This is a genomic window from Stenotrophomonas sp. YJH_SMC_36, assembly GCF_059369935.1.
In genome coordinates this window covers 688,940-735,555 of the sequence record NZ_JCAFTD010000001.1, presented here as the reverse complement: position 1 = coordinate 735,555, position 46,616 = coordinate 688,940, and the positions used below count along the sequence as shown (strand labels likewise).

The 46,616-nt window shown below is 64.8% G+C and carries 60 protein-coding genes and 1 tRNA gene (1 of these 61 cut by a window edge); 16 read left to right on the top strand and 45 right to left on the bottom strand.

All coding sequences use genetic code 11. The features are described from left to right. The coding region (locus AC5P76_RS03280) for an autotransporter outer membrane beta-barrel domain-containing protein (RefSeq protein WP_495222657.1) at window positions 1-1,263 on the top strand (1,263 nt) is incomplete at its 5' end. A gap of 805 nt (window positions 1,264-2,068) precedes the next feature. Here the strand turns inward: AC5P76_RS03280 and AC5P76_RS03275 are convergent. The 19 genes from AC5P76_RS03275 to AC5P76_RS03185 all read right to left on the bottom strand — a co-directional run bounded on the left by AC5P76_RS03275 (window position 2,069) and on the right by AC5P76_RS03185 (window position 24,817). Beyond that, window positions 2,069-2,275: a hypothetical protein gene (locus AC5P76_RS03275; RefSeq protein WP_253118737.1), complete on the bottom strand. Its 207-nt coding sequence runs from the start codon at window positions 2,273-2,275 to the stop codon at window positions 2,069-2,071. Between the two features lie 78 nt (window positions 2,276-2,353). Continuing rightward, window positions 2,354-10,468 (bottom strand): host specificity factor TipJ family phage tail protein, encoded by an 8,115-nt coding sequence (locus tag AC5P76_RS03270; RefSeq protein WP_495222656.1) that lies wholly within the window; start codon window positions 10,466-10,468, stop codon window positions 2,354-2,356. After that, window positions 10,459-10,851, bottom strand: coding sequence for a peptidoglycan endopeptidase (locus AC5P76_RS03265; protein ID WP_253118735.1), 393 nt, complete (start codon window positions 10,849-10,851; stop codon window positions 10,459-10,461). The genes AC5P76_RS03270 and AC5P76_RS03265 overlap by 10 nt, the downstream gene beginning before the upstream one ends. After that, window positions 10,851-11,312 carry a DUF1833 family protein gene (locus tag AC5P76_RS03260; RefSeq protein ID WP_180876696.1) on the bottom strand — a complete coding sequence of 154 codons (462 nt, stop codon included), beginning with the start codon at window positions 11,310-11,312 and terminating at the stop codon, window positions 10,851-10,853. Before AC5P76_RS03260 ends, AC5P76_RS03265 begins: the two co-directional genes overlap by 1 nt. Beyond that, window positions 11,309-11,665 carry a hypothetical protein gene (locus AC5P76_RS03255; RefSeq protein ID WP_180876698.1) on the bottom strand — a complete coding sequence of 119 codons (357 nt, stop codon included), beginning with the start codon at window positions 11,663-11,665 and terminating at the stop codon, window positions 11,309-11,311. The genes AC5P76_RS03260 and AC5P76_RS03255 overlap by 4 nt, the downstream gene beginning before the upstream one ends. Next, window positions 11,665-14,391 (bottom strand): phage tail tape measure protein, encoded by a 2,727-nt coding sequence (locus AC5P76_RS03250; protein ID WP_495222655.1) that lies wholly within the window; start codon window positions 14,389-14,391, stop codon window positions 11,665-11,667. The genes AC5P76_RS03255 and AC5P76_RS03250 overlap by 1 nt, the downstream gene beginning before the upstream one ends. After that, window positions 14,384-14,581: a hypothetical protein gene (locus tag AC5P76_RS03245; RefSeq protein ID WP_253118733.1), complete on the bottom strand. Its 198-nt coding sequence runs from the start codon at window positions 14,579-14,581 to the stop codon at window positions 14,384-14,386. The genes AC5P76_RS03250 and AC5P76_RS03245 overlap by 8 nt, the downstream gene beginning before the upstream one ends. Window positions 14,582-14,607: 26 nt before the next feature. Continuing rightward, window positions 14,608-15,027 carry a DUF6631 family protein gene (locus AC5P76_RS03240; protein WP_253118732.1) on the bottom strand — a complete coding sequence of 140 codons (420 nt, stop codon included), beginning with the start codon at window positions 15,025-15,027 and terminating at the stop codon, window positions 14,608-14,610. Between the two features lie 2 nt (window positions 15,028-15,029). Next, entirely contained in the window at window positions 15,030-15,782 is a 753-nt protein-coding gene (locus AC5P76_RS03235; RefSeq protein WP_495222654.1) for a phage tail tube protein, read from the bottom strand. Between the two features lie 36 nt (window positions 15,783-15,818). Next, window positions 15,819-16,229, bottom strand: coding sequence for a hypothetical protein (locus AC5P76_RS03230; RefSeq protein WP_253118730.1), 411 nt, complete (start codon window positions 16,227-16,229; stop codon window positions 15,819-15,821). Between the two features lie 25 nt (window positions 16,230-16,254). Further along, window positions 16,255-16,566: a head-tail joining protein gene (locus AC5P76_RS03225; RefSeq protein ID WP_495222653.1), complete on the bottom strand. Its 312-nt coding sequence runs from the start codon at window positions 16,564-16,566 to the stop codon at window positions 16,255-16,257. A gap of 14 nt (window positions 16,567-16,580) precedes the next feature. After that, the gene (locus tag AC5P76_RS03220; RefSeq protein WP_253118728.1) at window positions 16,581-17,342 is read right to left on the bottom strand and encodes a hypothetical protein; all 762 of its coding nucleotides are present in this window, start codon (window positions 17,340-17,342) and stop codon (window positions 16,581-16,583) included. A 43-nt stretch (window positions 17,343-17,385) separates the two neighbouring features. After that, entirely contained in the window at window positions 17,386-18,390 is a 1,005-nt protein-coding gene (locus AC5P76_RS03215; protein WP_495222651.1) for a major capsid protein, read from the bottom strand. Window positions 18,391-18,464: 74 nt separating this feature from the next. Then, a complete protein-coding gene (locus AC5P76_RS03210) occupies window positions 18,465-19,154 on the bottom strand; it encodes a head decoration protein (protein WP_495222649.1) in 690 nt (229 codons plus the stop codon). Window position 19,155: 1 nt separating this feature from the next. Beyond that, complete coding sequence (locus tag AC5P76_RS03205; protein WP_495222647.1) at window positions 19,156-20,577, bottom strand: S49 family peptidase; 1,422 nt, start codon at window positions 20,575-20,577, stop codon at window positions 19,156-19,158. Next, a complete protein-coding gene (locus AC5P76_RS03200; protein WP_180876718.1) occupies window positions 20,561-22,042 on the bottom strand; it encodes a phage portal protein in 1,482 nt (493 codons plus the stop codon). The genes AC5P76_RS03205 and AC5P76_RS03200 overlap by 17 nt, the downstream gene beginning before the upstream one ends. Continuing rightward, entirely contained in the window at window positions 22,035-22,250 is a 216-nt protein-coding gene (locus AC5P76_RS03195; protein WP_495222645.1) for a phage head-tail joining protein, read from the bottom strand. Before AC5P76_RS03195 ends, AC5P76_RS03200 begins: the two co-directional genes overlap by 8 nt. A gap of 1 nt (window position 22,251) precedes the next feature. Next, the gene (locus AC5P76_RS03190) at window positions 22,252-24,339 is read right to left on the bottom strand and encodes a phage terminase large subunit family protein (RefSeq protein WP_495222644.1); all 2,088 of its coding nucleotides are present in this window, start codon (window positions 24,337-24,339) and stop codon (window positions 22,252-22,254) included. Further along, the gene (locus tag AC5P76_RS03185; RefSeq protein WP_253118722.1) at window positions 24,314-24,817 is read right to left on the bottom strand and encodes a DUF1441 family protein; all 504 of its coding nucleotides are present in this window, start codon (window positions 24,815-24,817) and stop codon (window positions 24,314-24,316) included. Before AC5P76_RS03185 ends, AC5P76_RS03190 begins: the two co-directional genes overlap by 26 nt. A gap of 263 nt (window positions 24,818-25,080) precedes the next feature. Here AC5P76_RS03185 and AC5P76_RS03180 point away from each other — a divergent pair, with 263 nt between their 5' ends. Next, window positions 25,081-25,290 (top strand): YegP family protein, encoded by a 210-nt coding sequence (locus AC5P76_RS03180; RefSeq protein ID WP_253118721.1) that lies wholly within the window; start codon window positions 25,081-25,083, stop codon window positions 25,288-25,290. A 47-nt stretch (window positions 25,291-25,337) separates the two neighbouring features. Here AC5P76_RS03180 and AC5P76_RS03175 read toward each other — a convergent pair whose 3' ends face one another. The 4 genes from AC5P76_RS03175 to AC5P76_RS03160 are packed head-to-tail and all read right to left on the bottom strand — an operon-like array spanning window position 25,338 to window position 27,208. After that, a complete protein-coding gene (locus AC5P76_RS03175; protein ID WP_253118720.1) occupies window positions 25,338-25,610 on the bottom strand; it encodes a hypothetical protein in 273 nt (90 codons plus the stop codon). Between the two features lies 1 nt (window position 25,611). Next, the gene (locus AC5P76_RS03170; RefSeq protein ID WP_253118719.1) at window positions 25,612-26,094 is read right to left on the bottom strand and encodes a hypothetical protein; all 483 of its coding nucleotides are present in this window, start codon (window positions 26,092-26,094) and stop codon (window positions 25,612-25,614) included. Next, complete coding sequence (locus tag AC5P76_RS03165) at window positions 26,091-26,534, bottom strand: hypothetical protein (protein WP_253118718.1); 444 nt, start codon at window positions 26,532-26,534, stop codon at window positions 26,091-26,093. Before AC5P76_RS03165 ends, AC5P76_RS03170 begins: the two co-directional genes overlap by 4 nt. 8 nt (window positions 26,535-26,542) lie before the next feature. After that, window positions 26,543-27,208, bottom strand: coding sequence for a glycoside hydrolase family 19 protein (locus AC5P76_RS03160; RefSeq protein ID WP_495222643.1), 666 nt, complete (start codon window positions 27,206-27,208; stop codon window positions 26,543-26,545). 207 nt (window positions 27,209-27,415) lie between these two features. On the opposite strand from AC5P76_RS03160, the gene AC5P76_RS03155 reads away from it, so the two are divergent. Both AC5P76_RS03155 and AC5P76_RS03150 read left to right on the top strand, forming a co-directional pair. After that, complete coding sequence (locus tag AC5P76_RS03155) at window positions 27,416-27,871, top strand: hypothetical protein (RefSeq protein WP_495222641.1); 456 nt, start codon at window positions 27,416-27,418, stop codon at window positions 27,869-27,871. Between the two features lie 50 nt (window positions 27,872-27,921). Further along, on the top strand, window positions 27,922-28,509 hold the full coding sequence (locus AC5P76_RS03150; RefSeq protein ID WP_495222640.1) for a hypothetical protein: 588 nt from the start codon (window positions 27,922-27,924) through the stop codon (window positions 28,507-28,509). Window positions 28,510-28,535: 26 nt separating this feature from the next. Here AC5P76_RS03150 and AC5P76_RS03145 read toward each other — a convergent pair whose 3' ends face one another. From AC5P76_RS03145 to AC5P76_RS03135, 3 genes are read right to left on the bottom strand one after another with little or no spacing between them, the layout of a single operon-like run. Then, entirely contained in the window at window positions 28,536-28,964 is a 429-nt protein-coding gene (locus tag AC5P76_RS03145) for a hypothetical protein (protein ID WP_495222639.1), read from the bottom strand. Then, window positions 28,954-29,373, bottom strand: a complete 420-nt coding sequence (locus AC5P76_RS03140) for a hypothetical protein (protein WP_495222638.1) — start codon at window positions 29,371-29,373, stop codon at window positions 28,954-28,956. Before AC5P76_RS03140 ends, AC5P76_RS03145 begins: the two co-directional genes overlap by 11 nt. Beyond that, window positions 29,363-29,596, bottom strand: a complete 234-nt coding sequence (locus AC5P76_RS03135) for a hypothetical protein (RefSeq protein WP_495222637.1) — start codon at window positions 29,594-29,596, stop codon at window positions 29,363-29,365. Before AC5P76_RS03135 ends, AC5P76_RS03140 begins: the two co-directional genes overlap by 11 nt. Window positions 29,597-29,819: 223 nt before the next feature. Between AC5P76_RS03135 and AC5P76_RS03130 the strand changes: the two genes are divergently transcribed. Then, window positions 29,820-30,476, top strand: coding sequence for a hypothetical protein (locus AC5P76_RS03130; RefSeq protein ID WP_495222636.1), 657 nt, complete (start codon window positions 29,820-29,822; stop codon window positions 30,474-30,476). A gap of 98 nt (window positions 30,477-30,574) precedes the next feature. Here the strand turns inward: AC5P76_RS03130 and AC5P76_RS03125 are convergent, their stop codons facing one another. From AC5P76_RS03125 to AC5P76_RS03095, 7 genes are read right to left on the bottom strand one after another with little or no spacing between them, the layout of a single operon-like run. Continuing rightward, entirely contained in the window at window positions 30,575-30,778 is a 204-nt protein-coding gene (locus tag AC5P76_RS03125) for a hypothetical protein (protein ID WP_495222635.1), read from the bottom strand. Further along, window positions 30,775-31,152 carry a Ref family recombination enhancement nuclease gene (locus AC5P76_RS03120; RefSeq protein WP_495222634.1) on the bottom strand — a complete coding sequence of 126 codons (378 nt, stop codon included), beginning with the start codon at window positions 31,150-31,152 and terminating at the stop codon, window positions 30,775-30,777. The genes AC5P76_RS03125 and AC5P76_RS03120 overlap by 4 nt, the downstream gene beginning before the upstream one ends. Continuing rightward, on the bottom strand, window positions 31,152-31,346 hold the full coding sequence (locus AC5P76_RS03115; RefSeq protein ID WP_005418745.1) for a hypothetical protein: 195 nt from the start codon (window positions 31,344-31,346) through the stop codon (window positions 31,152-31,154). Before AC5P76_RS03115 ends, AC5P76_RS03120 begins: the two co-directional genes overlap by 1 nt. Further along, window positions 31,343-32,005, bottom strand: coding sequence for a hypothetical protein (locus AC5P76_RS03110; RefSeq protein WP_495222633.1), 663 nt, complete (start codon window positions 32,003-32,005; stop codon window positions 31,343-31,345). Before AC5P76_RS03110 ends, AC5P76_RS03115 begins: the two co-directional genes overlap by 4 nt. Further along, complete coding sequence (locus tag AC5P76_RS03105) at window positions 31,995-32,876, bottom strand: helix-turn-helix domain-containing protein (RefSeq protein WP_495222632.1); 882 nt, start codon at window positions 32,874-32,876, stop codon at window positions 31,995-31,997. The genes AC5P76_RS03110 and AC5P76_RS03105 overlap by 11 nt, the downstream gene beginning before the upstream one ends. 1 nt (window position 32,877) lies before the next feature. Further along, window positions 32,878-33,189, bottom strand: coding sequence for a winged helix-turn-helix domain-containing protein (locus AC5P76_RS03100; RefSeq protein ID WP_495222631.1), 312 nt, complete (start codon window positions 33,187-33,189; stop codon window positions 32,878-32,880). Further along, window positions 33,186-33,767, bottom strand: a complete 582-nt coding sequence (locus AC5P76_RS03095; protein ID WP_253118704.1) for a DUF8585 domain-containing protein — start codon at window positions 33,765-33,767, stop codon at window positions 33,186-33,188. Before AC5P76_RS03095 ends, AC5P76_RS03100 begins: the two co-directional genes overlap by 4 nt. A 122-nt stretch (window positions 33,768-33,889) precedes the next feature. Here AC5P76_RS03095 and AC5P76_RS03090 point away from each other — a divergent pair, with 122 nt between their 5' ends. Then, window positions 33,890-34,087: a hypothetical protein gene (locus AC5P76_RS03090; RefSeq protein WP_253118703.1), complete on the top strand. Its 198-nt coding sequence runs from the start codon at window positions 33,890-33,892 to the stop codon at window positions 34,085-34,087. Here the strand turns inward: AC5P76_RS03090 and AC5P76_RS03085 are convergent. Further along, window positions 34,074-34,442: a hypothetical protein gene (locus AC5P76_RS03085; protein WP_253118702.1), complete on the bottom strand. Its 369-nt coding sequence runs from the start codon at window positions 34,440-34,442 to the stop codon at window positions 34,074-34,076. The two genes, AC5P76_RS03090 and AC5P76_RS03085, sit on opposite strands and share 14 nt — an antisense overlap. 1 nt (window position 34,443) lies before the next feature. Continuing rightward, a complete protein-coding gene (locus AC5P76_RS03080) occupies window positions 34,444-34,929 on the bottom strand; it encodes a hypothetical protein (RefSeq protein WP_253118701.1) in 486 nt (161 codons plus the stop codon). A 77-nt stretch (window positions 34,930-35,006) separates the two neighbouring features. Between AC5P76_RS03080 and AC5P76_RS03075 the strand changes: the two genes are divergently transcribed. Beyond that, window positions 35,007-35,690: a S24 family peptidase gene (locus AC5P76_RS03075; RefSeq protein ID WP_253118700.1), complete on the top strand. Its 684-nt coding sequence runs from the start codon at window positions 35,007-35,009 to the stop codon at window positions 35,688-35,690. A gap of 34 nt (window positions 35,691-35,724) precedes the next feature. Here the strand turns inward: AC5P76_RS03075 and yecR are convergent, their stop codons facing one another. Then, window positions 35,725-36,117 carry a YecR family lipoprotein gene (yecR, locus tag AC5P76_RS03070; RefSeq protein ID WP_253118699.1) on the bottom strand — a complete coding sequence of 131 codons (393 nt, stop codon included), beginning with the start codon at window positions 36,115-36,117 and terminating at the stop codon, window positions 35,725-35,727. Window positions 36,118-36,361: 244 nt separating this feature from the next. Here yecR and AC5P76_RS03065 point away from each other — a divergent pair, with 244 nt between their 5' ends. Genes AC5P76_RS03065 through AC5P76_RS03055 form a run of 3 tightly spaced genes read left to right on the top strand, consistent with a single transcriptional unit; the run spans window position 36,362 to window position 36,983 of the window. Next, window positions 36,362-36,553 carry a hypothetical protein gene (locus AC5P76_RS03065; RefSeq protein ID WP_253118698.1) on the top strand — a complete coding sequence of 64 codons (192 nt, stop codon included), beginning with the start codon at window positions 36,362-36,364 and terminating at the stop codon, window positions 36,551-36,553. After that, window positions 36,550-36,777: a hypothetical protein gene (locus AC5P76_RS03060; protein ID WP_495222629.1), complete on the top strand. Its 228-nt coding sequence runs from the start codon at window positions 36,550-36,552 to the stop codon at window positions 36,775-36,777. The genes AC5P76_RS03065 and AC5P76_RS03060 overlap by 4 nt, the downstream gene beginning before the upstream one ends. After that, window positions 36,774-36,983 (top strand): hypothetical protein, encoded by a 210-nt coding sequence (locus tag AC5P76_RS03055; protein ID WP_495222628.1) that lies wholly within the window; start codon window positions 36,774-36,776, stop codon window positions 36,981-36,983. The genes AC5P76_RS03060 and AC5P76_RS03055 overlap by 4 nt, the downstream gene beginning before the upstream one ends. 166 nt (window positions 36,984-37,149) lie before the next feature. Here AC5P76_RS03055 and AC5P76_RS03050 read toward each other — a convergent pair whose 3' ends face one another. Beyond that, a complete protein-coding gene (locus tag AC5P76_RS03050) occupies window positions 37,150-37,797 on the bottom strand; it encodes a hypothetical protein (protein ID WP_495222626.1) in 648 nt (215 codons plus the stop codon). A gap of 61 nt (window positions 37,798-37,858) precedes the next feature. Between AC5P76_RS03050 and AC5P76_RS03045 the strand changes: the two genes are divergently transcribed. Genes AC5P76_RS03045 through AC5P76_RS03035 form a run of 3 tightly spaced genes read left to right on the top strand, consistent with a single transcriptional unit; the run spans window position 37,859 to window position 39,050 of the window. Then, window positions 37,859-38,047: a hypothetical protein gene (locus AC5P76_RS03045; RefSeq protein WP_495222625.1), complete on the top strand. Its 189-nt coding sequence runs from the start codon at window positions 37,859-37,861 to the stop codon at window positions 38,045-38,047. Window positions 38,048-38,062: 15 nt separating this feature from the next. After that, the gene (locus tag AC5P76_RS03040; RefSeq protein ID WP_495222623.1) at window positions 38,063-38,716 is read left to right on the top strand and encodes a hypothetical protein; all 654 of its coding nucleotides are present in this window, start codon (window positions 38,063-38,065) and stop codon (window positions 38,714-38,716) included. A gap of 4 nt (window positions 38,717-38,720) precedes the next feature. Then, window positions 38,721-39,050 (top strand): hypothetical protein, encoded by a 330-nt coding sequence (locus tag AC5P76_RS03035; RefSeq protein WP_495222622.1) that lies wholly within the window; start codon window positions 38,721-38,723, stop codon window positions 39,048-39,050. Window positions 39,051-39,054: 4 nt separating this feature from the next. On the opposite strand, the gene AC5P76_RS03030 is transcribed toward AC5P76_RS03035, so the two are convergent. After that, the gene (locus tag AC5P76_RS03030; RefSeq protein WP_495222621.1) at window positions 39,055-39,282 is read right to left on the bottom strand and encodes a hypothetical protein; all 228 of its coding nucleotides are present in this window, start codon (window positions 39,280-39,282) and stop codon (window positions 39,055-39,057) included. 77 nt (window positions 39,283-39,359) lie between these two features. On the opposite strand from AC5P76_RS03030, the gene AC5P76_RS03025 reads away from it, so the two are divergent. The 3 genes from AC5P76_RS03025 to AC5P76_RS03015 are packed head-to-tail and all read left to right on the top strand — an operon-like array spanning window position 39,360 to window position 41,617. Continuing rightward, the gene (locus AC5P76_RS03025; protein WP_495222620.1) at window positions 39,360-40,301 is read left to right on the top strand and encodes a DNA cytosine methyltransferase; all 942 of its coding nucleotides are present in this window, start codon (window positions 39,360-39,362) and stop codon (window positions 40,299-40,301) included. Between the two features lie 11 nt (window positions 40,302-40,312). After that, complete coding sequence (locus AC5P76_RS03020; RefSeq protein ID WP_065197409.1) at window positions 40,313-40,513, top strand: helix-turn-helix domain-containing protein; 201 nt, start codon at window positions 40,313-40,315, stop codon at window positions 40,511-40,513. A 6-nt stretch (window positions 40,514-40,519) separates the two neighbouring features. Further along, window positions 40,520-41,617 (top strand): tyrosine-type recombinase/integrase, encoded by a 1,098-nt coding sequence (locus AC5P76_RS03015; protein WP_495222619.1) that lies wholly within the window; start codon window positions 40,520-40,522, stop codon window positions 41,615-41,617. Window positions 41,618-41,699: 82 nt separating this feature from the next. On the opposite strand, the gene AC5P76_RS03010 is transcribed toward AC5P76_RS03015, so the two are convergent. From AC5P76_RS03010 to rpmI, 7 genes are all read right to left on the bottom strand, one after another. Then, window positions 41,700-41,776 (bottom strand) — tRNA-Pro (locus AC5P76_RS03010). Between the two features lie 67 nt (window positions 41,777-41,843). Continuing rightward, window positions 41,844-42,200 carry a MerR family transcriptional regulator gene (locus AC5P76_RS03005; RefSeq protein ID WP_053518690.1) on the bottom strand — a complete coding sequence of 119 codons (357 nt, stop codon included), beginning with the start codon at window positions 42,198-42,200 and terminating at the stop codon, window positions 41,844-41,846. After that, window positions 42,181-42,480, bottom strand: a complete 300-nt coding sequence (locus AC5P76_RS03000) for an integration host factor subunit alpha (RefSeq protein WP_005410432.1) — start codon at window positions 42,478-42,480, stop codon at window positions 42,181-42,183. Before AC5P76_RS03000 ends, AC5P76_RS03005 begins: the two co-directional genes overlap by 20 nt. A 27-nt stretch (window positions 42,481-42,507) precedes the next feature. Then, window positions 42,508-44,889 (bottom strand): phenylalanine--tRNA ligase subunit beta, encoded by a 2,382-nt coding sequence (pheT, locus tag AC5P76_RS02995; protein ID WP_193396118.1) that lies wholly within the window; start codon window positions 44,887-44,889, stop codon window positions 42,508-42,510. An 85-nt stretch (window positions 44,890-44,974) separates the two neighbouring features. Then, the gene (locus tag AC5P76_RS02990) at window positions 44,975-45,970 is read right to left on the bottom strand and encodes a phenylalanine--tRNA ligase subunit alpha (protein WP_164150613.1); all 996 of its coding nucleotides are present in this window, start codon (window positions 45,968-45,970) and stop codon (window positions 44,975-44,977) included. 190 nt (window positions 45,971-46,160) lie between these two features. Further along, window positions 46,161-46,520, bottom strand: a complete 360-nt coding sequence (gene rplT, locus AC5P76_RS02985; RefSeq protein ID WP_005410435.1) for a 50S ribosomal protein L20 — start codon at window positions 46,518-46,520, stop codon at window positions 46,161-46,163. An 11-nt stretch (window positions 46,521-46,531) separates the two neighbouring features. Continuing rightward, window positions 46,532-46,616, bottom strand: partial view of a 50S ribosomal protein L35 gene (rpmI, locus tag AC5P76_RS02980; RefSeq protein ID WP_005410436.1) — the 3' portion only. It continues 113 nt past the right edge of the window; 85 of the gene's 198 nt are visible here — the last part of the coding sequence; its start codon lies off the right edge, out of view; it ends in the stop codon at window positions 46,532-46,534.

Below are 46,616 nucleotides of genomic sequence, written 5' to 3'. Positions count from 1 at the left end.
CTGGTCGCGCTGCCCGAACCGGGCGTGTACTACCTGGGTGAGCAGTTCAACATCCTGCGCGCCGACGGTGGCATCAACGGTCAGTTCGCCCGTACCGACTTCAGTGCATTCTCGCCGTTCCTGCAGTTCAGCCTGGCCTACGGCGCCAATGGTGCGCGCATCGACGTGGCCCGGGGTGCGCTGCTGGCCACCGCGGCCACCACGCGCAACCAGCGCGCCGTCGCTGGCGTAGCCGATGGCCTGGCGATCAACCAGGGGCTGCCCCGGCCGCTGACCCAGCTGTTCCCCGCCCAGGTCGGCGCCGCGCTGGACGGCCTGAGCGGCGAGCTGCATGCCGCCACGCCGCTGGTGCTGGTCGAGAGCAGCCGCTACGTGCGTGATGCAGCCTTGTCGCGGCGTGCGGGCAATGCGTCGCCGGGCAGCACCGGCGACGCGACCGGTGCGTGGGTACAGGCGATCGGCGGCAACGGCAAGCTCGACGGCGATGTCGAAACCGCGCGCACCGACGCCAACAGCAACGGCCTGCTGGTCGGTATCGACCGCGAGTTCGATGGCTGGCAGGCCGGCGTGCTGGCCGGCACCGGCCGTACCGACGTCAAGCAACGCGACCGCCGTGCCAAGTCGAAGATCGACAACACCCACGTCGGTGCCTACGCCAGCCACAGCTGGGGCGGCTTCGGTCTGCGCGGTGGCGTGGCTTGGAGCAAGCACGAGGCAGAGAGCACCCGCGAGCTGGCGTTCGCAGGATTCAGCGACACGCTCACCGGCCGTTATGACGCGCGTACCCGCCAGGCTTTCCTCGAAGCCGGCTACCGCTTCGGCTCTGATGAAGGCGGCCTGGAGCCCTACCTGCAGGTTGCCCGCGTCGAAGTGGACCTGAAGCGCATCAACGAGCGGGGCGGCGCCGCCGCACTGCAGGGCGAAGTGAAAGACACCCGTACTACCGTGGCAACCGCTGGGCTGCGCTTCGACAAGGGTCTGAAGGCATCCTTCCAGCAGGACAGCTGGCTGCACCTGCGTGGCGCGGTGGGCTATCGCCGGGCCTCCGGCGACCGCAGCCAGGTGGCCAACCTCGCCTTCGCCAACGGTGGCGGCGCGTTCGCCGTCAGCGGCGCGCCGATCGCCGACAGCGCTGTGGTGGCCGAGCTGGGGCTGTCCGCGTGGCTGACCCCGCGGCAGTCGCTGGAGCTGGGCTACAGCGGCCAGTTCGGCAGCGAGAGCCGTGACCATGGCGCTACGGCGCGCTGGTCCGTGCGCTTCTGATCGGCGCCCTACCAAGGTCTGTGAGGGGGCGGCCAATGGGCCGCTCCCGTCATCCCGTCCAAGTTGTATCACGGCGCATGCGAGCAATGCAGTTATCGCGGGACAGGGCTGCCCCCGCTCACGTCCATCCCGCCGCTGGAACTATGCGATCAAGGACTGATGGCATGCGATCAATCCTTTGTGAAAATATGAACTTCATCGACGGCATGATTGTTGGCTTCCTTATAGGGAAGTGCGTAAGCCTTATCGTAGTTATCCTCGTCCTTCGGAAATATGAGAAGGAAGATATGGGCGAATGAGAAGTCTCGAGGTTAGTGAGAGTTGCCATTCACAAATAGGACAAGTTCTGCGACATCCCATGTGATCAACACTGACGGCCACCCACTCGCGTTGGAGCGAGACATTCTCGCTGGAACGACCCTTTTCCAACGGTCATACCCTTCTCCGCAGTAGCTGCCATGGCCATCCTTCCATAGCAAGCTATGACGAGTACCCGCCACACGGATCCATTGGATGGTGGCAGGTTTCACCCCCTCCAATAACCCTACGGGGGGGGGTGCTTTTTCTGGCCAAAGGGTGGACTTACACACGCTTCCAGTGGCGACAAGGGCTGGGTGGAACCGAATGCTGGCGCGGCCTGGCCGCGGCTGACGCCCATCCAGAGAGAAGCCACAGGCCCCTTGCGTCTACCCGCATCCATGCCGCTGCCCGCTGCAATTGGCCCGGATTTGCCGAAAGCCGCATATGTTCCTTCGCCGCTTCTCCAGCTTTTCAGGCGGCAGCAGCGCCACACCGCAGGCAGTCGTCACGCCGATTCCGTCGCAGGCACCTCTTCCGCAGCATTGATGCGGTAGTACCGCCCAGTGCGCATTGCGGCACCATCGTCATAGTCGACGGTCAGCACGATCTGAGGTCCCGAAGTGACGTTCGGGTCGTCGAAGGTCAGCTGCAGCTTGTTCGGCAACGTAACGGATTCGAGCTTGTTGGCCAGGCGCATTTTGAGATTGAGCATTGCAAGTTCCTCTTCCTGTTGGTGACCCTCACGGGCCAGCGGGGTTACGCCAGCGCTTCACGCCGGCAAATTGGTTCGCTACTGCTCGACAGAGACCACAGAAAGGCTCTGGGTGATCGTCTGCTTGTTGAACGTTCCTGATGAATGGCTGACGGTCTGCTCAGTGAAGGAGGCGGTCTCGGCCCGATAGCTGCGACGCGCAGAGCCATCCGCGTTGTCGTTGATGGTCAACGACGCATACCAGGTGGACGTCGCCCGGTCGGGGCCGTCCACCTCGTTGACGATGTCCACGCCGCCCGTGATCTGGACCTGCTGCCACAGCGTCTCCGACTGCCCCTCGATCTGGCGGTACAGGTTGATGATTCCGCTGTTCTGCCCGCCGCCGGCTACGAAGCCACTGCTGCCGTAGCTGTCGTCCTTGATACGCGTGTGGACCCGGTTGAAGCCGACGACCACCTGCTTGTTCCGTCCGTTGGTATCGAAGGGACCAACCAACACCGAATTGCCGACCGTCACGATCGACGTGCTCTGCGCAGCGTTCTTCAGCACGCCGGCCGAGAGTGCACCGCCCCAGTAAGCACTGCCGTTCCTGTCCATCCACATCGTCGCGTTCGCCTTGCTGGCGTTGCCAGCGCCCACGTTGGGGCCGAAGTAATCGATCAGGCCCTCGGTGCCGAAGTTATTGCCGATGATGCGCTGGGAATTCCCGGCCCACACCCGGATGTAACCCTGCGTCATCTCGATGCCGTCGGCTCCGCCGGGCGTCAGGATGTTCACCGCCGACGCCAGCATGTTGATTGCCGAAGTGGCACCGTTGTTCTTCACCTGCATGCCGGCGATGTAGCCGTTCACGTCGGTGAACATGTTGATGTTGGCGTACTCTTCGGCGCCGCCGGCGGCCCAAGGCGACGGCTCGACCTGGTCAGATGCCACTTCCTCAAACTGCGGGCGCAGCCATCGGGTGAACCACGATCCTCCGTTCAGCGGGGTAACCAAGATGGTGCGGCAGCGCACTGCGTTGGCTGGCGCGGTCGCGCGCAGCTTCAGGCGACTGTAGTTGGCCAGCGCGGGGCCACCAGAAAGCAGTGTGAACTTGCCAGAGACTGCAATATCACCCACGTGGTTGTCGTTGACGTCGTACCACTCAAGGCGTAGCTCACCCCGATTGCCCGAAGCGTAGGCGGAGAACAGGTACGTTTTGCCCCCATCGATCGGTGTCGGAACGTCCGGCGCGACGAAGAAGTCTCCGCTGCTGGTGCCTCCAGCAACGATCAGTGCCCGCATCCCCACCGGTACGCCCGGGTCAGTGGCTCCGCTCATGCCCGGGCCACTGGCAAAGTACCGGTTGACGCCTTGGATGTTGCCGGCGGAATAGAAGAAGCTCCACCCGACGGTGGTCGCGCCGTTGAACCCAGCGTTAGACAGGAGGTTCCCCGCGCCGGTCATCTGGCGGACCACCTTTGCGTCCAACTCGATCAGCGCCTGCGCACTTGCTTTGCCCTCGACAGCCGCGCCGACCTGGTTGATCTGGGTGCCCTGCGCAGTAATCGTTTGTCCCTGCTGGGTGACCGTCGCCGTCAGTGACGCCAGACCATTGGCGGCGCCATCGGCGGTCTGCTGAGCGCTATTGGCTTCCGTAACGTCCAGGAGCACGAAGTCGTCCCACAGCAGCTGCGTAGCGCTGGTGGTCGCGCTGGCACTGTTGAGCTGTAGGACGGCTCGGTTCTTCCCATCCGGGATGGTGATGCGCCCGCTGACCTTCACGTAGCCATCTTCGGGAATGGTCGAAAGCGTGACCGTCTGGAAGTTCGGATACGTTGGCGACGCGCCGTTGTTGCTCAGCTGGAACCGCAACTGCATCGTGCCTGCGGCCGGCCCTACTCGCTTCACCCACGCCTCGCAGTAGTAGATCCGCCCTGGCGCCACATCGAAGGTCTGCAGGTTCGTGGATCGGGTGTTGGACGCGAACGAGACCTGCAACGCGTTGCTGCCCGTCCTACCACCCGGCACGACCACAGCCCAGGTCTGAATGGCCGTACCCGCCGCTCGATTCTCGAAGCTGCCATCGACAACCATGTTGCTGCCGGCGCGGTTCGACTGGCTCAGATCCGCGCTCACGGTGGTGATCTGCTGACCGAGCGCCGTAATCAAGCTGCCCTGCTGATCGACCTTACCCGTCAGCGTACTGGTGGCCGCTGCGTTGGCAGCAGTCTGTGCAGCGATCTCGCTGGCGCTGGGAGTCCAGTTGGTTGCCACCTCCCCTTGCTGCAGCATCACGTTGTCGATTTCGATCGCGATATCCTGCCCGGCGGCAGTCGATGTGCAACGGAAATACACGCGGACGTAGGACGTGCCAGCAGGAGCAACACGCGGCGTGCTTACGAAGCGCTTCCAGCCCTCGCCCATCACAAAGCTGTCGGGCTGGGCACCCCCCAGGGTTCCGCCCGCTGCGTCGAGGAACCACATGATGATGTAGGGAGTTCCACCCGAGCCACGCATGAAGGCGCTCGCCACGTAGGTCTGGCCGGCGGTCGCCTTGACCGTCCTATCGACGGTGCGGATCTCCAGGTACTGATTGGCGGCAGTGGAAGTGCCCGTCCGGCGCACAGCCTTCGTGCTGCCCGGAAGATCAGAATCAACGTACCCCAGGGTGGCACCCGATGGCACGCTCCCGCCAGAGGTGTAGCCGGTGGGTGCGGCCGTATCTGATGCTCGATCCTCAAGGCTGGCATTCGGCAGGAGGTTGTCGCCGCCTACGTTCTGGAGCTGTGCGTTGACGGTGGTAACCGACTGACCAAGCGACGTGATCTGCTGGCCCTGCTGGGTGACGGTTCCGGTCAGCGTGGCCGTGGCGTTGGCGTTCGCGGCCGTCTGAATCGACAGTTCATCCATGGAAGGCATGTAGCCGGTGGCCACCGACCCGACCTGCAGCTGGACGTTGTCCCACTCCACCCACTGGTCGGCTGCGCCATTGCCGTAGCAGCGCAGGTAGCAACGCGCGGCCACCGCGTTTGCCGGTGCCGGATTGGTCGGGACGAAAACCATCCGGGTCCAGGTCTCCGCCGGAACCACCCAGTCCGCGGTGCTGGGCGTGCCGGTGTAACCGATCACCCCGCCCTCTGCGCTCACCCATGCGATCTGCATGAAGAATCGCGGTCCCGGCGTGCCGCGAACATAGGCCGAGTACGCCACCTTCTTGCCAGGCTCAACCTTGGCGACCTTGACCGTCGTGTTGCTGACAATCTCTCCATAGCCAGTGGCGGCCAGGCCACTCATCGCGAGGCGGTACGCCTTGGTGCTGCCCGGCAGACTCGAATCAACGAGCGTGCGGGTGAAGATGGCGCTTCCAACGTTCCCGCTGCCAGTGGTCCAGCCCGCGGCCGTGCCCAGCTCGAAGCCGCTGTTCGCCAATTGATTGTCGCCGCCGATGCTGTACAGCGAAGCGGTGATGTTGGTCACGGACTGACCCAGGCTGGTGATGTCGCTGCCCTGCAGGCTTACCTGCGACTGCAACGACTGCAGCGCGGAATTGCTTGCCTTGCCGTCCACGTCCGTGCGCAGGGCACTAATCAAGCCGGCCTGGGCCGTGATCTGCTGCCCCTGCTGCGTGACGGTATTCGTCAGCGCAACCAGTCCTTGCGCATTGGCGAGGAGTTCGGTGACCTCCTCGATCATGACGTCATCAACCCACAGGGTGCCTGTGGTGTGGTCTGCCAGGATCCCCACCCGATAGGCGGTAACGCTGCCGTCGGTCGGCACCGCATGCACCCGCTCGGTGTACGTCCAGTCCACACGGTTAGCGGCGAAGGTGTTGCTGCCAATCTGGCCACCGGTCTGGTTGCCAAGCCGCAACTTGCCGTTGCTGGAAGTGCCGTTGTAATCGGCCGTGGTCCTGTACCAGCAACTCACGCGGTAGGTCCGGCCGGGGACAACCGTGACGTTGGCGTTGCCATTGACCAGTGCCTGTCGCACCCCCGTACCGCCATCCACGCGCAGGCACAGGCCGCTGCGCCCCTCGTTGACGACATTCAGCGTCGTTCCCGGATTGAGGTACGTCCAGCCCACGTCGCGGCCGGATTCCCACGTACCGTTCAAGGCGTGATTGCTGCCCTGCACGATCATCGCAGGCAGCGTCGCGTTGATATTGGTGATCGACTGCGCGAGGGCGCTTGTGGCGGTGGTAGTGGCTTCCTCGAGTGCGCTGACCCGTGCCTCGGACGCGAGCTTGCCACTGCCGGTGGGCATGCGGCTTTCCATCGCACTGATCCGCTGTACCTGTGCCTGGTCAGCCGTGATGCGCGCAGTCATCTCGTTGTACATCAAGCCGCTGGTCAGCTGCAGCGGGTCCGTGCCTTCGTACTGGCCACGCATCTGCACGCCCAGGGTCGTCACGCTGCTGGCGATGACCTGGTCGGCCTGCTGCAGGGCGGTCTGCACCTCCTGTACCTGCGCCACGCCGGCGCCCGGGGTAGGACGGCCGACAGCGACATAGTCGTACATCAGGTAGTCTGTGGCCGTCTGGACGGTGACCAGCGCCATGCGGACGGCGCGGACCGGCGACGGGCCGTTCCACGGGATCAGGTCGATGTCGACCGTGGCCAGGCCGCTAGCATCGAAGCTGGGCAACGGGATGGTGACCGACTTCGCGTCATCCCACGTCTGGTCAGCATCGGTCGTCCACCGCACCAAGCCGCGCCAGGGCGGATTGCCCACCCGCTTAACCCGGGTCTTGATGAACCGGTAGGAGTTTCCATCCACGCCGATGCCGGCCGGGGTCTGTGCGTATGCGGTCGTGCTGTTCGCCGGACGCAGCATCCCGTCCACTACGGTGGGTGTGCCGTTGGACGTCCATCCGTCGGTGGTGGTGTCGAAGTACCAGATTTTCTTCTGGTCGAACTGCGTGCCACTGCCGGCGGCGACCGAGCCGATCTGCTGGGCCACAGACTCAAACTGAGATTGCGTGGTGGTGGTCAGGTTCTCGACCGCAGCCACGCGTTCCAGCTTCTCGTTCAGGATGGCCTCTGCGCGCGCGAGCTTCTCCTGCGCCAGTTCGTTGGCCGTGTCCTGAAGGTCATCGGCGACGCCCTGCACGGCAGCAACACGGAACGCGGTCTCCGCGGCGATTGACGCATTCACGGCCGCGATGTCGTTCGCGCGGTTGAAGGCCTCCTGGGCGTCGCCACTGATGCGGTCGAGCTTCTCCTGGTCGATCTGACGCTGCTGCTCGATCTGCTTGCGGGTCTGCTCTTCCAGGCTCTCGCCGATGCCCCCGATCACCTCACCCAGATTGGCGCCCAGCAGCTTGCTGACCACCCTGGCGTTCGTGGAGAGTTCGCCCGACGTGTTGACGCTGCGGCAGGCGAAGGTCCATTGCCCTGCCTCGGGCACCACAGCCTCGAACGGCACGGGGTGATACCCACCACCCCCAATCGGGGTCATCTGGTCCCACACGGGCTCCGTGTGGGCGCCGGCGATATAGCGGACCTCCACCCCAGCGAAGTCCGGCGACTGGATGCTGTCGGCCAGGAAGCCCCAGCTGTACATGCGCACGCCACCGGACAGTTCGTCCACATCGAAGAAGTCGACCAGGCGAGGCGGGACGTCCGCACCGGCAGTGACGTAGATGCCGGATACCGCGACACCTGCCCTGCCGTCGGGGCTGAAGGGCCGGACGACCACTGTGTACTGATCTGCGTGCGAGATGCGCCACGTCGCCGTCCGGGTCGTGGTCTGGGCCACCTCGTTCAACACGCCATCGCTGCCCGCGGCCGACACCACGATGTTGCCCACCGGGCCGGTGATGGCGAAGGTGGCGGTCAGTTCAGTGAAGACGGTATCGCCCTGAACCACCTGCTGCTCGCTGATGGTCAAGGCACTGGCGATCGGGCGGTCGATCACCGGGTTCGGGTTCGCCGGCGGCACGTACTGGCCCGTCAGGACGTAGTTCCAGAACTCGGGCGGCTCCGGCACCACCGAGACCTTTGCGCCCTTGAGGTCGCTTTCCGGTTCGACCCCGGTGACGCGTACGCGGTAGCCCGGGGTCTGCTTGAAGTCATAAGTCCAGATGGTGTCGTGGGCGGGATTGGCCGGGGCGGCGCCCGGCAACGGGGCGTCATCCGGCCACTCACCAGTCAGGCGGATGGTTTCGCTGGTCCCGCTGAACGGCTGAACGCCGAACACGCGGTACACGCGCTCGCCAGGTACGCGCAGTCCGATCCATGCGTTGCCGTTTGCCGGCGCCGGCACTGGCTCATCCAGCTTCAGCGTTACGACCCCGTTCACCGCGGTCGCCGATACGAGCCGGCCACCGAATCCCCACTGCGTCAGGTCGTGCTGCAGGGCCAGCACCGACAGGCGGCGGTAGCTCAGGTGTTCGATGTCGGTACTGTAGGTGATGTCTTTGTACTGGTAGAGGGACTGGGCGAGGTGATAGCGCGCCATCTGCGCCGCGTGCGCTTCATTGGTGATGCCCTCACCCTCCACCGTGGCCGGGTTGAGCATGGTGGTGACGCCCGGCGCAGCGACGCGCAGCGTCTTGGTTTTCCAGTCGGTGGCATCGAAGAAGGTGAACTCGATCCCGTCGGCGGCGTTGGCCAGGGTGTAGTCAACCTGAAACTGCCCCTTCTTGATCGTGGCCATGTTGACCACGCCGGACAGCGGCTGCTCGGAGCCAACCCAGGCCACCGAAAGCCGCCCGCCCGCCCAGCTGATCTGCCCGAAGCCAGCCAGCGCGACGGCACCGAGCACGTCGTCGTGGCTGCGAACGTCCTTGATGTAGTGCGAGTAGCCAAAGCTGTTGGCCTGGCAGAACAACATGAACGCCTTGAGCGCCTCGATATCGATCTGCACATCGTCCAGGCCGATGCCGGCGATCAGCTTGCCATTCTGGTCCTTGAAACCACGGGCGTAGGCGAGGATCAGCGCGCCGGGATTGTTGGTCTCCTGGGTGACCCACCCTGCCTCAGTCCACACCGGTGCCGGCACTGCGTGCGCGACGCAGCGGATCTCGTCCGGCTGGCCGTTGAGCTGGCCCGTCGCCTTCATACGGATGCCGATCCGGGCCAGGCCGGCGTAGTCGGCGGTGTCCTTCTGGATGCTGGTCAGGGTCGACCAGGTGAAATCACTGGTCGCGCCACTGCCGTCGGTGTTGCGACCGGCGATGCGCACCCGCACTTCGTACTGCCCCTCCGGCACGTCCTTGGAGTAGCTGCGGCGCTGCTGCTTCTGGGACCGGCTGGTGATCGGGTAGGACCCGAAGATGCTCCAGTTCGTGACGCCGACGGCGCGGTACTGGACCTCGATCGTCTCCTGATTGTCCTTGGGCTTGCCCTTGCTGGTGGTGTCGAACAGCATGAAGTCAACGTCCACCTTCAGGCGGATCGTGTTCAGGCTACTGGTGCGCTGCACCCAGGGGCTGGCTTGGCCCTTCTCCGCCTCCAGCGCGCCGCCGTTGATCGTGTCGGCGTTGCTGTAGAGCGGGATCGCCTCGTTGGGCATGCCCGTGAAGCCGTTGTGCCAAACGGTCACCCCCTCAAACGAGGACAGCAGCGCATCACCGTTGTACAGCGCCTCCACGCGCCCCACGTTGATGCCGGCAGCGAGCGTCATCGCCAGGTACTGATCGTCCGCTTCGTACCAGCTGTAGGGGTTGCTCGCCACATCGGGCGCGATCAACAGCGGCCCACCCAGCAGCAGCGGCAGCGGCTGATATGGCCGCGGCTGGTTGCGCGCTGCTCCCAGGCTGTAAACAGCGCCGGCATCGCTCGCGCTCGGCTTGGGCGGCTTCGGGCCCAGCACCTTGTTGATCAGCAGCGAGCCCGCGGCATAAATGGCGGCCTGGGCCATGCCGGCCACGGCAGCACCGTAGCCGGCGGCTACGATCGCCGTGCCGACGCCCATGGTGAATACGGTGAGCGCAACCAGAGCAACGATCATCAACGCGGTCTTCTTGACCACACCACGGACCTCGATGACCGTCCCGCCCTTCGGCCGCACGCGATCCATGACCTCGTGCGGCACGACGACGCCGTTGATGCGTACTTCCCACAGGTCGCCGCTGTAATCCGGCACGGTGCGCGCCAGGAAGGCGCCAAGCCGCTCTCCCTGCTGAAGCTCAGCAGTAACGGCGCGCTGGCCGTCGAGCGTCACCGGATGCGGGGTGATGATCAGTGGAGCGGTGTCGATCAGACCCATCGGTAGTAGCCCTCAATCCTCAAGCCGAAGTCCGGCAGGTCGCGAACACGGTGCAGGACACTGCATCCGTTCTTCTCGTTGGAGTGCAGCACCCAGCCCTCATGAGCAAGGTGGAAGTAGACGCCGGCATGGCTGGCACGCTTATGGCCGTGCTCGATCATCAGCACCAGGTCCCCATCCACGGGCGTGGCCACGACACCTCCGTAGGGCCGCGACAGTTCCCCGATGGCCGCCTGCCCCGCAACTCCGCGTGGACGGCCACCAGGTAGCTGCACCGCCCGTCCGAACAGCTGACGCTGGACCAGCACCACGAAATCCGCGCAGTCGCAGGTGCGCTCGCAGTACGGCACGCCGACCAGCGCCTCAACATCGGCCAATCGCATCAGAAAATCCCAGGGAGGGTGAAAGGATTGGCGCGCAGGCGCACAGCCTGCTGCCGCATCAGGAAGTCGACGCCACACTGGGCGGAGGCGGTGGCACCGGACACTGAAACCATGGTCACGGGCAGGTAGTAGTCCCGCTCGTAGACATCTGGATTGGCCCGGTCGGAGATCATCAGCCTGGCCATCATCAACTCGTTCGGTCCGAGCGATTCCAGGTCTTCGGAGATTCCCCGGCCAACGTTGTCCAGCACCAGCTGCGCGCGGGGTGACTGACCACGGTTGTCATCGGGCAGCTTGAACCCGAACGGGACGCCCAGGTAGGCAACTCCCTGGCTTACCCAGTCCCGCGTGTCATTGACGATGCGCAATGGACCCGCCAACGACGGCGCGGAAATGCTGAGGAACAGCAGGGTCCCGCTCGTGTCGGTGACGCGCTGCTTTCGTTCAGTGAATGTGGTCATCGCAGGTACTCCACCACCACGTCCATCCTGAAGTCGCCCGGCAGCTTCTCGTCGGGCACGAGGTCGCCCAAGGCGCCATCCTCGAATCGAGCTGTGATGGTCTGACCCGAGTACGGGTGCGCCATGGTGAACCAGCCAATGCGCTGGATTTCCCCGAAGTACCAGTCGTCGAAGATGCCCACATCAGCGATGCTGGAGAAATAGAGGGTCATGGCCTGCTTGATGAGCACTTGGCTGTTCATCAAGCGCTGCTTGGGCACGCCACGTTCCATCTCGGTACGTTCGACGGACGGATCGAAGGATCGCTTCTGACCGTCGAACATGACCCGTGCAACCGAAGGTAGCTCTGCCATCACACCGAGTCCTTAACGCCGAAGCGGCTCTTCACCGCCGAGTACGTTGATCCCTGCCCGCTGGCGACCTGGCCGCCGATGAAGCTATCGACCTGCCCCAGCAGGACGTCGATGTCGAAGCCGCCTTGACCGTTAGGCGTTGCCGTCGCTGACGTGCCGGGGGGCGCGTTGATGACACGCACGTTGATTGAGCCACCACCCGCAATGGGCGGTGCGCTTTGACCAACGACTCCGCCATCTGCGAATCCACGAAGGCCCCGGCGCATGGCTTCTACGACGCCCAGGCCACCTGCGCGCGCGATATCGGCTTGGGACCAGACCACCTCGCCCTTGTGGACGACGCCCGCCGGCTCGAGCACGCCGCCGTCGCCGGTGTAGCCACCGGATGAGAAGCCCCATGCTCCGGAGAAGAGTGAACTCAGCGTTCCCGTGTAGGCACCGCCTCCGCCGAAGCCACTGGACATCCCCGCCACAGCCTTGCGCAGGATGATCCGCGACAGGTCGGCCAGAACGGAGCGCGTCATGTCCGAGAAGCTGAGCTTTCCGGTCTGGGTGAACTTCACCCACACGTCCTCAAGGCCAGCGAACACACCGCTTACGGCATTGCCCATCTGCTGCGCTGCGTTGGCAGCCTGCTGGCGGTAGTTCTCCCACGCCCCTGCGGCTCCCAACAACCAGTTCCCCTCTGCCTCCTGAAGCCTCTGGTAGCCGTTGCGGATGTCACCCAGCCGATCCAGCAGCTTGGCAAACTGGATTGCCTTCTCTTCATCGAAGGTCGCTTGGTCGATCTGGCCGGCGTTGAGCTGATCTGTCAGCTGTCGCAGCTTCTGTGAGCGGTCCTCGTAGGCACCATTGATCTGCTGCTGAATCTCGTACTCGCGGTCGCCCATCCCGACCTGAGCGACGCGGGCCTCCATCTGCCGCCGGAAGGCGTCGTTGCTGGCTTCAAGGGCGGCCGTATACGCCTCGATGGCATTCCTACGCGTCTTGACCGCCTGCTCTTCTTCAGTGGTCAGAACCTGAAGCTTCGCTGCACCCTCGATGCGAACCTTGGCCAGCCGTGCCTCCAGGTCTCCGAGCTGCCGGTTCACGGTGATCCCTTCCTTGCCAGTAACCGACTGCTTCTTCAGGAACGCGATCTGGCCCTCCAGCGAGCGCTCATCTGCGTCGGTGCTGGCCTGGGTCAATTCCCGCATGCGGCTGTAGTAAGCCTCAGCGCTGATCTGGCGGGCCGCGAACTGAGCGCGCAGCGTCTGGGTGCTGGCCTCGATCGTCGCCTGCTCCTGCAGCAGGTCATCCTTGTAGCTCTGGAGGCCAGCAGCGCGCGTGGCGCCTCCGGTGCCGGCCGCGCCCTTCTTCTTGTACTTTTCCTCGATCGCGGCGACAGCGGCCGCGCGTCGCTCCTCGATCTTCTCCACCTCAGCGGTTAGTCCGGCGGCCATTGCCCGTCGACGCGCGACTTCCGCCTGCCCGTTGATCTGTGCGAGATCGTGCTTCTTCTTCTGCTCTTTGCTGGCCTGGGCTTCAACGATGGCATCGAGCTTTGCCACGGTGTCGGCGGCCACGCCTTGGGCTGCTTTTACCTCAGCGTCTGCGGTCTCCTTGGCGATGTTCGCCGCCAGCTCCTTGATTTTCTCCGATCGATCCTTGATCGACTGCTCCATGGCCGCAAGCGCAACTGGATTGCGTGCGAGAGGTAGACCACGCTGATCGCCTGTGGCCAACGCATTGAGCTTGGCCAGTTCTCGTTGGTTCTCAGCCAGCAGCTGCTGCATCTGAACCGCCTCGGGGCCAAGGCCAACATTCGCCTTCATTGCCTGCCACGCCTTCGTCGCTTCGCTCCAGATATCCCTGAAACCTCGAATCACGGGGTTCTGGCTCGCGCGAACCTTTGCCAGGGCCATGACGGTCTCATCAGCCGCAGCACGCGTGATGACCGTTACGGCGTCCTGATTGCGTCCCTGCTCCTGCAACGCCTTGACGTGCTCGTACAGGTCCACGGTCATGAAATTGACCTGGTCGTTGAGCTTCTGGGCGTTCTTGATCGGGTCCTCAGCCAGCTTGCCGAAGGCGGCAACCGTTTCTTCAACGGACTGCCCCGTGATCTCCTTCATGGCCACCGCGGCGCTCGCCACCGCCTGCATGTTCTGCGCTGCAATGCGACCGTTGGAGCCGATGGCCAGCGCCGCCTCTTCGCCAGCGCCCGCAGTCACCTGCATCGCCTCGCTGGTGCGCTGCGCCAACGTGACCAGCGTCAGCGTCGATGCCGCAGCCTCGTTCCGGGAAAGCACGAGGGCACGGGTGTACGCCTCCTGTTGCTTCTGGGCGTCATACCAGGCATAGACCAGCACGCCGACGGCTGCCGCCGCCACGGTATACGGGCTGACCATACCCAGCAGCGCTGACGAAACCCCTTTCAGCGCCGGCTCGACACCTCCGAAGCTGTCCTTGATCTGGCCGCCCTGCTGCACCAGGACCGTGAAGAAGGGCATGCCGCCCTGCAGGCTGGTGAAGATGTCGGTGAACTGCGCCGGCAGCTGGCGCATCGCCTGCGCGGTCTGCCCGGCGGAGACGCCCAGGTCGGTGATCTGGTTTCTGGACGGCAGGGGACGCCCGGCTTCCGCGCGAACCTCGCGCAACTGGCGCGTCAGCACGCCGAGCCCCTGCCGAATGTCGTTCAGGTCAGTGCTGATACGGACGCGCAGATTGGCAGATGGCTCACCCATGGGTAGGTGTCTCCGTAGTCGTACCGGGCCGGGCGGCGCCGGTCATGGCGTTCTGGAACTGCTGCCAGCCGGTGGCGTCGGCGCCGAACGCGATCCGAACGACCAGGGCAAGGTCCGACAGTCGTTGGCGGTCATCCCTGGCCGCAGCTGCGGTGAACGCCCGCAGCTGGGCCAGCGTGTAGGTCAGCACATCGCGGCGGCTGTGCCCGCGAGAGATCAGGAACTGGACGATGTCGGCGATGCCGGAAGGCTCACCGCCTCTCTGATCGCCGCCACCATTCTCCGCAGCCGGCGGGCAAAAAAATCCTTGTTGAGGCCCGCCACCGCCTCGAGCAGCTGGGCAACCTCTTCCAGGCTGCCTGCCGCAATCCACTGCGGCTCCTGATCGACCGCGACGGCCAACGCCGCAGCGATCTCGCTGTTGTTCTGCTCGAGCAGGTCCAGCACGAGCGCACCGACGTCGACGGCGGAAGAACCCTCGGGCAGGCCGGCGATCATCGCGATGCGACCGATCGTGGTGCGACAGGCCGAGATGAACGGCCCCAGCTGCTCGAGGCGCAGCGGCTTCACCTCCAGCCGCTCGCCCCGAAACGGGACGATGCGGCACGGAGGGTTGACCACCTCCATTCCTTCCATGGTCACTTCTCCTGCTGCCAGTAGAAGTAGGCGGACTTATCGTCGCCCGTGGCTTTGGAGGCGTCCTTCAGCAGCTTGCACGCCACCGTGCCGGCGCCGAACTCGTTGCCGATCAGGCCCATGGTCTCGATGACGCCACCGGAGACCTTGTGGCACACCTGCCGCACGGCCTTGCCGCCGCGCGCCTCGTTCGTGCCATGGAACTGAATCTCGTAGAACTTCTGCGACGTGACGGCGGCCTCGACATGCCCCAGGTCGGCGTTCTTGTAGCTGACCTTGAGGTTCGGCTGCCCGTTAACGGGCGGCGGGATGGAGGAGCCCAGGGGAATGAAGAGCATGCCGCGCTCGAAACGGTAGTCCTTCCCCGCCTCGAAGGTCGCGGTGCCGGACACCGGAACGACCGCCGTGATTTCGCTCGCAATTCGAGACAGCGGTACGAACGCACCCGCCGTGGCCACGACAAGCTCATTGGAGACGGTGCCTGCGGCGATGCTGGATGCCTTGCCTCGGGTGGCGCGTGCGAAGTTGCCCGGGTTGAAGTCGTGGAAGGTGTAATTGACGTTCCAGGCGGTCACGCGGTCGACGCTGTTGGCAGTGCCACCACCCGGATTCTGGTAGTCAGCCAGTTCGATGGCGTTGGTCTGGGGGGCCGTGCTGAAGGCGGACACATTTCCGACTTCTTCGAACGGATTTCCGCTGTTCCACTCGCGGATCAGAATGATGCCGCTGCCCAGGTAGCTGTAATCTTCGGCCATGATGGCTCTCCAGTTGATATGCCGCTGAGCGGCGGGTTACTTCTTGGGGATGTTGGATTGATAGGTAAGCAGGACGCCGACCCACCCGGCGCCGGCCTTCTCCGGCATCAGCGGTTCCATGCCAACGTAGACCGGGACCTGAATGCCTACCGGGTAGTTGCGCGCTGTCTGGGCGCTTTCCAGCGCCGATTCGATGTCGCTAACCAGGTCATCGAGAACCGCTTGGTATTTCTCGGTGTCGGCCGGCACCTTCGCGATGACACTGACCGTGGTCAGGCGGTGGGTGTGGACCCGCGCAGCGTCGGTTGCCCGCTGCTGCTTCTCGATGATGGCGGTCAGCACCGCGGTGGTGTCCTGGTCGCCTGGCGCCGGCTCCAGCGTCCAACCGGTGCCAGCGTCAGTCAGGTAGCCGTTGCTTAGGCTGATCTGCTGCAACGTCTGACCCATGGCCTCGAGCAACTGTCGGCGAGGGCTAGGCATCAGCCACCTCCCACTGTTCGCGCGAGGCATCGCCGGCCAGCTTCTGCACAAGCTTCAGGCGCCGGCCCGTGCCGCTGATGCCCACGACCCCGCCCTTGCGAGGCGTGACCTCGCTCAGTTGCAGGGTGATCCTGTCGAACCCCGCCGGCACGGGTGCCGGATCGTCGCCGCTGAACTGCTGAACGTCCTCATCCAGCAGCACCGTGCACGGCACCTCCGTGCCGTCGGCGTTGATGTAGTGGGCCGCATCGGCGACGCCGGCGGCGCGAAACGAGTTGAACGCCAGCGCGTCGAAGCGCTGCATGAAGTCTTTCTGATTCAAGGCAGTGGCCTCGCGGTTTCCATCGCCTTCTCCAGCTCGCGCTTCAGGTAGAAGGGCATGAGCCGCTTCCACGTGTCCTCGGCCATGCCGAAGATGTCGTAACGGGGCTGGTAGGCGGCGGTGTTGGTGAAGATAAAGATCGAGCGGACCGCCGAGCCCCATCCGGTGCTGATGCGCTCATAGACGCCCGGCCGGAGCTTCCCGCGGCGCTTGGTGATGACGAAGTAGTCCCCACCGCTGGGCGCCTTGGTTCGCCGCCGCTTCGCGCTGGCCGGGGTCTGGTTCTGGTAGCGGTCCCGCTGCGCGCCCAGCTGGGACAGAATCTTGGTCACCTGCCCCGCAGGAACGTTGCCGTACTGATTCGGCCGAGCACCGCGGCCCATCACCGCAAACTGGCTCGGAGACAGCAGACCTCTGCTCTGCAGGAGTCGCTCGAAGCCCTTCCGACGGCGCTGACCGCCCTCGACCTCGGCCAGCAGGTACTTCGCTGGAGGCGTCCCCTTGAAGGCTTCATCGCGGATGTAGATTTCCGCGTAGGGCCGGTCCTTGGTTGCCTTGCGGTACATCGCCGCGTTGGTGGTCAGCGGCGTTGGACGGTCGAACACACGCGGAGCCTGGCGCTTCCAGCGCTCGCGGATCTCGTAGGCAACCTTGTTGGCGGCCTGCGACGCTGCGTAGGGAAGCTGACTCCGCTCCAAGTCGGTAAGCTGTCGGCCGAAGGCGTTGTCGGGGTCAACGCCGATTCTGATCTGGGCCATGGGACCTCCGGCCTGGCCCGCCGAAGCGGGCCAGGCTTGCGCCTTACTTCGCGCCGGCCTTCAGGCGGATGACCGCATCCGGGCGGGTATTGATGCTCAGCGGGTTGGACTGGCTTTCCAGCTCGATGCCCTTGTCCATACGCAGCCTTTCCGTCTTCGTGTAGTACGGCAGGCCCCGGGTGCGCACGGTCTCCAGGTAATCCGCCGGCGCGAAGCGAGTCAGGAACATGTCCGGCACGCCCAGCGGGAACGCGATCGCCTCGCCGTCCGGGATCGCGATATCGCCGCCGGTGCTCCCCTGCACCTCTTCGAAGGTCACGTCGCCGAAGACGAAGCCCTTGCGCAGATCGTTGCGCAGCGCGGCGCCATCCTGCCAGCGCTTGTAGGCTTCCTGGACATCGGGATGGTCGATCAGGGCATCGAAGAAGCCCGCGCTGCAGAACGCATGCACGCCGCTGTAGGGAACGCCGCCCAGCTTGGTTTCGATCGCACGCTTGATGGACACGGTCTTCGAGCGGACCTTGGAGTCGGGCTTGTTCAGCTCCATGCCGATCACGCTCTGCTGTACGTCGAATTCCTCGTAGAAGTCCACGATGACCGACCCGTCGGCATCAAGCACCTTGCCGCGCAGCGCGCCCATGCGCTGGTATTCGATGGTGTAGTCCAGGTCGCGCTTGTGAACGACCTGCAGGCCGTTCACGACCGAAGCGACATTGGTGCCCTCCGGGTCGTTGACCGGGTCCCATACGCCCAGCAGCTTGTCGGCCACGACGGTGGAGCGCTGCGGCAGGTGGGTGGTCTCCAGCAGCCTCACACGGCCGCGATCCAGACCCTTCGGCTGACCCGGAGCGCCACGCGGGACGTTCGGCACCAGCACCAGCTTGTTGTCCTCGATGCCGATGCTGACGATGTTGGTGCCGATCAGGCCATCTTCCTGAAACAGGCCCATCTGGGAGATCCGCGTGTTGATTCGCGGCAGGTTGTTGATGTGTGCATTCAGTTCGTGGAAGCCCAGCACGCCCAGGGCCAGGAGAGTCTGCAGATCCATAGTGGTTTCCTTGGAATCGGGTACGAAAAAGCCCCGCCTAGGCGGGGCCAGGAGTTGAAGCGATGAAGGCGGGGTCAGCCGCCGGCGGCCGCCGCGATGGTGATGGTGTCGGTGACGGCTTCGGCCAGATCCTGCGCGGTCGCCTTGAGGGTGTAGTCACCGGCAGCGCTGAGTTCGGCAGCGTCCCAGGTGACCACGCCGGCGACAGCCGCCTTCGCGCCGCCGCCGGTCAGGTTTCCGGTTCCGGTCGCCTTGGCCAGGGTCACGCTGACGGTGCTGCCGGTCACACGCGCGCCGAACACGTCCTTGACGTGCAGAACAATCGGTCCCAGGGGCTCGCCGACCTCGCCGGTCACCGGCACGGAGACGAACTCCAGATGAGTGGCAGTGTTCGACGCCAGCGGGGTCTGGGTCCACAGGGTCACGATGCCGGATTCAGCCAGGCTCTGTGCCGCGAGCAGCTTCTGGTCGTCGGTGACGCCCGGTGCCCACACCAGCTTTTCGCCGAACACCTCCGCGTCTCGGGCAATCGCTGCGCCCTTCACCGCCAGAGCATCGGTGTCCGTGCCCGTATCGACGGCTCCGTAGAGCACCTTCACCGCGTCAGCACCGTTGGCGGCCACAGTGTTGTCGGCCTTCAGCAGCGTGCCCGCCGGCAGCTGCCCCTGGCCTGCGGGGATGCGGATCAGCTGGCGGCTGCGTTCACCGTTCGCTTCGGAAAGCAGGAATTCGCCGGTACGGGTGCCGGCCAGGGAAATCTCCATCTCAGTTACCTCGACTCTTGTAGATGTGGTTGGGGTCCAGCTGCGCCTTTACCGTGGCAGCTCGTTGATCGGCCTTGGAGGCCGGATGCGCGGTAATGACCTGGGTGCTGCGGCCTTCCTCGGCCTTCATCGACAACAGTTGCGCACGCACCGTGTCGAGGTCGGTGTTCTTCTCGATGAAGCTCGCCGCGAGGGTGTCAGCGCCCCGCAACGCTGCAGCGCAGGCGTCCTGCACTGCCGCCGCGTATTCGATGGCGCTCTCTGCTGATTCGCCCTGCTGCAACGGGCGACGCAGCACCGCCAACGCCAACTCGGCAGGCAAGTCACTGCTGGCGACTGCTGCCGCCAGAGCTGCCCTCTGGCCACCAGCCAGCGTCCCGTCGAGCGTTGTGGTTGCGGTGGCCACGGCCTGGTCGCCGTCGGGTCCGGCTGGGATCGACGCGGCCGACGCCTCCGGAGCAGATGCGTCCGCTTCGGCTTCCGGGTCGCTTTCGACGGAATCGGCGCCATCGCCAAGCGCCGCGGGCGCCTCACCTGCGCCCAGGTGCGCGATCAGGTCATGCCAGGTGCCCAGCCGGGTGGCGAATCCGATATCGACGGCGCCCTGGCCGCGATAGCAGGCCGCCTGCGTTGCTCGTACCGCATCCGTGTCCATGCCCAGGTTCCTCGCCACCGTGTCCACGAACATCGTGTACAGGCCATCGAGGTCGGCCATCGCATCGGCCACGGCCTCTTCGCTGAGCGGGAAGTTGGGGTTGAAGTCGACCTTTCGAGCACCAGCGAACAGGGGCGTGACCTTCAGGCCCATCTGCGCGTTGTTGCCGCTCCAGTCATAGTGATAGGCGACCACGCCCACCGAGCCGACACCGCCGGTGCGGCTTACCCAGATTTCGTCGCAGGCGGTCGCCAGTGCGAAGCCGGCGGAATAGGCGTGATCGTCCACCAGTGCGTACAGCGGCTTACGGCCGCGCGCCTGATAGATGTGGTCGACCAGGTCGAAGCATCCGGAGGCCATTCCGCCCGGCGTGTCCAGGCGCAGGATGATCGAGGTTACCGAATCGTCGCCGAGCAGCTCATCGAACATGTCGCGCACCAGGGCGTAGCTCACCGGTCCCGGCCCGCTCGCCCCCGGCATCGGCCGGTTGACCATGGCACCAGACAGGTTGATCACGCCGATAAGGGGCTGCGACACCCCGACTTTCGACCCTCCGGACCCGGACGCCTCGAACCGATCAGCCCGCAGCACGCTATCAGCGCTGGTGATCTTGCCCTCCAGGTAGCCGCCAATCAGCGCCTCGCCGATGGACGACTGGACCATCAGTGGTTGATTCAGGACCGCAGCCGCGAGGGACGCCACGACCGGCGCATTGTTGCCTCGACCAAAGAGGCGGCCCAGCAGGCCAGGCTTACTCGTCATCGTCATTCCCTTCATCGTTGTTGGCGCCGCGAGCGCCGGGTTCGTCGTCCTGCCGCACACCGGAGGCGTTCGTGCGCCGGGGATCGCTGTCGTAGGTCAGCCCGGCCGCATCGGCTCGGGCGTTGTCGGCGGCCTGCTCCTGGTCGACCTGTTCCGGATCCTCGCCAGCACCCAGAACCACCTTCGTGCGCGACTTGAAGCCGGCGCGGACGGCTTTCACCTCGGAGGTGACGTCCTGCACCGGATGGCTCCACGGCCACCCCTCCGGGACCCACAGGGTCTCTGTCACGTCATCGCGTAGCGCGGCGTAGCGCGGAATCTTGAGCAGACCGGACAACACCGCCTGATCGAAGAACGCGTCGCGCACCCGCTGGCAGAACATCGGGATCATGTAGAGCCACTGGTCCTGCTCGATGACCCTGCGGAACTCGTTGAGGATCAGCCGCAGCGCGCGGTCAGACACGTTGCGCAGGTCACCGGTCAGGACCTCGTAAGGCACGTCCTGGCTGGCCGCGATCGCAAGCAGGTGGCCGCGCAGGAACTCGGCATAGTCCGAGCCGGCGCCGGGCGGTTCGGCGAAGTCGATCTTTCGGCCGGGAGGTAGTTCCTGGATCGTGCCAGGCTCGAGTCCGCCGAGCGCCGTCCCATCCGGGTCCTCGCCCGTGATCAGGTCGCCGACCGCTTCGCCCTCTTCGCCTTCGCCGTCAGCGTCGGAGGTGATGAAGCCGGCAAACAGGTTGGCCAGTGCCTGGCGTTCCAGCACGGCGTCGTCCAGGCGGTCCAGGTTGAACATCCGCAGCAGCGCCGGCGCCGAGCCGGGCACGCCGCGCATGGCGCCGGCCCGGTTGGGGCGGTAGAGGTGCAGTACCTGCTCGGCGGGCACCCGCACCAGCTCGTTGCCGTTCACCGTCACTGCGAGGTCGCCGGGGTGCTCCCGGTACATCCAGTAGGCAACGCGGCGGCCGATGCGATCCAGTTCGATCCCTTGGCGGATCACGTTTCCGTTGCTGGCTACGCCGTTGTAGTGCTGGGGGCACTGCTCGGCCTCGATCAGTTGGACCTGCAGCGGCACGGGCAAGCCGTCCTCCGGGAGGCGGAAGCGGATGCGTGCGAACACCTCGCCTGCCTCTTTCCACTCCCGCCAGGCCAGCGCCTGCAGTCCGCTCCAATCCAGCACGCCATCGGCGTCGGCGTACTTGCCCCAGCGCAACCACAGTTTCGTGGTGCGCTTCTTGTGCGCGTCGTTGCCCCAGATCGGCTTGGCCTGAATGCCGGTGGCGATGCCGTTGGACACGCTCTTGTTCAGCGCACTGACCATCCAAGGGTCATTGCGCGCCAGGTGTCGGGCGCGTGCCAGCACCGTCGGCAGACCGAGCAACGCGGCATTGGGCCCCAGCGATACCGGCCTGAACATCCGCAGCCGCCGCCCGTTGCCCGCCGCGCGGTAGCCTCCTTCGATTGCCTCAGACATTGCCGGACCCCGACTGGTAGAGGCGCACGACGCGCGGCCTGCGCCGCTGGCCGGACGCCATTCCCAGCTCCTGACGCATCTGCTTGAGCAGCCGCCGCATCGAGTCCAGGCTCTGGTAGGTGATGGTGCGATCTGCGTAGCGAACGCTCAGCACTCCGGCCGTGATCGCCTGTTCAAGCGCCACGGCCTGATCCTCGGTAAATGCCATATCAGCGTCCCAGGTACTTACTGCGAATGACGCGGCGCGGTCGTGCGCGCGGCGGAGGTGGCGGTGCCACGTCATCCGCCCTCACGTCAGGGTTGTCGTCCCATGCCGCGGCCCAGGCCGGCGGCGATTCCCACTTGATTGCCGGCACCTTCAGCCAGAGCGCCATGCCCTCGTCATAGCCGCACAGGTCAAACGCCTCGTTGCGACGTCCGGCCAGGTTCTTCCAGCCATTGGCCGTCCGCGACTCGGCTGTCAGCTCGGCGTAGAACGCCTCGGGTAGCCAGTCCGGGAAGTGGTAGTAGCCCGGACCTGGCTCAGCGCGCTTCACGTTGGCGTCGACGGTGTCCTTCAGCCGGTCCACGTTGAGCAGCAGCTGCGGCACATCGCCCTTTGAGCCTGACTTGCGATCCTTTCGCTTGCTGCTGTCCGGGTAGGTCTCACGGAAAAGAGGACCCTCTCGGCGAGCCTCACCCTTGATCAGCCTGACTCTGGCATGCAGCTTGCGGGCCTTGAGCGAGCGCCAGAACTCCAGGGCGCGCACCGATGTGCCCGACTTTCCGCCCCAGTCGATTCCAGTGGCATACACAGGCATGCTGCGGCCGGTGCCGTCGGCCAGCGGATAACGGCGGAGGATGACCTTCTCGACCAGCCGCTCCCAGTCTTCCAGGTACTTCGGCGGGTCCAGAGGAAGGAAGCCGCCCGAGCCGTCTTCACGCTTTGAGGTGCGAAGGGTGAAGTAGTCGACAACCCACCGTTCCAGCTGGCCAGACTCGTTGATTCCGAATCCGAGCACCAGCACCACGAACCGGTTCCCCTGTACGTCGACCGCACCCAGCAGGAAGCGAACACCCGGCGGGACGGTCCCCTTCGGCCAATCCTCCGCCCGCTCCTGCAGCTCCGATGGATCGCTGGCAGAGCGGGCGGCCATCGGGACGTAGTTGATCGCGCCGTCGACGTTGTGCGTCGTCTTCAGGGGCCGCTCTTCGCCAGTGGTCGCGAAGGTGCGCAGTGCTTGAAGGTAGCGCTCTACCAACGATTCCCAGGACTGGTACGCGGCTGCTACACCGCCGAGCCAGAAACTGGCTATGCGCGCCTGCGGCCGCTCTCCGGTGACTGTGCCGTCGGCGTGCACCACCTGCCCTTCGGCCGCCCAGACGCCGGCGCGATTCATGCCCTCCTTCCACCGATGCTCCAGCCCAACGCCACAGTTCGGGCAGTGCAGCATCGAGTAGCGCCGCGCCATCTTCTGCACGTCGTCCAGTACGACGCGCTCGAGCAGTTCCTCAAGCGGAGGCAGCGCGAAACCCTCGTAGCCCGGCGCCGCCTGAAACCGCTCCCCGCATTCTGGACAGGGCCAGTACCAGCGCCGCCGGTCTCCACGGGCATACAGCGCCGCAATCCCGGCAGCCGGCGGACCTTGGTGGGGGTGGTTCTGCTTCCAGGCACCGTCGGTGTAATCAGTCGCCGGGCTGGACTCGGCTACCACCATGCCGGCGGACATGTAGGTCTGCGTGCGCTTCAGCGCCAGGCCGAAGCACTCATCGATCGCCAGGTCGCCGGTGTAGTTGTCCACGTCCGTCATCAGCACGTCGTGGATGTCCTTGCCCGACAGCACGGAGACCGATGGCCATCCCATGCGCAGCGACATGCCCGACCGGAAGAACTTCAGCAGGATGTTGTCGTCGTGTGCCCTCGGGCTGAGCCTCGATCGCAGTTCGGGGCTGGCGGCGATGCTGCGCGCGATGCGTGTCTTGCTGAAGTCCTCTGCAGCATCCTTGGACATCTGCACAACCATGGCGTCGGCCGGGTTGCACGTAATCAGGTATGCCAGCCGAGCATCGATCAGCGAGATCGTCTTGCCCGAGCGTGCCGGCCCGACGAACACCACGGCCTCGAAGTGCCGACTGCCTGTCGAATCCAGCGGCTCGACCATGTAAGGCGTCGTGTCCGGGTCCCAGGAACCGGCCGCGCCAGCAGCGTTCGCGACCTGCAGGACCTTCGCGCCCTCGCTGACCCTGATCCGTCGTGGCGGTCGGATCATCTCGGCAACACCGAGGCGGACGCTACGCGCTGTCGCGTATGTCGTCATCGGTGATTCCCTCGTACATGGACTGACGCACCCGGTCGCATTCGTCCTGGACCTTCACAACCTGCTCGGGCGTGAGCCCGGCCTTGCGTTCGAGCACGTCCGGCAAGGTGTCAAAGAACTGGACGACCTTCTTCACCAGCTCGGCATAGTCAGACTCGACCTCGGCCGCTGGCACCAGCTGCCCGGTCGTGGTCTCCACCTTCAGTCGCTCGTTCTCCGACTGGTAGTACGCCCGCCGCTCCATCGGTGGGAGATCGCGCGGATCGACCACGCCCTCCGGGCCGATCGCGGCGCCGCCTACGGCGACCAGCGCGGGCGCAGCATCGGCCAAGCGGTAGACGTCATGACCGGCGCGCTTCGTCAGCGGCGGGACACCCGCCTCCTTGAGCCGCTTACTGGCCGTCCGACGGTCCATGCCGAACTCATCCGCCAGGCGGGCCACGGACCAGCCTTGAGTGAATTCGCGGATGTCAGCCATGTCCTACCCGATGCACAACCTATTCAGGCAAAAATTTGCGGTTTCTCCCGAGAAAATCCGCGAAAACCATGGCCTGTGGTGGATCACCCTGAAGGCCGAAATACCGTCTTTGACCGGGGTCCGAATCCCCCCCGGTAGGTGCGATCCCCGTCAGGGGCCCCGCCCACACGATGTCCACAGGTTATCCACCGGGTTTCCCGTGGCGAGGCCCGCTCGCGGTCCAATACATTCGCCTCGACCACTCCGGTCATAAGGAGAACGACGTGGCAGCCATTGCTAAGCAGTTCGTTATCTACAAGGACACAGCAAATGAGTTCCGTTGGCGCCTGTATGCGCAGAACGGGAGAGTCGTCGCGGATAGTGGTGAGGGCTACAAGAACCGAGCGGATTGCGTGCACGGCGCAAGGCTCGTGGCGTCCGTCGCTACTGGTGCACTGATCTGGGACGCAGACAACGAGGTCTGGATCGACTGACCTAGGAGGCGGCGATAGAACCGCCGCCTCCATTCTGCTCCGCTTCCCTACTGCCCAACCGGCTTTCCCTGAATCTGGTCGATAGCGTCGAACTGTGCCTCGTATTGCTGCAGGCATCGCTTCCGACCGTTGCTCACGTCAAACACCGCCGATTGCGGTGCCTCCTTCACCCACTTGCAGCGCTTGCGCAGCTTGGGGTCGACTGGGACGTAGGTGGCCACCTGGACCCTGATGACGGCTGCCGGCGGCGGATTCGGCTTGGTAGGTGCGGCCTGGCACGCAGCCAGCAGCGCCGCGGTAGCAACCACAATTACGCGCATGTCAGTATCCCTTCAGTTCCGGGCAGGCGGAATCGAGCAGCTCCAGTGCTGCCTTGCATGTATCGGGCCGCTGTTCATAGCGGCTGCGCCAGGTGGAAGCCTCCTTCTCGGACGCTTCGACCTTGCCGGCCAAGGCCCGCAGTGCCTCGGCGCTCTCGTCCCGCAGGGCTTGCAGCTTCTCGGCTTCCGCCCTCAGTGCGGCGGCGACCTCGGCCAGGCGCTGATCTCGCGTATCCACGTCGGCCTGCAGTCGGGCGGCATCAGCCTGCCAGTCGGCACGGACCTTGATCACTTGGGCGCTCAGGTCGCGGATCTTCTGTTCCTTCTCCCAGGCAGTCAGCCCGGACACCATGCAACCGAAGGCCAGCACAGCGCACACCAGCTTGACCTTGCTTCCGGGCTTGCCCAGCCACTCCAGCGCGTCGGCAGCAGCGCCGACGATCAGCTTCCACAGTGCGCGAAAGAATCGAATCAGTACGCTCATGCTTTATCGCCTCCGATCGCACCGGTGGCCCGCTCCACCATGCGCACGTAGCCGGGCAAGAGCCGGCGGATGAGAACACCGGAAAGGCCGGCCAAGGGCAGCTGCGGGGCGCCCGCCAGCGCCGGCCAGATGGACGCGGCAACGGCGATGACCCAGGCGGCCACGATCGCGTAGGCGACGACCGCCACAGCCAGGGCGGCCCAGCGCGCGGCCGTCTGCAGGAGGCGATGACCCCGCCGGCGGCTCGCGTCTGCGGCCACCCGCTCCGCGTCCTTCTCCGGCAGCAGCAGGACACCGATCAGCGCTCCCGCCATGGCAACCAGCAGCACGGACTGCGGTACGCCGAGGATCACTCGTTCGGCCTCACGCAGCGCATCAGCTGTCGCCGGTGCCACAACAGCCGCGGTGAACGTCGCGACGATGGTCTTGAGGCTGCTCACGGGCTCAGTCACGCGGCCAACACCTTCAGCGCGCGCGCATAGCGCGCCCTGCGATCAGCGGCGCCTGTCTGGCTGCCGTTCACCCGGTCGGTAATCTCGTCGAAGCGTCCGGCGTCAGCCAGCTTGTTCAGGGATCGGGCATCCCAGAATGCACCGGCCGCCAGTGCGCCCCATTTCGGCTGCTCCAGCGCCTCGGGTTGGGCCTCAAAGTCCGGCACGCCCTTGATGCCCTTCGCCCGCAAAGCGTCGCGGATGGCCGCATAATTGGCACGGCCGGTGTTCTGGATGGGACCACGGCCGCGATAGCGGTAGCCATCGCCACTCGCCTCCGAGCCGTTGCCGAGACGGTTGGCATACGCGTTGTTGCCGATCATGACCGGCTTCCGCTCCAGCGCGCGCGCCAGGTCGTTCGGCTTCCTCGGCTTGGCCTTGGGGTCAACGGCGTAGCGGCCGGGCCAGGTGTCGGCCATGCCCTGCGCACCGTAGTTCAGGTTCTCGACGGTCCGGGTCAGGCTCGCCGACTCATGACCGACCTGCGCCAGGAACGCCGCCACTCGCTTCGGGGTGCTGATGCCGAACGCCGTGCAGGCGTCGGTCAGGGGCTGGGCCCACTGGGCGGCCACGGCCGCACTGCAGCCGACCGCCTGCTGAATTGTCGAGGCGGTCAGAAGCATTAGATCCTCCAAAAGAAAAGCCCCTGAACTTCGTTCAGGGGCTCCTATGGCATAGTTGCACAATTAGAGCAGCGCAGGTGTCACCCGTCAAGTGGCCTCGTGCCTTATGCCCTGTCGTCGCGGATTCAGACATCGACATGAACAGTAAATTAACAAAATCACGTCAAGTTCATGTAAATTCTGCCGAAATTTCAGGGGACGAAGTACGTGGCAAAAGGGAAGCACACGCCGACACCACCGCGGCCAGACATTGTTCAAGTCATCCGTGAGAACGAGCGGCTGAAGCAGAAGCTGTCCAGCCGTCGAACTTCTCAGGTGATCAGCAGTCTAACCGAGCTAGGAAAGTGGATGATCGCCGGAGCAGTCATCGTAGCGTCCGTCTACTTTCTGGCCGGCCAGGTGACCAAAGTCGACGCGAAGCTTGATCTAGGCAGCTCGATCGGCGATGCACTGAAGGAAGTTGTTACGAATCTCTGGATTCATCTGTTCTTGATGGTCGGACTGCTCGCGTCCACACGAAGCGCAGCGCGCTATCGACGCATCAACAAGTCTCTGGTGCACCAAGTGTCAGAGAAGACAAAGAAGCTGGAAGAGATGAAAGACCCAAAGAGATCATCAAGCAACTTGGGCACGGACGGTGAAACCCACGAGGGGGACAGGTAATGGTCACGATAGTACTAATCACAACCGGTCTTCTATGTATCGCTCTCGTCGTGAAGGCGGTTTTCTTCGATTACTCGGCATCCGCTATCGCACTTGCTCGTCATGACCTTTTTAGGATCCGAGACCGGCTTTTTGAGATTGCAGCGTCCGGCGAACTAAAGTTCGACGACCGGCCGTATCTCGCAGTTCGCGCACTGATCAACGGGTACATTCAGTACGCTCATCGCCTCACCTTCAGCCAGGTTGTAATGACCAAAGTCTTGATGGCCTGGAAGGGGCAGAAATCCGATGGAATCAATTGGAGCAAGGAACTAAGCAAGCTTCCCGAGCCAGTGCGAGACCAAGTGAACGAAGTACTCCACGCCGCCATTGTCACCATGCTTCGTTTGATGGTTACGAGATCGCCGGTTCTGAGTGCCGGATTCATCTGCTTTGTGGTAGCTCGCCTTTCTTCGGCGGCTTGGCAGAAGGCGGTCGACCGGGTACGCAATACGAAGCCAGCGGAGATGACGGCGTCCGAGGCTGCCTACGAAGATGTGCTAGCCCACAAGCCTGGCCGCGCGTTTGTTTTTGTCCTGTCATCGGAGGCACGAAGAGTCAACCGATCTCAGTTCCCTTACGGACTGCAAGCAGCTTGACGAAAAGGGCCCGTATGGGCCCTTTTTTATGCAGCTCGACTTAGGACCGACATCATTCCATAAATGCGGTCCTCTCCCCTTCTGACCATTTCGAGATAGCCCCTTACGGTTACTGGAGGCTCTCCCAGGTTGGTCAGCAAGAGAAGGCAGGTCTCGTAACGCTCCACCTTCTTCCGTCCCATCCCGCAGTAGTATGCGCGCAGAACGCATGCCATCCCGGGGTTGGTTCTCGCAATCTCTGCGACAAGGTCCTCGATAAGCTGCGCCCGCGAATCACTGTCCAGAGGCTTGTAGCCCTGCGCTCTGCCAGGCATGTCTCCCTTGTGCTCAATCAGGACCGCGAGCAGGTTCTTAGACTGGTGGCCTAGATAGTCGCAGTCCCTGTGAAGGGCGAACTCCCGCCCCCAGTGCTCAAGCTGCGCTCGGACGTACGCTCCAAAAGTGTCAATCTGCATCGATGTTCTCCCCTTGCTGAGGGTTCGCCGCCTCCGGCCCGCCCGTAATCCGCACCACCACCTGGCCGCCCGGCCGGCGCTCGCTGCTCACAACCGGGTGGCTGATGAACCGCTTGTCGTCGATGCCCAGAACCTGGGCGATGCCGTCCCGGTACGCCTTGAACCGCCCCAGCATGTTGTCGTCGTCCGGCAGCGCCTTCCCCGGCGCCTGGTGGAAGCTCACCCACAGGTGCAGCTTCCCCGCCGGCAGCTGCAGCGCGCGCCAACCCGCCTCGTGCGCCAGCACCACCGCCGTCTGCCGCGCATGCTTCGTGGCCTTGGCCTTCCTGCTCCAGTGCACCCGGCCATTCTGAGACAGGTCCTTGCTTGGCCAGGGCAGTACCAGCTCCAGCGCGCGGTCAGCCTGCATGGGCGGCCTCGCTCTGCCCCATCGCCTCGCGGAAGGCCGCCCGCCACCGGAACGCCGTCGCCCTGCTTACCCCGAAGTCCGCCCGAAGCTGGGCAACCGACGGGATGCGGTTGCCGTACATACGGACCATCCGCAGGACAGCCGTGAGCGTGATGTTCTGGCGGCCCCACTCCGGCCAGCCAGGCTCGCGGCTGGAATGCTGTTCCGTCGACTTGGGGCTCATGGGGTCACCTCGGCCCAACCGGTGCCTGTGGCAGCGCACAGCTCCTCCAACACCACGGAACAACCGGCGGTCCTCCGCAGCCACCGGCCGGCGATTCTCACAAGTTCGCCGTGAGTTCTGGGGCCACCAGTCATCGAACGCCCCCAACGGAGCTGGGACTGGCGGCCTCGCTACCATCCGATAAGATCCCACAACCTACGGCGCCTAAAGGCTTCGCATAACCATGGAAAGGCTTTTCAACGGCATATACCTGAGCGTCATGATCGTGGTGGGCTTGGCGGCTGGCTTTTTGATGTCGGCGCGCTGGCCGCCCGGAATGTCCCCGGACCAAACACTGACCGTCGCGGCTGCAGTCATAGCGGCGCTTGGAACCTGGGCTGTGGGCATAGGAGCCATGCACTTTGCTGAGGCATCGCACAAGCTGCGCTTGGCGGAAGTAAAGAAGGCGGAGGAAGCAGAGTTCATCCAACTTAGGAGTCAACTCATCAACTGCCAGCTCGCTCCGCAACTCTACGACAAGATCGTCAAGAACGGGGGTCCCGGGCTTATGACGGCTGAGGCGCGTCACACAGCTCTCCACGCCATTCTCAGCTTGACGCCGGCGCAACCGATAAGTGTCACACCCACCTTGGCAGACAGGGACCGCGCACTGGGGCATAGCATTGACGTGGGTGCAGCAATGTTGCGTGTTGGTGCGATGCAGTTCATGGAGCGGTTTCCGATCACCAGCTCTCACGACGCGAAAGGAATGGCAGAGAATTTCGACCACGTGATTGGGCAGGCACGGAGTCTGGCTGCCCATGCGCGCAAGCTCGGCGATGCGCAAGATGCAGCGCGCGGAATCAAACCAACCCCGTCCAGAGACACTGATGTCGGATAGTCTGAAGTCATCGTGACAGCTTGCGGACCCATCAATTTGTGCTTCTTCGGCCGTCGACAGCCCGCGATGCTCTGCGCCAGAGATAGTTGTCTTCAAGCTCACGCTACCTGCTCCCAACTGGCGCGCAGGTGCTGCACCCGCCCGGCGCGCGCCTTGAATTGCTCCACCGTTTCCGCCACTCGATCGGCGATCACACGCGCCTGGACGCGCTTGGGCCGTGACACCGTTTTGTGGTCCATCCGCCGCTCGCGTGGCGCACGCTGGGGATTGATCCTCGGCGCCATGGCCTTCGTCCTCTTCATGCTGCCGCCCTCAGTTCGTTGATGTAGGTCTGGTTTGCAATCAGCTCGTCGTCGGAGCCGTATGTCTCGTGGAAAGTCCGCGAGCCGTCCATCAGGCTCGGGCCATAGATCTGGCGCATCGTTGCGAAGGTGTTCCCCTCCATTGGATGCCGCATGTGGTGCCACTTGCAGAGGGCGTAGCCAAACAGGTGACCTCGCCGCAGGTTCCCGCTCTTGGCGTGGTTGTAGTCGCAGCCGTAGACCACCAACTCCGGCTCCAGCAGCTGCTGCATCTGGAGCGACAGACAGGCCATGCACGGGCCCGTCTTTGCCAGCTCCATCCGCACCCTTTCCTCTCGGGTAGGAGGAGGCCCTAGAGAAAGCGACCACCACATCAGCGCAACTCCGGGATCGGGCCGGCATAGCGGGTGATTGGGATCCGCCGCATGCCATCGCGCCAGACAGTCATCCCGCGCGTCGCGTAGACCACCAGCGGCTTGATCCCGTAGCCGTAGGCCAGATACCAGCCCGCCTCCGCCACCGGCTCGCTCACAGGGCGCACTTCGACGTTGAAGTGGTCGGGGCTCATGCTGCTTTGCCCCCCAGCAGCACCACGATCTCGGCCAAGCGCGCACGGGTTCGGTCATCCGCTGTCGGCGATGCCTCAACCGTTCCGGCCAGCAGCGCCAGCGGGTTGAAGGCTGGGGTGGCGGGCGGAAGTGCCAGGTACTCCGCCACCTGTTCCTTCAACAGCTGGCCAGCAGCAACCGCCTCTCGCAGGACGCTGTCCCGACCGGACACATCGCCGCCAAGGGACAGCTGGTAGGTGGCGGTCCTGTGTGCAGCGCGCGCCTCCTTCACCAGCCGGGTGTACACCTCCAGAAATGCCGGCCGCGCTGCGATCTTGTCGCCCGCCTGCATCAGCGGCAGCGCCGCCGCCCACGCATCGCGGGTCTGCTCAGTCCACACCACCGTCGCACCTTCGTCGGCGGCGCGGATCGCGTTGGCCCACGCCTCATTCGGTGCTGGGTGGCCGTCCTCGATGCGCTCCAGCACCGCAGCCAGCGACAGCCGCCCTTTCAACTCTCGGCGGCACGATGCCAGCGCGCGCTCCAGCATCGGCAGCGGGTACTGCGCCAGATCCGCAACCATGAACACGGCGGCGCTCGGGCTGATCCGGTCGCCGATCACCTCGGCGGTTGCTACCAGCAGCTCGACCAGCCGCTCCTGCTCGAAGTCATTGAGCATGGCTGGCCCCCTTGATCTTCCGCAGCAGTTTCTTGGCCTCTTCGACCGCGTTGGCGTTCGACTGCGTCTGGTCCTGCTGCTGGGCGCTGGCCTGCGTCATCTGGCGGCCGGTGACCCACTGCGTGCGGTATGCCTCGCACTTCGCCAGCAGCGAGCCCAGGTCGTGCATGTTCTGCACCACGTAGCGCTCGTTGACGGTCAGGAACCACGCGGCGACGAGCGGTGCCTCGCTGTGGCCCAGCCGCTGCACGATCTGTCGGACGTTGGCGTTGACCTTCGCGTTGCGGACCGGCGCAACACCGTGGCGGTCGCGGTAAGCGCTGGCGTAGGCCACCCAGGTGGCCCGGCAGGCCGCCTGCAATTCGGTCTCGGAATCCACTGCCGGCAGGCCCGCCGGAGATGACGGTTCTTCTGACGGTTCATTGAGGGTTATATGACGGTTAGGCGGCACGGGGCGCACCCCCAGACCTGCGCCCGGTGCATCCCCTCCTGCATGGGGCGCATCCCCTCCTGCATCGGGCGCACCCCCTGCATGGGGCGCACCCCCTGCGCCCGGTGCAGTACCTGCTTTCCCCGCCTTGCGGCCGGCCTTCGACGGCGCCGCGGCCTTGTCGAAGCTGGCGGGGGTTACCTTGTAGACCGTGCTGCTGTTAAACCGGCGGTCGCGGGTCAGCAGGCCCACGGTTTCCAGATGATCCATCGCGGTCCGCACAGCGCGCGCGGACATGCAGCAGCGCGCGGCAATGGTGCCCACCGCCGGCCAGCACACGCCGTCGTCGTTTGCCTGATCGGCCAGCGAGATCAACACCGCCTTCTGCGTGACGCTCAGGCCCTGCAGAGGCCAGCACTGCGACATGATGATGGTCGACATGTCAGAGCCCCAACGGCATGTTCTGGCCCGGGGCCACCGGCCACCAGGTGCACGCCGAACGGTCGCTGACCTTGCAGCGCCTGCTCTGGCCGCGATACACGCGCCCTTCCTTGATGAGCTCCGGCAACCGGCGTGCCAGCATGTAGCGGTCCAAGCCGGTCGCCTGCGACAGCTCATGGCTGGTCATGCCAGGGTTCTGTGTGACAGCACGGGCGGCCTTGTCCTGCTGCACGGCCTGCAGGCCGCTGCTGACCACGTGCGCGCCGGCTGCGTGGCTGGTGTCGATATCGGTGGCGCGGGCGAGAGCGCTCATACGGCCTGCTCCAGGCCCATGGCGCGGATTACCGCCTTGCGGAAGGTCAGCGCGCTGATGACCAGGTCATCCGACTCGTTGATGATCTTGTGCCCGTGCGGGCGGTCCTTCTCGTCGATCACGCCATCTGCCACTGCCGGGCTGATCGCGGCGCAGAGGTCGCCGAAGTCCTTCATCAGCTGGCCAACACCTACGGTGTCCGCTGCGGTGTCGATCGCGTCGATGCGGATCGGCAGGATTCCGCGCCGGCGAGAGAGTTCCCGCTCGCAGTTGCTGCGGTAAGGCTCCGGCAGGCTCATCACCCAGGCGTCTTCCAGATCGGCTGGCAGCGTCTTCACCACGCCATCGAGGTAGCGTCCGAGAATCTGGCCGTTGTGCTTCTTGTCGGCATCGCCGTCGCCGCCCAAGGTGATGCGGAACGGCACCTCGCGGTCGTCTTCACCCAGCAATGAGAGATACGTGTCAGCCACCGCCATGGCGAAGCTGCGGCGGTTGGAGCCGGTTTCGCGCAACATCTGCTCGGTGAATCCGTAGATCACCGTCTGGCGCTTAGGCAGGAAATGGGGCTTGGGCTTCATGACGGGTACTCTGTTGCGCGGCAACATGGCCGCTATGGAGATCAACAACTCACGGACGACGGGCGCCGCCCTCCTTGCGCTACGCTGGCGTTTCCACACGAACAGCCCGCAAGGAGGGCGACATGAACTCGTTGAAGGAAGTGATCACGGAACTCAGGGCGACCCAGGCCGTCGTCAAAGCGCTGATCAAACACAAGGTCGTGGACCAAGCGACGTTCGAGAACGCGGTGATCGACCAGTTGCGCGAGGACTCCCGCGACCTCTCGCCGCTCGAAGCCGAACAGGTGCGCGACGCGGCGAAGGAAATCACCATTTACTGACCAGCCCTTGGGCCTCGCGCTCAGCAAGCCGCGCTGAAATCCTTTGCCGTCTGGCCATACGCCGGGCTGCCTGCTGTTCCAGCTCCTTCTTCGAAGGGGCTGTCAGCCAGTCGCGGAGCCAGATTCTGGGGCTGCTGATTCGCGCAAAGAGCGTCGATTCCGGCAGCCCAGCCGAGCCGGCTGGGACGGAGAACCTCTGGACCTGGTCATCAGCGGGCGTTCTGTGCTGCGCCCAGTTCTCCAGCTCTTTGGCGTCGATGTGGACGCCGGACGCAAGTCGGGCGGCGAGCATTTCCCATTGTTCGAAGGCGCGCTGGCGCCTATGGATCGCCAGCCGCTGTTTCAGCGCGCGCATTTCAGGCAGCCTCCACGGGGATGATTCGGTTCTCGTCCGGGTCCTGCGGTCCGCTCGGCGCCTGCGCCTGCTCCTGGACACCCAGCAGGCGCTGGATCTCCGGCAGCGCCGGCAAGGCGCCCTCCTCCGGCCAGCCCTCCACCTGCTCCAGCGGCAGGCCCAGCACCTTGGCCAGCTGCTTGTCCGCCGACAGGCCCAGCCGCGCGCGCAGCGCGCGCTTGCTCATGCGGCTGTCCACCTCGCCACGGATCCGTTCAACCACCGTCGGCTGCGGCTGCTCTTCACCAGGCCAGATATCCGGGCGCAGGTCGGTAAGCGACACCGAACCGGCGCTTTCCATCGACAAGCGCCGAACCAAGGCGCCGTCGAACCGCTGGCCTTTGCTCAGGGCCTTGCGCAGGTAACCGATGGTGGTTCCAGCCCGCGCGGCGAACTCAGCCTGTTCGGCGGGGATTAGGGTGGACAGGTATGAGCGAAGAGTCTCCATGCGTTGAAAATTACCATACGGTAATTTCTTGTCAATACCGTTTGGTAAATTACCTTTCGGTAACTGAAAATCCGCGAATGAAGACAGATACCGCGGCAGTGGCTCTGCGCAGGAAGCGCCTGAAGCAGTGGATCGACGAACGCCACGAGGGCGTGCAGGCGGCGTTTGTCCAAGCGGCCGGGATCAACCAAGGCGAACTCTCCGGGCTGCTGAAGAACAAGTCGTTCGGAGAGAAGCGGGCTGCAAGCCTAGAGGCTGCCGCTGGCATGCCGGCCGGATACCTCAGCGAGGAAGCGAGCGCGACAGCGGCCACGCCAATCTCTGGCCCTGAGACCCCCTCCGGCTACGTTCGCTTCGACTTGTTCGAAGGGGGGGCTGGAATGGGTGCAGGGATGGTCAACCAGGACTACCCAGAGGTCATCAAGACGATTGAGGTCGCGGAGTGGGAGGTTCGCAGGAAGCTGGGATATCTACCCCGCCCTGGGCGAATCCAGATCATCACCGGGCGCGGCCCCTCGATGCGGCCGAAGCTAGAAGATGGGGACATTGTCTGGATCGACACAAGCTGCGACTACTTCGACGGAGACGACTACTACCTGATCAACGTGGGCGGAGAAACGCAGATCAAGATGCTCCAGAAGCGTGGTGATGGACTCTATGTCGTCAGCGTCAACACCGACTTCCCTGCCTACAAGCCAGACACTGGTGACCTTGTCGTCCTAGGCAAGGCCCTCATACACGCTGGACTGCGCAAGTTCTAGCAAAAGAAAGGCCCCGCAACAGCGGGGCTTTTCGTTAGAACCACTTCTTGCCGACTGGCACTGAAGCGCCATCACTGGAGTTAGCCGGCACTTGGACCGAAGGAACTTGCCCGTTACCTTGGCCGGTGCACTGGTATTCCTTGGTGACCAGGAAGCGATCGCAACCGCCGAAACCACCGCCCATGTTGCACTGGGAGGTAGTACCTCCGAAGGCTTCTGCTCCTGTGTATCCCCAAGTAGCACAGCGCTTGGTCGCAAGAGAAAGAGCTTGCGATTCATCGAGAACGGGCTTCTCGAAAGCGCCGTGCTCGAATGACAAACGGACTACTCCGTCGGCGCGACTTCCACCGGTTGCAGACCAATCCTTATGCGTAGCGCAGCCAGTGAGCGTAAGCGCGAGCAATGCGCCCGCAAAAATCTTGTTCATCCTTGTCCCCCTGTTTGTCTTGAGTCGCCTCGCGGACTACTGCGCTCGCGCGGCTGGGCGATTGTCGCAGTCCTTTCACTTCCTCGTCATCATGGAGATACGAGGAAAAATGAACGAATCCACGTTCGTTCACGATACTTAGAATAAATTTACCTTTTGGTATTGACTACCAATTACCGTTTGGTAAATTTATCTCCAAGCAGCCCATCAAGCCCCATCCCGGGGCGGGCGCAGGAGATCACGCATGGCCACCCTTTCCTTGGGCTGCCGCTCGGCAGCAATCAATGTGACCGCTGACCCCGTCAGCGAGCGCGTCATCGCAGACATGGGCGCTGCCCGCCTGCATCTCACCGTCGAAGAGGCCGAGCAGCATGCGTGTCAGCTGCTGGCAGCAGCTAAGCAGCTGCGCGCAGCGCAGCACGACGCCGCCGCATGAGCGCCATCATCGCCAACCACTCCAATGCACAGCGTGCGGCTGCCGGCGCCAGCATCGTCGCCCGCGCCGGGCGCCGATGGGGCCTCCTCCCTTACCAAGTCGTCATCGCCGCCAGCATCGCCGCCAGCATCGCCGCCAATGCCGTCCTGCGGCACGGCCAGAGCGCTGCAGGTGCTGTCGCCGCCGCTCGGCGCGCAGCGCGCGCACAGGCAGGTGCTGCATGAGCGCCGCGACTTCCAAGTGCTACGTCAACCGCGCCGGCTTCCGCGACGACACCGCCTATGTGGAGGTTTTCGCAGACGGCCACTCGGTCATCCACACCCGGACCGGGCAGCAGAACGCGATGGCCTGTGCATTCGAACGCGCCATCGCCAGCGGCGAGTGGGTGGAGATCGAGAACCCGGCCAAGCGCGCAGGCGGTGCGCCGTGACCGACCACGACTTCTTCGCCGCCATGGCCGTCGGCATCCCGCCAATCACCCCACCCGTCGGATGGGCGCCCGCGCAGGCCGAGCGCCCCACCGAACGGGAGAGCGAGTAATGCGCCACCTGGCCCTTCCCATCTACTGCGCCGTCGTCGTGATCCAACCACCATTGCTACTCGTACTTACTTGCAATGTGCGCGAGCCTCTTGGCGCCTTGCCAATCCGTACGATCTGCGCCTGCGTTCTCTTTAAGCCCTTTGCCGAGGTTCATTCCAGGCTCCTCGATAGCCACGAGTTCAAGGTTGAGCCAGGTCGCCAAGGCCTGCCGGAGATTGGAGAGTCCATCAGCGACTTCTCTGTACCAAGACAAGTCGCCCTCTACGTTGTACCGCTGACCTGGCTCAGGCGTAAACAGATGGACTCGCCGCTTCTCAGCGGCAGAGAGCAGTGCCACTCCCTTCGTTACTTCATTCTCAACGTTTCTAGGCAAGTATTGGCTGAAGGGAATCAGTTCCCGCGCCTGAGCCGAACTAAGTACGGAGAGAGACTTGGTCATCTGATCGTACTCCCACGCATCGGCCACCCCCGATGTGGGCACTTCGAGCACGGCGCGGATAGTAATCGCTTGGATTGCAAGGTCATCGGCGAGCACCTTCGCAAGCGCAATCGCCTGCCTCTTCTTCGCTGTGCGATCGATCCATACGGGCAGGACGCCTACAAGCAGAGCAACTACCGCCGCGAAGCCAGTAGCAACGGCGGATATGGCGGTCCAGTCAAGTCCAGTCGTCGCAGCTTTACCTACGTGCACCAAGACACTCACCTGAAGATCCCCCTGTGGACTCGCCGGCATTCTGCCATGGCCCAAGCCTGGGAGGTATGTCGTGCATGACCAGCTCGACATTTTCGATCACGACCCAGCCCGCATGGCAGCGGCCAACCGCGCCGCCGCCGAGCGCGCACTGCACGACGTGCAGTTCACCGCCACCGTCCGGCAGGAGCGCCACGAGTACTACGTGGGCGAAGCCGAACGCTGGGAGCACCTCGCCGCGCACAGCGCGCGCCCTCGATAGCAAGGAGTCGCAAGCATGAACACCACGATGGCAGACGGCGCAGAGCAGCGCCTCGACGCACAGATCGCCGAAGCGCTCTTCGGCCAGCCGGGCATGAGCAAGATGGACGTAGCCAACCGCGTGCGCGAGCTGCGCGGGGATGGACCGGCGCTGCTGGATGCTATGGCGACCGGCGGTAGCGCGAGGCTGGGTGATAGCCGAAGCACAAGGGCTGCAACCTTTCTTCGCCAGTACCTCACCTACCTGCGCAGCAGCCCAAGGCAGGGACTGCGGCCTCGCTGGTGTGATGTGTATGAGGCGCTCGGAATCGCAATCGAAGCCCTCTCCGCCCAGCCCTCCCCGGGTGGTCAGGGGGATGCGCTTCGCTCCTTCGCCTGCGAGGCAGTCGAGTATTTCCGCAATCGTTCCGACGTTGTGGATGGAGACTACGGCAGTCCCAGCCCGAACGAGGAGATGAAGCTCCTGTCAGAAGGCGAAGCTGCACTCGCCGCCCGCCAGCCGGTGGGGCAGATCCCCGACACCGAAATCGACGCGCGGCTCAATGCCCTCTACCGCGAGATGGTGGACGGCGGCCAGCACAACGGCGGCATGTCGGGCGTTGCTTGGGACCGGGCCGTCTATCGCATGGCGGCAAGCCAGCCGGGGGGGGCAGGAGCCGGTAACCGTTGAGGCTGTGGCCACCGTTCGGCGCGACGGCGAAGGCGACCGCTACGTCGACTGGCTGACGGAGGGCGGGATTGCCGACCTAGAAGTGGGCGACGTTCTGATCGTCTCCGACCGGGCAATCACCGATGAAGACGGATCGGGCGAGGTCTACGCCGCCCCGCCCGCGCAGGCCCTGGACCAAGGTCGCTGGTCCCAGGGACATGCTGAGGATCTTGAACAGGCGATCCACACCGCACTCAGCGCCCACGCTGGATCCCTGAGCCAGAAGAAGCGCAAAGCAATCAGCGACTACGTGAAGCGGCTTCTGATCGACGGCAAGGCGGTGGGCAATGGATAGGCGCCTATTCCTGCAGCTTGTCTATGGCAGCGCGGGCGGCGACCTGAGCATGTTCGAGAGCTTCCTGCCAGCTCTCGAATCGGCCCTCACAAAGAACCCAAGGGTCGGTCGCAGAAAGCCCAATACGGTACTCGGCTGCGTATCCGCCTTGAACGGAAAAGCGACCTTTGGCGCTGTACTTGGTTCCTTTGTACACAGCCGAACGCGATCGGCCCATTTCCTTCAGCGACATCCTTGCCTCTCGCACATTTATGGAGAAGGGAGAGTAGCTGCACGCAGCAGCTATTGCCAAGAACGCGAGGGATTTCATTGAACTACTACAGCGAATGGGATCCCTACGCCGCGCAGTGGATCCGCAATCTCATCGATGCCGGGCTGATCCCGCCCGGCCACGTCGACACCAGGAGCATCACCGATGTTCAACCCTCAGACCTCGCCGGATACCGGCAATGCCACTTCTTCGCCGGCATCGCCGGTTGGTCCCTTGCAGCTCGACTTGCTGGGTGGTCCGACGACCGCGAGCTGTGGACCGGCAGCGCCCCGTGCCAGCCGTTCTCCGTCGCGGGTAAAGGAAAAGCCCAGGATGACGATCGGCACCTGTGGCCCCACTTCCTTCGCCTCATCCGTGCCAGACGGCCCGCTGTCGTCATGGGAGAACAGGTTGCGGCGGCGGTTGGCAAGAACTGGCTCGACGGAGTGTCTGCTGACCTGGAAGCAGAGGACTACGCCTGCCGGGCGGTCGTTGTCCCAGCTTGTGCCGTCGACGCGCCCCACCGACGGGACCGGCTCTGGTTTGTGGCCCACGCCAACGACGTGCATGCACAAGGGCACTTCCCCTGCAGCACTCACCAGGAAGAACGGTGCCTCCAGAGCCAACGATCGGCTGGATCACTGTGTACTGGCACAAGCCTTGTGGCCGACACCTTGCGCCAGGGATCACATGCCAGCGCACTCCCCGGAGTACATCGCGGAGAAGAAGGCGCGAGGGCATGGGATGGCGGTGCTGCCGGATTACGTGCAGCACACTCCCCTTGGGACGGCGCCGGATGGCTCACTGGCCACGATGGAAAAGCCCGGCGCTTTGAACCCGGAATTCGTCTTCTGGCTCATGGGGTTCCCGCCCGAGTGGGTAAGTTGCGCGCCGGCGGCAATGCCATCGTCCCGCAAGTCGCGGCCGAAGTGATCGGCGCCTACATGGACTGCTACCCGGATCCAGACGAGCAGCTGCGCGCTGCGCTGGCCACGAACTGAAGGAGACCAGCATGCAATTGATGACCCCCGAGCGGTGGCTGGACCGCTACTTTGAAGAGGGCAGCCGCCCGTCCCTGCAGGTTCTGCAGCGGCTGTTGCGCGAGGGCAAACTGCCCGGCCGCAAGGTCGGCGGCACCTGGTTCATCGACGAACACGAATGGCTCGCCGGCGGCGACGATCTCGTGGCGCGCGTCCTGGCCGATGCGGCGTAACCTGCCATGATGGGACGTGTCCGCAAGCCCGGCCGCCGAGACTGGCCGCAGAACCTGTACGCCCATAGGGACGGTTTCAAGTACCGGCACCCGATCACGCGCAAAGAGCATTCGATGGGCAAGGACAAGGCCAAGGCCTTCGCCGCGGCCAAGAAGCTCAATGCCATGCTGATGCCCAGCAACGACCTGGTATCGAAGGTGCTGGCGCCCGGCGAGACGGTGGCTGATGCGATTGTCGTGTTCCGCCGCGATGACGTGCCCGGCAGGAAGTGGGCGCCGAAGACGGCCGAGGTCTACGAAAGCGTGATTCGCCGCATCGAGGCCGGGCTGGGTTCGAAGCCGGTAGCCGACGTGTCGGTGAAGGTGTGCGCCACCTTTATCCGCGAGGTGACCGAATCCGACCGCGCGCGCCAGCAGTTCAGGCTGGTGCTGGGGTGGATCCTCGCCTGTGCGGTGGAAGAAGGCTGGATCGACACCAATCCCGCCTTGGCCACGCGCCGATTCCAGCACGAGCGGAAGCGCATGCGCCTTACGCTGGACGTCTACCGGGCGATATGGGACAAGGCCGCACCATGGCTGCGCAACGCCATGGACCTGTCGCTGGTGACGCTGCTGCGCCGCGAGGACGTGGTGACGGTGAAGTTCACCGACGTGCGCGACGGCCACCTGTGGGTGGTGCCATCGAAAACCGAGGGCTCGACGAACGTTCGGCTACAGATCGCCACTGCAGGCCCGCTGGCGGACCTGCTCAAGCGGTGCAAGGATGACGTGGCTTCGCCGTTCGTGATTCACCGGCTGCCAGAGCGCGCCAAGCCGCAGGACAAGCGCGCCAAGACGCGCACGCACCACACGCAGGTGCTGCCCGAGCAGCTGTCGCGCGCTTTCGCCACCGCACGCGATGCCGCCGGCATCACGGGGGATGCGCCGCCAACCTTCCACGAGATCCGCAGCTTGGGCGGCGCACTGCTGCGCGAAACTGGCTGGACAACGGAGCAGATTCAGGCGCTCATGGGACACGGAAACGCATCGATGACCGAGCATTATCTGGGTGGCCACGAAGCGCCCTGGCAGCCGGTCACCACGGGTATCGCGCTGCCGCGATAGTGGTGGAATAGTGGACACGTAGTGACCACAACGAAAAAGGGCCTGCACCGTATGGCGCAAGCCCTTGTTCTTTCGCAGTATTTGGTCGGGACGGCCGGATTCGAACCGACGACCCTCTGCCCCCCAGGCAGATGCGCTACCAGGCTGCGCTACGCCCCGACTGATGCTGCGATGTTCCCGCCAGTGCGGCGGGGCGTGAAGTATAGCGGATCACACGGGATTTGGGTCACCGGCGAAGCAATTGCAGCACTTCTTCCAGCTCCATCCGCACCTGCTTGATGATCTGGTTGCTCAGCGCCGATTCCTCGCGGGCATCGGGGCCCTCCAGACGCAGGCGGGCACCGCCGATCGTGTAGCCCTGTTCGTACAGCAGGCTGCGGATCTGCCGCACCATCAGCACGTCATGGCGCTGGTAGTAGCGGCGGTTGCCGCGGCGCTTGGCCGGCTCAAGGCTGGGAAACTCGGTTTCCCAGTAGCGCAGCACGTGCGGCTTGACGTCGCACAGCTCGCTCACCTCACCGATGGTGAAGTAGCGCTTGGCCGGGATCGGCGGTAGTTCGCGGTTACTGCCCGGATCCAGCATAAGCTTCCACCCTTTCCTTGAGCTTCTGGCCCGGACGGAAGGTGACCACCGTACGGGCGGAAATCGGAATTTCCTCGCCGGTCTTCGGATTGCGGCCCGGACGCTGGTTCTTGCGCCGCAGGTCGAAATTGCCGAAGCCCGACAGCTTCACCTGACGTCCCTGTTCCAATGCTTCACGCAGCACATCGAAAAACGCGTCGACGAATTCCTTGGCTTCACGCTTGTTCAGACCGACTTCGTCGAACAGCTTTTCCGCCATCTCCGCCTTGGTCAATGCCATTGCCTGCTACCCCCGAGTGCTGCCCGCTCAGCCGCGGATCCGGGCGTGGTGTTCACGCTCGATGGCGGTGACCGCCTCGGCCACCACCGCATCCACGTCGCGGTCCGTCAGAGTGCGCGACTTGTCCTGCAAAATCAAGCCCATAGCGAGACTCTTGAATCCCGGCTCGACCCCTTGGCCCACATAGCGGTCGAACAGGTTCAGCTCGCGCAGGAGCGGGCCGGCGGCCTGGCGGACCGTGGCGGCCAGATCGCTCCAGGCCACCTGCTCCGGCACCAGGAACGCCAGGTCGCGGCGCACCGCCGGGAAGCGCGACAGCTCGCCGGCACGCGGCAGGCGGCGCGCCGACAGCGGCTCCAGGTCCAGCTCGAAGGCGTAGACGTCGGCCTCGATGTCCATCGCCTTGGCCAGGCGCGGGTGGATCTGGCCGATCCAGCCGATCGCAACCCCGTCGCGGAACACCTCGGCCGAGCGCGCCGGGTGGCCATGCGCACGGCTCGACGGGCGGAACTCCAGCGAGGCACCACTGGCAGCAGCCAGGGACTCCAGATCACCCTTCAGGTCATGGAAATCGACCTTGCGGGAAGGCAGACCCCACTGCACCGCCTGCGCATCGCCGCACACCGCGGCAGCAACACGCGGAGTTTCCAGCGGCGCCGGCTGGCCCTCCCCCGCCTGGCGGGCGAACACGCGGCCGATCTCGAACAGGCGCACCCGGCCCAACTGGCGCGCGGCGTTGCGGCCCAGCGTGGCCACCAGGCCCGGCAGCAGCGACGGGCGCATCACCGCCAGTTCGGCCGACAGTGGATTGGCCAGCGGCACCAGATCGTCGCGCAGTTGCCACTGGGTCAGCAGCGCATCGTCGACGAAGGCGAAATTGAGGGTTTCCTGCAGGTCGCGCGCGATCAGCTGGCGACGCACGCTGAGGGTGTCGAGCTGGGTCTCGCTCGGCATCGCCACGCGCGCGGCACCGCCCGGCAGGGTGGTGGGAATCTGCTCGTAGCCATGGATGCGGGCCAGCTCTTCGATCAGGTCCTCTTCGATGGCGATATCGAAACGGCGGCTCGGTGCGGTGACCTGCCAGCCGTCGGCCGTGGCGACCACCTCCATGCCCAGCGCGCGCAGGATGCGCTCCACTTCGGCATCCTCGATGGTGATGCCGAGCACGCGGGTAATGCGCGCGCGGCGCAGCGCGATGGTGGCCGGCCGGGGCAGGTCAGCCTCGCGCACGGCCTCGGTGACCGGTGCCGGGGTGCCGCCGGCCAGGTCCAGCACCAGGCGGGTGGCGTACTCGATGGCGGTGCGCGGCAGCGCCGGATCGACGCCGCGCTCGAAGCGGTGGCCGGCATCGGTGTGCAGGCCCAGCTTGCGGCCACGGCCCATGATCGCTGCCGGCGCGAAGTGCGCAGCCTCCAGGAACACGCTGGTGGTCGCGTCGGTCACACGGGAATCGAAGCCCCCCATCAGACCCGCCAGGCCCACCGCGCGATCAGCATCGGTCACGACCAGGAAACTGTCGTCCAGCACGGCATCGCGGCCATCGAGCAGCTTCAGGTTCTCGCCTGCGCGTGCGCGTCGCACGGCGATGCTGCCCTGCAGGGTGCCCAGGTCATAGGCATGCATCGGCTGACCCAGTTCCAGCATCACGTACTGGGTGATGTCGACCAGCAGCGACACCGGACGCACGCCACTGCGGCGCAGGCGCTCGGCCATCCACAGCGGGGTCTTCGCCGCAGGGTTCAGGCCCTCGATGACGCGCCCCAGGTAACGCGGCGCCTCGGCGCCGGCGTCGAGCCGGATCGACAGCTCGCGGCTGCCGACGGCGGCGACCGGTGCTGCAGCGAAGTCCAGCACCTGGCTGCGGGTGGCGGCCGCTACGTCGTAGGCGATGCCGCGCACGCTGAAACAGTCGGCACGGTTCGGGGTCAGCTTGATCTCGATGCTGGCATCGGGCAGGCCCAGGTAGTCGACCAGGGTCTGGCCGACCGGGGCATCCGCGGGCAGTTCCAGCAGGCCGGAAGCATCGTTGTCCAGGCCCAGCTCCTTCGCCGAGCACAGCATGCCGTTGGACTCGACACCCCGCAGCTTGGCCGGCTTGATCTTCAGTTCGCCGATCTGCGCACCGACCATCGCCAGCGGCGCGACCAGGCCCGGACGCGCGTTCGGTGCGCCGCAGACGATCTGCAGCAGCTCGCCCTGCCCGGCATCGACCCGGCAGACCTGCAGGCGGTCCGCTTCGGGATGGCGCACGGCCTCGACGATGCGCGCCACCACCACGTGCTGCAGGCCCTCGCCCAACGCGGTCACGTCTTCCACTTCCAGGCCGATCGCGGTCAGCACCGCACTCAGCTCATCGCGCGACGCGCGGGTGGGGACGTGGCTGCGCAGCCAGTTTTCGGAGAATTTCATGTTGTCACCCTGGTGGACCCGGCGCAGGCGCCTGGGCCGTCGAATGTTTGAGTCCGCCAGGCTGGGCCCGGCGTTGCCGAATGCGTTACGCGAACTGCTTCAGGAAGCGCACATCGTTCTCGAAGAACGCGCGCAGATCGTTGACGCCGTAGCGCAGCATCGCGAAACGCTCCACGCCCATGCCGAAGGCGAAACCGGTGTAGCGCTCAGGATCGATGCCGACGCTGCGCAGCACGTTCGGATGGACCATGCCGCAGCCGAGCACTTCCAGCCAGCGGGTGCTGCCATCGGGCTGCTGCCAGGCGATGTCCACTTCCGCACCGGGCTCGACGAACGGGAAGTAGCTGGGACGGAAGCGCATCTCGAAGTCGCGCTCGAAGAAGGCACGGACGAATTCGGCCAGCGTGCCCTTCAGGTCGGCGAAGGTCGAGTGCTCGTCCACCAGCAGGCCTTCCACCTGATGGAACATCGGCGAGTGGGTCTGGTCGCTGTCGCTGCGGTACACCTTGCCGGCGGCGATCATGCGCAGCGGCGGCGCATGGTTGCCCATGTAGCGCACCTGCACACCGGAGGTGTGCGTACGCAGCAGGCGGCCGTCACCGAAGTAGAAGGTGTCATGCATGGCGCGCGCCGGGTGGTGCGGCGGGAAATTCAGCGCCTCGAAGTTGTGCCAGTCATCCTCGATCTCCGGCCCTTCCGACAACTCGTAGCCCAGTCGGCCGAAGATGCCGGTGATGCGCTCCAGGGTACGGGTGATCGGGTGCAGGCCGGCGCGTTCGCCATTGCGGCCCGGCAGGGTGATGTCGATGGCTTCGGCGGCCAGGCGCGCATCCAGTGCCGCATCCTCCAGCAGCGCCTTGCGCTCGCCCAGCGCGCGGGTCAGTGCGTCGCGGGCCTGGTTGATCGCTTCACCGGCGGCCTTGCGCTCGTCGGCCGGCAGGGCGCCGAGCTGCTTGAGCTGCGCAGTGATGCTGCCGCTCTTGCCGAGCAGGGCCACGCGCAGTTGCTCCAGCACGTCGGGGCTCTGTGCAGCAGCCACCTCGGCCAGCGCCTGGGTGGTGAGGGATTGGATGTCGCTCATGGGGGGCCGGAACTCCAGTCGATCTGCCATCGCGGCAGGCGAAGGGCCGACCCCTGTCGCCACCGCCGTCCCCGCGTCGCCGTGGCCACGCCGGGACCCAAAAAAGAATGGGGAAGGACTTGCGCCCTTCCCCATGCATTGCCTTGACCTGACACCGTTCCGGATGAACGGCAACGGCATCGGGAAGGACTTATGCCGCCAGCGCGCCCTTGGCCTTTTCGGCCAGCGCGGCAAAGCCGGCTGCGTCGTGCACGGCGATGTCAGCCAGGACCTTACGGTCCAGGGTGATGCCGGCCTTCAGCAGGCCGTTCATGAAGCGGCTGTAGCTCAGACCATTGATGCGGGCAGCCGCATTGATGCGGGTGATCCACAGCGAACGGAAGTTGCGCTTCTTCTGCTTACGGCCGATGTAGGCGTACTGCTGTGCCTTGATGACCGCCTGCTTGGCGACGCGGAAGACCTTGCGGCGGGCGTTGTAATAGCCCTTGGCGAGATCCAGAATCTTCTTGTGGCGGCGACGCGCCTGTACGCCACGCTTAACTCGTGCCATTTTTCAGTTCCTCAGAGGTAAGGGAGCATGCGGTCCAGACGGCCTGCGTCTTCTGCACGGACATGGCCCGTCTGACGCAGATTACGCTTACGCTTG

Coding starts and splice junctions, on each gene's coding strand:
- AC5P76_RS03195 (WP_495222645.1), bottom strand. CDS start 22,250: ATGGCATTTACCGAGGATCAGGCCGTGGCGCTTGAACAGGCGATCACG.
- AC5P76_RS03005 (WP_053518690.1), bottom strand. CDS start 42,200: ATGCTGGATCCGGGCAGTAACCGCGAACTACCGCCGATCCCGGCCAAG.
- AC5P76_RS03175 (WP_253118720.1), bottom strand. CDS start 25,610: ATGCGCGTAATTGTGGTTGCTACCGCGGCGCTGCTGGCTGCGTGCCAG.
- AC5P76_RS03015 (WP_495222619.1), top strand. CDS start 40,520: ATGATGGGACGTGTCCGCAAGCCCGGCCGCCGAGACTGGCCGCAGAAC.
- AC5P76_RS03160 (WP_495222643.1), bottom strand. CDS start 27,208: ATGCTTCTGACCGCCTCGACAATTCAGCAGGCGGTCGGCTGCAGTGCG.
- AC5P76_RS03040 (WP_495222623.1), top strand. CDS start 38,063: ATGAACACCACGATGGCAGACGGCGCAGAGCAGCGCCTCGACGCACAG.
- AC5P76_RS03105 (WP_495222632.1), bottom strand. CDS start 32,876: ATGTCGACCATCATCATGTCGCAGTGCTGGCCTCTGCAGGGCCTGAGC.
- AC5P76_RS03095 (WP_253118704.1), bottom strand. CDS start 33,767: ATGAAGCCCAAGCCCCATTTCCTGCCTAAGCGCCAGACGGTGATCTAC.
- AC5P76_RS03265 (WP_253118735.1), bottom strand. CDS start 10,851: ATGCGATTGGCCGATGTTGAGGCGCTGGTCGGCGTGCCGTACTGCGAG.
- AC5P76_RS03225 (WP_495222653.1), bottom strand. CDS start 16,566: ATGCAGCGCTTCGACGCGCTGGCGTTCAACTCGTTTCGCGCCGCCGGC.
- AC5P76_RS03115 (WP_005418745.1), bottom strand. CDS start 31,346: ATGAGCCCCGACCACTTCAACGTCGAAGTGCGCCCTGTGAGCGAGCCG.
- AC5P76_RS03190 (WP_495222644.1), bottom strand. CDS start 24,339: ATGACGACATACGCGACAGCGCGTAGCGTCCGCCTCGGTGTTGCCGAG.
- AC5P76_RS03085 (WP_253118702.1), bottom strand. CDS start 34,442: ATGCGCGCGCTGAAACAGCGGCTGGCGATCCATAGGCGCCAGCGCGCC.
- AC5P76_RS03110 (WP_495222633.1), bottom strand. CDS start 32,005: ATGCTCAATGACTTCGAGCAGGAGCGGCTGGTCGAGCTGCTGGTAGCA.
- AC5P76_RS03240 (WP_253118732.1), bottom strand. CDS start 15,027: ATGGAAGGAATGGAGGTGGTCAACCCTCCGTGCCGCATCGTCCCGTTT.
- yecR (WP_253118699.1), bottom strand. CDS start 36,117: ATGAACAAGATTTTTGCGGGCGCATTGCTCGCGCTTACGCTCACTGGC.
- AC5P76_RS03030 (WP_495222621.1), bottom strand. CDS start 39,282: ATGTCGCTGAAGGAAATGGGCCGATCGCGTTCGGCTGTGTACAAAGGA.
- AC5P76_RS03230 (WP_253118730.1), bottom strand. CDS start 16,229: ATGGGTCAGACGTTGCAGCAGATCAGCCTAAGCAACGGCTACCTGACT.
- AC5P76_RS03275 (WP_253118737.1), bottom strand. CDS start 2,275: ATGCTCAATCTCAAAATGCGCCTGGCCAACAAGCTCGAATCCGTTACG.
- AC5P76_RS03170 (WP_253118719.1), bottom strand. CDS start 26,094: ATGAGCGTACTGATTCGATTCTTTCGCGCACTGTGGAAGCTGATCGTC.
- AC5P76_RS03020 (WP_065197409.1), top strand. CDS start 40,313: ATGCAATTGATGACCCCCGAGCGGTGGCTGGACCGCTACTTTGAAGAG.
- AC5P76_RS03185 (WP_253118722.1), bottom strand. CDS start 24,817: ATGGCTGACATCCGCGAATTCACTCAAGGCTGGTCCGTGGCCCGCCTG.
- AC5P76_RS03125 (WP_495222635.1), bottom strand. CDS start 30,778: ATGAAGAGGACGAAGGCCATGGCGCCGAGGATCAATCCCCAGCGTGCG.
- AC5P76_RS03140 (WP_495222638.1), bottom strand. CDS start 29,373: ATGCAGGCTGACCGCGCGCTGGAGCTGGTACTGCCCTGGCCAAGCAAG.
- rplT (WP_005410435.1), bottom strand. CDS start 46,520: ATGGCACGAGTTAAGCGTGGCGTACAGGCGCGTCGCCGCCACAAGAAG.
- AC5P76_RS03270 (WP_495222656.1), bottom strand. CDS start 10,468: ATGGGTCTGATCGACACCGCTCCACTGATCATCACCCCGCATCCGGTG.
- AC5P76_RS03100 (WP_495222631.1), bottom strand. CDS start 33,189: ATGAGCGCTCTCGCCCGCGCCACCGATATCGACACCAGCCACGCAGCC.
- AC5P76_RS03135 (WP_495222637.1), bottom strand. CDS start 29,596: ATGAGCCCCAAGTCGACGGAACAGCATTCCAGCCGCGAGCCTGGCTGG.
- AC5P76_RS03235 (WP_495222654.1), bottom strand. CDS start 15,782: ATGGCCGAAGATTACAGCTACCTGGGCAGCGGCATCATTCTGATCCGC.
- AC5P76_RS03130 (WP_495222636.1), top strand. CDS start 29,820: ATGGAAAGGCTTTTCAACGGCATATACCTGAGCGTCATGATCGTGGTG.
- AC5P76_RS03210 (WP_495222649.1), bottom strand. CDS start 19,154: ATGGAGATTTCCCTGGCCGGCACCCGTACCGGCGAATTCCTGCTTTCC.
- AC5P76_RS03075 (WP_253118700.1), top strand. CDS start 35,007: ATGAAGACAGATACCGCGGCAGTGGCTCTGCGCAGGAAGCGCCTGAAG.
- AC5P76_RS03000 (WP_005410432.1), bottom strand. CDS start 42,480: ATGGCATTGACCAAGGCGGAGATGGCGGAAAAGCTGTTCGACGAAGTC.
- AC5P76_RS03205 (WP_495222647.1), bottom strand. CDS start 20,577: ATGACGATGACGAGTAAGCCTGGCCTGCTGGGCCGCCTCTTTGGTCGA.
- AC5P76_RS03080 (WP_253118701.1), bottom strand. CDS start 34,929: ATGGAGACTCTTCGCTCATACCTGTCCACCCTAATCCCCGCCGAACAG.
- AC5P76_RS03215 (WP_495222651.1), bottom strand. CDS start 18,390: ATGGATCTGCAGACTCTCCTGGCCCTGGGCGTGCTGGGCTTCCACGAA.
- AC5P76_RS02990 (WP_164150613.1), bottom strand. CDS start 45,970: ATGAGCGACATCCAATCCCTCACCACCCAGGCGCTGGCCGAGGTGGCT.
- pheT (WP_193396118.1), bottom strand. CDS start 44,889: ATGAAATTCTCCGAAAACTGGCTGCGCAGCCACGTCCCCACCCGCGCG.
- AC5P76_RS03255 (WP_180876698.1), bottom strand. CDS start 11,665: ATGGCAGAGCTACCTTCGGTTGCACGGGTCATGTTCGACGGTCAGAAG.
- AC5P76_RS03055 (WP_495222628.1), top strand. CDS start 36,774: ATGAGCGCCGCGACTTCCAAGTGCTACGTCAACCGCGCCGGCTTCCGC.
- AC5P76_RS03060 (WP_495222629.1), top strand. CDS start 36,550: ATGAGCGCCATCATCGCCAACCACTCCAATGCACAGCGTGCGGCTGCC.
- AC5P76_RS03260 (WP_180876696.1), bottom strand. CDS start 11,312: ATGACCACATTCACTGAACGAAAGCAGCGCGTCACCGACACGAGCGGG.
- AC5P76_RS03200 (WP_180876718.1), bottom strand. CDS start 22,042: ATGTCTGAGGCAATCGAAGGAGGCTACCGCGCGGCGGGCAACGGGCGG.
- AC5P76_RS03065 (WP_253118698.1), top strand. CDS start 36,362: ATGGCCACCCTTTCCTTGGGCTGCCGCTCGGCAGCAATCAATGTGACC.
- AC5P76_RS03250 (WP_495222655.1), bottom strand. CDS start 14,391: ATGGGTGAGCCATCTGCCAATCTGCGCGTCCGTATCAGCACTGACCTG.
- AC5P76_RS03220 (WP_253118728.1), bottom strand. CDS start 17,342: ATGGCCCAGATCAGAATCGGCGTTGACCCCGACAACGCCTTCGGCCGA.
- AC5P76_RS03090 (WP_253118703.1), top strand. CDS start 33,890: ATGAACTCGTTGAAGGAAGTGATCACGGAACTCAGGGCGACCCAGGCC.
- AC5P76_RS03120 (WP_495222634.1), bottom strand. CDS start 31,152: ATGTGGTGGTCGCTTTCTCTAGGGCCTCCTCCTACCCGAGAGGAAAGG.
- AC5P76_RS03145 (WP_495222639.1), bottom strand. CDS start 28,964: ATGCAGATTGACACTTTTGGAGCGTACGTCCGAGCGCAGCTTGAGCAC.